Origin of the sequence: Enterococcus sp. 3G1_DIV0629, from assembly GCF_002141285.1 — a bacterium.
In the GTDB taxonomy this organism is placed as follows: domain Bacteria; phylum Bacillota; class Bacilli; order Lactobacillales; family Enterococcaceae; genus Enterococcus_B; species Enterococcus_B lactis.
In genome coordinates this window covers 918,393-975,855 of sequence record NZ_NGLI01000001.1, presented here as the reverse complement: position 1 = coordinate 975,855, position 57,463 = coordinate 918,393, and the positions used below count along the sequence as shown (strand labels likewise).

The window sequence follows — 57,463 nt, the reverse complement described above, 5'->3', positions numbered from 1 at the left end:
TTGCCATTTAAGCCCGTTGATCGTCAACACTTCATTTGGATCGATAGTGCCATTGTCGAGACCGATTGCTGCTGTGATCATTTTAAACGTAGATCCAGGAGCATAACCTGTCGCAAATCGGCTGATGAATGGTTGTTCAGGATTTTCTTCATAAGCTTTGTAGTCTTCTTGTGAGATCCCGTTTGTCATTTTGTTTGGATCATAGCTTGGAGAGCTAGCAAGCGCAAGAAGATCACCGGTTTTTGGCGTTGTCGCAACAGTCGATCCAGCTTTTCCTCCTAGACTGTCGAAAGCTGTTTTTTGTGCCTTCGCATCGATTGTCAATTTGATATCTTTGCCGTTTTGGACTTCATGCTCGATCAGGACCTTTTTCTCGACACCGTCTGCATCCGTGATGCTTAATTTTCCACCTGTAGTCCCACGAAGATCCTTATCAAAAGCCATTTCCAAACCAGATCGTCCGATTTTTCCATTACTGCTTAATTCTGGATTTTTATCAATATCTTCTGCTGTGATATCTCCCACGTAACCAATCAGTTGAGCAGCTGCTTCACCCAAAGGATAATATCTGCCGTCTACTTCTTGGATGGTAGCTCCAGCTGGTAGTTCTGGCGTTGCTCCATCAATGATTTTCAATGGGACAAAGTAATCGGGTTGTACCCAGCTTTGTGAAATAGCCTGATTGATAGCATCTTCTGTTAAGTCGAATGCGGAAGCAATGGCTTTGATATTGGCCGTTTTTTCATCCCCATCTCCAAGTTTGCTTGGAACGACTCCTAATTGTTTTAGTTTGCCGGTTGTTGCTAATGGTTCCCCATTTCGATCTAAAATGTTCCCTCTTGCTGCTTCTTGTGTGGTCAGGCTTACTTTGTCATTTCCTTCCATTTCTGGAAAAACCAAGTTGGGCTGCCAGTTGATCGTGGTTTGACCATCAGTTCTGTCTAATGTTCCTTTATAAGAAAGATCTTTCAATTCACCTAATGAGGTATTCATCTTTGCTTTATAAGAAAAATTGTAAGTAGACTCATCTTTTTTATCTACTTTTAGATTTGATATCTCAAGTCCTTTGACATCGGCAGCACCGTATATATTTTGGTATTTCTCTAATATCTCTTTTTCAGATAATGCACTCTTATTTGCTGCCTTTTTCGATGCCATTCCTGCAGCTTTGTTATAATCTCCTTTGTTCAAAGCTTGGACAAATTGCTCAACCGTCTTTTCTCCAGCTTCTACTGCTTGGGTTTCTTGATAGTGCCGGTAGTAAAAATAACCGCCACCTGCAGCTGCTATTAAGATCACTGCGCCGGCAATATAAGCGCCTGTTCGATTTTTGCCGTGCTTGTCACTTCTTTTCATTTTTTCCTCCTTCTCTTGCTTGTCATTCCTTTATTTTCACTATTTATACCTGTTTATTCTAACATAATAAAAGAAGTCAGAACATAACATAGATTGTTATTTCTAACTTCTTTTATTTTATTTTCTTTACTTAATTATTCAGAAATTTTTTGATCGCTTCTTGGTTTTTGGTCAAATCTAATTCCAGAACACTTCCGGAAGGCGTATTGTCGTTGAAGTCCCAACTGCCGTCTACTGGTACGGATAATGTATTGATCTTTTTATTATCGTCCTTGAGGAAATCCATACCGCAATCCAGTAGCACACTCTCAGGAAGGTTCGTTTGGATACTGCCAAGTAGTTTTCCCACTGCTTTCGGTAATTTAAATATCGAAGTGACGTCTTTCAGCTGCTGAGAGATCGCTTTAATCACTTGTTGCTGTCTTCTAATCCTCCCAAAGTCCCCTTCTTCGTCTTCACGGAATCGAGCATACTGCAGTAACGTATTGCCATCCATTACTTGCTTCCCTTTTTTTATATATACGCCATCTAAATCTAAAGATTTTTCTGCATCAATCTCTACTCCGTCTGGAAACAGTTCATTGACGCAATCGATAAAATCTTGAAATGTGATACTTGCATAATACGGGGCTTCAAATTTGAAATTTTCCTTTAATGTTTGGTTTAATAAATCAACTCCTCCGTAAGAGTACGCTGCATTGATTTTATCCATTCCGTAACCTGGTATATCGACATATGAGTCTCTCATGATAGAGATTAGTTTTGCTTGTTGTGTTTTCTGGTCGTATTGTGCAACCATAAGTGAATCTGAGCGACCATTTTCGTCTTTCGAACGGGCATCCGAACCAATCAAAGCCACGTTTAGTTTGGTAGGGACACTTTTCGGCTCTACCTTTTTCACAGTTGAGGTCTGTTTTGCAGACGAAAATCCATGGACAAATTCAATCGAAAAAAAGCCGACTACTAGTGTAAGCAGTAACAAAACAGATAATATGATTTTTTGAAATACTTTCATTGCGAATTCCTCTTTCTAAAAAGAATCTCTCGCTTGAAAAATAAAAGATAGTCCTTTATGATAATTCAAACTGAGAGATTCTCAGTTTCTCTTTATTGTTTTTCAGGTCGATAGAGCGGCAACTCTTCGGCCTGTATCTTCGAAGAAATATTCAACGTGATTCCGATTCCTAAAGAAAGGATCAGATAACTTGTTCCTCCATAACTAACAAATGGTAATGGCACGCCAGTCATTGGCATAAGCCCTGCGATACTTCCCACATTCATTATCGTTTGAACGAATAGCAAAGTTCCGAATCCTAAAAGAAACAATCCAGCTTGTTGATTTTTACAACGACTGCTTAAACAAAAGATTCTCATGCATAATGAGAATAATAAGAAAAGTACACACAATGCACCAATTAGCCCAAGCTCTTCTGTAATGATCGAAAAAATAAAATCTGTTTCTGTCTCTGGAAGATATCCCTTTTTTGTGATACTGTTTCCTAATCCTCTCCCCCATATGCCACCATTGTATAGTGCATAAAACGAATGAGTCATTTGATAGCCCGCACCATGACTATCTATGAAAGGATCTCTTAAAGTCGCAATTCTTTCATAAGCATGATTGAACATCTGGGGAAGCCAGCCTTTGTTTCCTAAATATAATACTCCGCCGGCTGCTCCAATCAATAAGGCAGAAAAAGTAACAATCAGATAGATTCCTTTTTTAAATGGAACTGCTGCTGCCCAAAAAATGACCCAAGCAATCGAAAGAATCATCAATGCTCCAGCAATCTTTGGCTGGAATAAAATCAGCAAAGTTATGCCTACTGTAATCAGGAAAGGTTTTTTTAGATTTTTTGGCGGATTATTTCCGTCACGAAAAAACCAGCTTAGATAAAAAATCAGAAAAAGATTTGCTAATTCTGAAGGCTGGAATTGAATGCCAAACAGAGAAATCCAACGTTGTGCGCCATTGACAGTGACACCGAATATTCCTACTCGTACTAAGATTAAAAAGAAAATCGATAAAGCTAAACCATATCCTGCTATTTTAGGGTGAAGTAAATAGTGCAGTTTGATTGAACGAGCTAAGAAGATTACGCCCCAACTCAAAAATATGAAAATCAGTTGGCGCAATAATAGACTTTTTGTATTTTCATCTGCTTGCAATAAGCGATAAGAACTAGCACTGTATACTTCTAAAAGACCGATCATGGACAAAGTCAAATAAGGACCCAAAATCCACCAATCGATCTTTTTTCTTTTTTTCACCGCATCTCCTCCTCACACAGTAATCCACTTGTCAGGTGAGGAGCGAGTTTGTCTCATCAAATAAGTCAGTCTTGAAAATATAAAGAAAAGGTCAGAAACCTTTTCGAACAAGAATTCTGACCTAGCATCATCTCATCGTCCGAGTTTTAGCACTATACAACGTAAAGAAAACATTCTTAGCTATTGGAAAAAGCCTTAATCCGACAGTTTCTGTTTTACCCATTGGCGACTTTCGACGTTTCTGGGCAATAGCCTATGTTTGTATAGGAGCCTCACCTAACAAGGTTATTACTATATTCTATTTACGAGTCCATGATAGACTTTTCCTAATGAATAGGCAATGGAATTTGAAATGAAATAGTGAAATTTAACAATCTTTAATATTTTTTAGGAAAAAATAACAAATAACGAAAAAGAATCCTAACGCAGTTTCTTTCAATTGTGCCAGGATTCCTTGATAATTTTTTTATTTTTGGTGTTTTTTTATATGATTTTCACTTTTCGGAATAAATATTTATTTGTTGAAGTAATTGAATAGCCCACTAATCGTGTGGTCTGCTACTCCTATTTCTTTGTCATTTAAAGTAACTTTTGTGACGACAAAATGATCTTGCAATGGCGGAACTTCTAAATACTGCCCTTGCAGAAAATCATTCACTGTTTCGTATTCTTTTTCCATTTCTTTTGAATCTGCTGATGGTTTATAACTTATTTTTAACATACCTATTACTCCTTCCTATTGGGGACGTGCGATCGTGAAAATTTCTCCTATTGCTGCATAATCATTTCCTGCCAAACGGCTTATAGCATTCAATTCTCTTGGGTCGATTCTTCCCGTCTTTTCATCATAGACTGTTTCATTCAAATGATATTTCTGTACTTCTAACAAAAATAAATCAGCTGTTACTTTATTTTTATTCCGTATCTCGACATGTTCATATAAGGTGGTCTCAAAACGAACTTTTGCTTCTGTCAATGCTGGAACTGAAACGATTGCTGAATCTGTTAAAGTCAATTCAGTCAAGTGTAGTTCGCTTTCCTCATTAGGCAGATTAGCTGCTGTTTTATTTGCTTCTTCTACGTTGTCCTCATCAAGGATATGGATGACCGCTTCTCTTGTCTCAAGAATGTTTTTTGCTGTGTCTTTTACTGTATCTTGTTTTCTCTGGATCGCCAAGGATAAGATAGGTGGATTCGAACTGACGATATTGAAGTAACTGAAGGGTGCGATATTCACTATATCATTTACGGATTTAGTCGTTACTACCGCAACTGGCCTAGGGATAACTGAACCAATCAGCAACTTGTAATTTTCACGTTCTGTCAATTCTGAAGGACTTCGTTCAAACATGGTCTCGCCTTCTTTCTGTAAAATTCGCTAAAAAGCAGATCTGCGAAGACAAAAGGAAAAGCAACGCTTTCCTCTTCTTCTTAGAATCTGCTTTAAACTATCTATTAATTTTTCTTTTTTGTCAAGAATCTGTGCCGTACGTGTTTTTTAGTTCTTTGCTTTATTCGCGGCTTCGACATATCTTTTAGTGATGAATTGTGGACGGGTGATGATGGATCCAATGACGACTGAAAAAGCACCTAATTCATAGGCTTTCTCTACTTGTTCTGGAGAGTCAGTATGTCCTTCCATGACTACTGGTATATTGACTTGTTCTATGATCTGATTCAACAAATCAAAATCAGGCGTCTGTGTCTTTCGAGAATATTCTGTATATCCTGCTAATGTCGTAGACAAGAGATCGAAACCATCTTCTTGTGCTTGAAGCGCTTCCTCAAAAGTCGAAATATCTGCCATGGCTAATCGACCGTGATCGTGGATTATTTGGACAAGCTCAGCTGTTGCTTTTTCTGTCGGACGTTTACGAGAAGTTGCATCGAGTGCAATGATCTCAGCTTGCGTCTCCAAAAGTTCTTTCACTTCTTTTTCTGTCGCAGTAATAAATACTTCTGATCCATCGTAATCTCTTTTAATGATCCCTATGACTGGCAAATCAACGATTCGCTTGATTTCATTGATATCTTCTGTTGTATTTGCGCGAATACCAACTGCTCCGCCTTCTTTTGCAGCCAAAGCCATTCTCCCCATGATAAAAGAACTGTGTAATGGCTCATTTTCCAAAGCTTGACAAGAAACGACAATCCCACCTTTTATTTTTTCCAGTACATCCACACTATCTCCTCCAATGACGTTCTCTAGAAATACATCTTCTTATAAAAATGTAACCCTTTTCTATCTAGGAGTCAATAAAGGAGCTATCTTTTTTCTTTTAGCAAGCCTTTCTTGCTAAAAGAAAATTACTTCAAACTCTTCATATACGATCAGCTTCTCTTCTGTAAATGCCATGTTCAGTGCTTCTTTGTAGACATGCTTGAAAAAGTCAGTATGGACTTTCCGCCAATAAGCTAACGTTCGATCTCCTTCTCCTTCTTTCCAAGCATGTTCTTCCGTGATTTCACTAAAAGACAAGATAGTCACATTTATATTTTTGATGATACAAACTGGTTCATTTTTTCCATTCAGAACCACATCTAACTGACCCGCTTTCGGTAAAGGTTCCTTCTCTTTTTTGTATAGATCGTATCCACTTGATGTACCGGTTTTTATTTTTTTTACAACTAATTCACTCAATTCATCTGCCATTTCTTCTGTATTCCCAAATGAAAAAAAGCTTAGTTTTTCTGATTGATACCTAGGATATTCTTCTTGAAACTTTTTGAAATATTCTTCTACTTTTTGATACATAAGAGCATCTACTCCTTTGTTTCGTATAATAAAAAACCATCCAGATACTAGTATAAACGATTATCTGGATGGAAAATACGATGTATTATTGAATATTTAAGACACGTAGACTATCCTCAACGATTTGGCTTGGTGTCAAATGATAACGTTCATAAAGTTTAACTGTTGGAACACTATCTGTGAATTCTTTCTTTGCACCGAAATTCAGCACATGCATTGAAGAATCACCATAATAACGACTGATTTTTTCGCCAAATCCGCCTGATAAACTACCATCTTCTAATGTGATGACTAATTCATGGGCTTCTTTTAATTTATCTAATGTTTCTACATCATTTTCTGTAATTGTTCCTGGATTTATCAATGTTGCTTCGATTCCTTTTTCTCTAAAAGCTTCCATTGTTTCTTTTCCTAGTCCAAGAAAACCACCTAAAGCTAAAATTGCCACTTTTTCGCCTTTATTTACTGTCTGATAGGCTGGAATACTGTAATCATTTGCGATGGCTTTACCATGTTCTACACCGTGAGTAGGGATTCGAATTGCCACAGGCTGTGCTGTTTGCTCAAAAGCCCAATCTAGCATAGAGATCATATCTTCTTTTGTCGCTGGAGCAAGATATTTGATATTCGGGATGCTTGATAAATAAGGAATGTCAAATGTTCCTTGGTGTGTTCGATCACTAGCAGAGATCGTTCCGCCACCAACTAAAAGGATGACTGGATTCTCGTTGATCGCTAAATCATGTGATAATTGATCATATGCCCGTTGCAGGAAAGTACTTGATTGGAAGACGACTGGACGTACTCCCTGAGAAGCCAAAGCAGAAGCAAAGGTGATGGAATGCTGCTCGGCGATCCCCACATCAAAATAATGATCTGGATGTTTTTCTTGGAATGTTTTCAGTCCAAAGGCACCTGGTATTGCTGCATTGACTGCGGCAATAGGTACTGTACTTGTTTGCATTTTTTTATCCAGATAATCCATGATGATCGTATTGAATGTTTCTCCAGAAGCTGCCTGTTTTGCTTCTCCTGTAGACAGATCAAATGGGACGTGCCAATGATATTTCATTTTATTATCGATTGCTGGCTGATAACCGCGGCCTTTTTCCGTATGTACGTGAAGTACGATGGGATGATCAATATCTTTTACTTCTTCAAATAAACGGATCACCGTCTCTAGGTCGTTTCCATTATCCACATAGCGATAATCAAATCCCATAGCTTTAAATAGGTTATTACTGCTTTCACCGTGAGTTTGACGAAGCTCTGCTAAGTTCTGGTATAAGCTACCGTGGTTCTCATCAATAGACATCTCATTATCGTTTACTAATACGATTAGATTGGTCTGTAAAGCGCCGCCGTTGTTTAGCCCTTCAAAAGCTAAGCCGCCACTTAGTGAGCCATCTCCAATAAATGCTACCACATTCCCTGATTCTTTCTTCAGATCTCTGGCTTTAGCCAACCCAGTAGCTAAACTGATAGATGTAGATGTGTGACCCACTGTAAAATAATCATGTTCACTTTCGTGTTGATTGGAATACCCGCTTACTTCATGGTAATGTCCTTTTTCAAAGCCATTTTTCCGACCAGTTAGCAGCTTATGACCATAAGATTGATGGGAAACATCCCATACGATTTTATCCTTAGGTGAATCAAATACATAATGAAAAGCAATCGTTAATTCGACTACACCTAGATTCGGACCAACGTGCCCACCTACATCGCTGTCCTTTTGCAAGATTTTTTGGCGCATTTCTTCTGCCAACTGTTTCATTTCCTCCACAGATAATTTTTTGACATCTGCTGGACTGTTGATTGTATCCAATACATGTAATGCTGTACTCATCATACATTCTCTCCTCCGTACTATCTTCTTTTTAGTTGAAAATAGATTTGTAACACTTTATCTATTCTACTCCTTAGAGTTGACTCTAAGTCAATAGTATTTTAAAAAATTTTCAGAGAAAGTTTGTTATATAAGTAGTTCTTCGCACAAATCAGATCACAAATAAAAAAACTTCTACAGTCTTTTAAAAAGCGCTGTAGAAAGTTGATTTTTGTCTTGCTTTAAGATCTCCTCAAGAAATATGTTTTTTTAATAAATGAAGCTCTTGAGCAATACGATACAAAAGGATGTTTGCGCCTTTTAACGAGATAGGATAGACCTTTGTTTTTTCAGTTTCTAAACCAGTTTGATAGCTAGTAGCATCGCATAAAACCACTCGTTTTTTTGAACACAAACATTCATCAGGTAATTCTTCTAAAGAACGAAATAAAATGGGATTTATTTCAGCCATGTCTTCTTCAGCATACAAATGAAATTGGGTTCGATAAAAAAATTGTTTGACTGAACTTTCAGAAACAACAAATATTTCTATTTCTTGTTGTATCATCTGATCTCTGGTAATCAAAGAAAGACTCTTAACAAATTTTCGGATGAAATTATCATTCCATCTTAGATGAATTTGGTTTTTCTTTTTCCAATCGTCTAGCACTTCTACTATTTTTCTGTATAGAAGTTGTTCTTTTTCTGACAGTAGATAGATTCGTTCCGGTAAAAATACTTGACCGTCTGCCCACAACGTGCGGACGAATTGTAAAAAGGATTGCTTAAAAATAAAATTGTCTGCATCGTCGATTTCAGCGACTGGGAGAATCTGTAAAATCAATTCATTGAGTGACAGGTCATTGAGAACAAAATTTTTATACACAACTTCGAAATCTTTTCTTAACAGCTCCATGTTCTCATTGGTATAATTTCTGCTATTGAACAAAGAAAAAATATAATAGACATCTTCTTCCTGTAAGTCTAACATTCCTTTTTGCTCTTCCAATCCTTGACAGACTAATTGAAATAACGGCTTCGTCTCCGCACTTTTCTTATCTTCTTCTTTCAGTTCAAGGGGAAACGCCTTTCTTCCAATTGCCATCTCTATTCCCCGTATGATAAAAAATTTTTCGTCTTCCGAATATCTTCTTTTAAAAAAATGAGTCTCTACATAATCGATCAGCTCGTTACAAGCTTCTTCTACATGCGGATTTTTACTCTCATATCCTTCCCAATTGATATAACGTACTAAAGCTAGCAGAATATTCCGCGAATCAAATTCTGGAATAATGATTTCTTTATTTTTCAAATAATCATTTTCTTTGAAAAAATCCAAGACGCTCTTTTTGATCGTATATACTTTGCTCAAAGAAATAAATTCAAGATCAGCCAGTTCTGTACTCGTGAATATGCCCTTGAAATAATAACTTAAAAACTTTAAAAAATAAGATTGACCATACAAAAATTGCGTAAGCTCAGAAAGAGCAATCCCTCGTTTAAATATAAGTTTGTACTTATGCTTCTCTCTTATTTGTTCTTTTATGCAATATTCCAGACACTCGGCTAGACTTTCTAGATCATGAAGGATCGTCGGTGTGGTCACCCCTAGTGAAATAGCTGTTTGTTCGATATCTATTTCTTGGAATTCAAATAATTGTTCGCATAGATACACTTTTCTAAATATATTTCGCTCGATGTATTTTTCCAGCATTCCTGATACACGCCTCCAGTTTTTCTTATAGTTTTATTTAAACATATCCACGAATCGCTTTTTTATTTACTTTTTGTTTAGAAAACCCCTTTCAAAAACCAATAAAAAAAGAAGCCGGAACAAAAGTCGATCAAGCTTACAATTCCAGCTATCGTTTCGATAACTTGGCGTCGCTTGGACCTTTACCCCAGCCACTTTCAAGAAAGGTTATTCGAAGATATCAGCATCTAGTTCTTTGACTACGTCCTTCAGTAATTGAATGCCAGCTGCACTGTTACCGAATGGATCTAGTGCTGGACTGAAGACGCCTATGCCGTAACGATTGGGCACAGCTGCCATCAAGCCGCCACCTACACCGCTTTTTGCAGGTACACCAACATGGACGGAAAACTCACCTGATTCATCATACAAACCGGCAGTTGTCATAATTGATTTGACGATCGTTGCACTTTCTTCAGTAATGAGCCGTTTGCCATTCCAAGGAGCGATCCCTTTATTTGCCAATACAGCGGCTAATTTTGCTATACCTGTAGCGGTGACATTGACAGAACATTGTCTGAAATAGGCATCGAGTATCTCTGGAACGTCTCCTTCGATCATTTGATTGCCTTTCATGTAATAAGCAAGAGAGCGATTGATATCACCTGTTCTTGATTCAGAATGATAGATTTCTTCATTCAATGTGATATCAGGATCATCACAGATTTCTTTCATAAATGACACGATCCGTTCAAATTTTTCATCTGCATCTTTTCCGGCAATCAAAGAGGTTGTTGCAATCGCTCCTGCATTAACAAAAGGGTTCATCGGATGTTTGCGATGATTGATCTCCATATTCATGATAGAATTGAAAGCAAATCCGGTTGGCTCTGTGTTGATTGTTTGAAAGACTTTTTCAATTCCGTTATCTTTGATTGCTAATAACAATACGGGAACTTTTGACATGCTTTCGATGGCAAAACGTACATCGGCATCTCCTCCCTTGATCAGTTGTTTTGTATCCAGATCATAAATCGCCATACCTAATTGTTTTGGATCCACTTCAGCTAACGCTGGAATGTAGTCTGCTACTTGTCCTGTTTGATAATAGTGGAAATTTTTTCCAATCAATTGTTCTAATTCTTTTCCTTCCATTTGAATAACCAGCTTTCATTTTTTATTTTTCTGCATGCTGGAATTTATGACGGCATGCGTAGATCGTAAATGGAATCACTAATACGATAAGATAAGAAACAATCAGAATCGTTTCATAAATCCCGTGCTGTCCAGCGGCGATACTTGCAGGTGGAACAAATGAGATACAAAAAGCAAAAAGTGAAGTCAAAAGACCTAAACAAGCAACGATTACTTTTACAACTTTTCCTCCTGGAACCTGATAGGCTCTTTCAAGACTTTCATCTTTAAACACTAACTTCAAATAGCCAGCGAAAAACATAAAGTACAACATTAGGTAGATCACAACAGTCAATGACATCGCTGCAAGAAATGAAAGATTATTCCCCCCGCCACTTAATGTAAAGACGGCTGCCCAGATTGTCGCAACAATCCCATTTGCGATCATCAAATGCGCAGGAACACCATGTGCATTTTCTTTCGCAAAATATTCAGGAAGTAATCCTTCTTCTGCCGCTACGTGAAGTGCTTTTGAAGGAGAAGTTACCCAAGAAGCTATTTCTCCGATGACACCTAAACAAACAAGGATTGCAAGGATTTTCGCAACCCATGCAAGACTTGGATCAATGTGTCTTAATAGGAATTCTAACGATTGGATCACTCCTGTATTAAGAGACAAACCCTGTTGAGGTACTGTAGTAGCCACAGTCAATCCGCCAAAAGTGTCTAAAATGATTGCTAGAATAACCAATACAAACATTGCTAATGGATAATCCTTTTTAGGGTTTTCCATTTCATTTGCATGACTAGCAGATGTTTCTACTCCCATATACGCTAAAATAAAGGAAACAAAAACAACCAGCGTAGGTAATTTTGAAAAATCAGGAATCAATGTTTTCATAGACAGTGTCGTTTGTAGTGGAGCACCTGAAGCGACATAGTGGATCCCTAAGCCAAACAAGACTAATGCAGGCAATAAGATCCCAGCTACAAAACCGATTCGAGCAATTAAAGAAGTGTATTTGGTTCCTTTTAGCTGAGAGAGCAAAATAGCCCAGAAAATAATCAATAAGATAGCCAATTTTAGAAATTTATTGTTTTGTATAGCATCGATCCCTGTTGCGTAGGATAATGCACCAGTCAAGAAATACAGCATAGTCAAGTAGCCAACAGTTATCTCAAACCATTGGAAAAAGATAGCAGCAAAACCAAATCGTTTTCCCAATGTCCGACTGACCCAAGTATAGACACCGCCTTTTTCCCAGCCTTTCACTGTTGCCATCTCTGCTGCACACAATGCTACAGGGATAAACCATAGCAAACCGCCTAATAACAAGAAAAATACTAAACTGAAGCCAGAGGTCGCAAATGTGGGATATTCATATAATGAAACGACCATTGAGATCGTCATGGCTAAAAAGCCGAAGAACGTTAATTTTTTTGCAGGAATTTTCGTTTTGCTTTGTTGCATGAATCTTCCTCTTTTCTATTTGATTTTGTTTCAATTGCGTTTGTTACCGAAGAAGAAAAAGTCTAATCCTTCTTCCTGCTCTTCTTTTGTAGTAGTGATCGTTGTGAAATGCATGGCTGATTTTAGAATCGCTGTTGTCAGCACATAGGCATACACGGCAGTAATGATGACACCAATCACTTGGATTCCTAAGAAGTACCAGCTGCTTGGATTTGTTAATAAATGGCTGTTAGTTGCAAAAATTCCGATCAGGATCGTCCCTGTGAATCCGCCCATTCCATGGACGCCCCACACATCAAGTGCATCGTCCCATTGTTTCTTTTTACGAAAATCAACAGCAGCATGACAGACGATTCCAGCAATGATTCCAATCAACATGGCACTTTTTGCTTCTACATAACCAGCACAAGGCGTAATGGCTGCCAATCCAGCAACGGATCCTGTTAGTACGTCGACAAAATCAAAGCCATTTCCTTTTACTTTTGCAATAATCAACCAAGTAACCATCGCAAATGCAAGAGCGATGAATGTTGAACCAAATGCATTGACTGCTTGATCATCTGCTCGAAGTGCACCACCGGAGTTAAAACCGAACCAGCCAAACCAAAGTAGACCTGTACCGATAGCTGCTGCCATAAGACTGCTATGCTGATTTCTTTCGCCCATAGGAATCTTTCTTTGTCCAAGTGTGAGGATGCATGCCAATGAACCGAATCCAGCTGTCGTGTGGATGACTGCTCCGCCAGCGAAATCTCTAAATCCCATCTGATCCAAAAATCCGCCGCCCCATATCCAATGGCAAACAGGGAAGTAAATCAGCAGGTTCCAACAAACAACAAGGATAATATAGCCTTTTAAATTCAGTCTCCCTGCAAAAGCTCCTGTCATCAAAGGAACAGTAATCACGATAAACATCAGTTGATAAAGAAAGAACATCAAAAATGGAATCGTCGCTCCATGGAACATGTTGGGGAAGCTTGTGACATGTCTCATCAAAAAGAAATCTGCTGGGTTTCCAATCATACCGCCGATATCCCGTCCAAATGCCAATCCGAATCCACCGAATACCCACATGATCGTTGTTATCCCAACTGAGAGAAAAGATTGAGTCATGATCGTCAGTATGTTATTCTTCCGTGCCAGTCCGCCGTAAAAAAATGCTAAACCAGGAGTCATCAAGCAAACCATTGCTGTACATAAAATCATGAATGCTGTATCTCCTGTATTGATAGGTAATGTATTCATTTTTTCGCCTCCTTTCTACGTTTATGAGTATAAAAGAAAATCTACTTGTATTTTTCTTCTGTTTTTTTGAATACATTCTTGTATTTATAAAAGACAGACAATCAATAAAAGCTTGGTGTGCTGTGTTTTCTTATCGTTTTGACCAAATAAAGACAAAAAAATAAACGATCTTCTTTTATAGAAAACCGTTTATTTTCGCCTTTATTTATTTTTCAAGCTATTTTTTTATAAAGAATAAAGAATACTGCATATAAAAATATATAAAAAAAGAACCGCAGCAAGTTTCGCTGCGGTTCTCAAATTTGTTCTTCATTTCAACATAAGTTTTTCTTCAATTTGCTTATAATTTACGTGCAAAGAATGAAACGACTAATACTAAAATGATTGCACCGATTAATGATGGAATGATAGCCATTCCTGCAATTGTTGGTCCCCAAGTTCCTAATAAAGCTTGTCCAATGGCTGAACCTACTAAACCAGCAATGATGTTCGCGATGATTCCCATTGATGATCCTTTATTCGTGATTGCTCCTGCAATTGCTCCGATGATACCTCCGACGATTAATGCCCAAATAAATCCCATTTTAAATTCCTCCTAACTGACTTTTTACTTCTTATTGTACACGTGGTTCGTTATTTTCTTTGACTTTTTGTGCACCTTTGCCTACAGCAGATTTTGCTTTATCTGTTTGGCGTGAAGCAAATTGTCCTGTTGATTTTGCTGCTTCTGTTACTTTGTCTTGTACTGTTTCTTGATCTTTTTGGTATTCTTCTTGTGTTTTGATGTCTGCAACATTCACATTCACTTCGATAACATCTAAATGTGTCATATTGTTGACTTCAGTACTGATCAATTCTTTGATTTGGTTGTAGATGTCTTCAATGTCTTTACCGTATTCTACAATCACATCTAAGTCCACAGCTACTTGTTTCTTCCCTACTTCTGTATTGATACCTGCTGTTACATTATCTGTGTTGACTAATTTTTCAGCCATATTTGAGAAGAATCCGCCATCTAATGTCAATAGACCGTCTACATCTTTCAATGCATAGCCGATGATTTTTTGGATAACTTTGTCTTCATAAGTCAATTCACCATTCATCATGCGGTTTTCTCCTTTTTCATTTGCCAAAACTGATCCATTTGTTGTGTTCATGTTTTTGTTTTCCATCTTTGTTTCCTCCTATGATTTAAAAAATTGATCCACTATTCCTGTCTGTTTCAAATAAAATCCGATTCCTGCGCCAATTGCTGTCATGATGATGATCAACAATGTTTTGAAAAATCCAATCGTTAACCATAAAACAGCTAGCAGTAGTCCAAGACCCCCAAAGATAATAGGGAGCTTGTATGCTGAAAATAGTTCTTTCATTATTTGGCCCTCCTATTCCACTCGAGAGTGCTTGTAGTCTCTTGTATCTTCTTGTTCTTCATAACCGCTGTATGTGACTGCTACTCTGACTGTTTCTTTTGTTCCAAGTACTCTAGTCACTTCTTCTTCGATGTCTTGCATCAGTACACCTGTTTTCCCCACTAATGAAGAAGTTCGCTTCAAGTCTCCGTTAACATGGATATGGATTCGATTTTTCGTTGAACGTATCCGTACTTTAGGTGAATGAATGAACTCTTCTTCGTGTAAATGGGAACGTACCAGCCCTTCAATCGCTTTTTTGTCGATCGTCAATTTGCCATCTTCCCGTTTCATAACGAAAGTTCCTCTTGATTTTGGATAGAAAAGAACGACTAGCAAGATGATAATAGCAAGAACGGCAAATACTACAGCTGCCCAGAAAATATATTGTTGCATGTAGTAATTCGTTAAGGTAAAGAAGCGAAATCGTTCCAATTGTTCAGGCATAATATACGGCGCATTGATTAACGCAATCGCTAGAAATACTGAAAGTAGCAGCAAACTCATGATAACACCGATTATTTTTAACCCCTTATTCATTTTCCACCTCCTATAAACTTATTTTTACCCTGTAAATAACTCTACCGACAATCACAGTATAAAGAGCAAATGGTTAGCTTAGCACCAGTAAATAAAGCGCTACCAAACGTTGTTGGATCATAACGGCGTTTTATCGTCTGTCGGATACTGAAATAACAACTGATCACTTATTCTCTATTTCTTTTTGATTGCTGGCTATACTTAAAGGATATTATTCAAGATTAAAAATTGCAAAGATTATGCTCAGTTATTATTACAAAATTCTATTTATTTATTAAAATTTTTCAGTGAAGAAAAAAACGCAATAAAATAACTTAAGTTACTTTATTGCGTTTTTACTTTATTTTCTATTATCATTTTTCTTATTTTCTTCTTTGGTTTATACTATTCTTATAAATAAAAACGAGGTATGTCCTATGATGAAAAGATTGTATTATTCATTGATCATAACGATTGGCTATTTGATTGTATCAAATCTTGGAAATATGGTATTTGGTATCAGTAAAGAATTCAGCTGGACTACTACACTATGGGAATCTTTATTCTTTTTCATCTTTGTATTTTTGTTACAAAACTATCGAAAAAAATAAAACTGTGCCAACGATCTGTTGGCACAGTTTTTAGGACTTACGGTACTTTTTATTCGGCAATCCATTTTATTTTTACTTATTTTTCTACTTCTTTTTTCAATGCCTCTGGTACTTTTGGTTCATAAACTAAACCAATACAGGTACTTCCGCTTATTACAGCCTTTTCGGCAACGCTGATAGCAATTGTTGTGATTGCATGTGAGAGACTAAATTTAGTTTGTGTGTGTTTCATTTGATGATCTTCCTTTCTTTTTTTGGAATGAATACAAGTAAGATTGCGGTCAACATACCCAGTAATATCATGACTCTTGAATCATTTGCTGGAATCACTGAACCGATCAGCGTGAGGCTTATTCCTGTTATCACTAGTTTGTTTCTTACGCTTCTTCTTTTTTGTTGGTCTTGTGCGATAAAGGAACCAATAATTCCTAAAACCATACTAAGAATAGCTGCTCCGATGAAATATTCGTAGCGTGTAAGTTCCAAATTGTAATGATTAGCCAAAACAGGCAGCGCCACCAATAATCCCATACTATAGAGCGTGCAGGCCATGCTTCGGCTTGCATGATATCCTTTTGCATATCTTCGTACAGCAATAAAAGACAAATGAGTGGTGATCACAGCAAAAATGCTATGTAAGAAAAACGCTGATACGTAAATAAGCATGAACTTGAAAAGATTAATGAACAGGATCGCTAATCCATAGTTGACTTTTGCTTCATCCAGTTCTGTTAACCCATATTTCTCCCCGAGTTTTCTGCTCATCTTGCTTGACAGCTTCTCTTCAAGAGACAGATATTCATTTGGCATATCGTTTACCCCTTTCTCACTTTTGATTATACTAAAAATAAGGATGCATATATTAAAAAGTAAAAAGTGCGCGTTTTTTTTACATAACTGCAGTGTTATCTTTCTTAATAACCCCCTTATATTCTTTAGATCTAAAATATTCTATAAAAAAAGAACGTGACATTCGTCACGCTCCTTTGCTAAATGCAATCAATAATTTTTTTAAACTTCGGGTGGAAACAAGACACTTTTCTCCGTTAGACATAAGGATCGTTCTTTCCTTCTTGTTGATGGAACAAATATTATCCACATTTACAACAAACGATTGATGGCAACGGTAAAAGCTCGGGCTAAACGATTCGATCTCTTTGATTTTTCCATTATATTCTAGCATTCGATTTTCAAGATGAACGATCACTTTGTGAGGAACAGGACTGGATTCAAAAAATAAGATTTCGTCTACGAACAATTTTGTATTGATTGGTCCACTCTTAATACGAATCTGTTCTCTTGTAGGTAAAATTGTATCAAGATATCTTTGGTTAGCCACATCGATACATTTTGTCACGCTTTCTTGCAGCAGTGTATCGTTCCCCTTCACAATATAATCCATTGCTTCTACTTTATATAAAAAAGTGAGATAAGCTAAATCTGTGTAACTGGTCACAAAAATAATTTTTGCTAGTGGATCGTATTCTCTAATCGTAGCGGCTAGATTGATTCCATTCATATTGGCACTTAAGTCAATATCTAAAAAATAGATGCCTTCTGTTTTATTTGAACGTATATATGAAAGCAGCACTTCCGGGTCCGAGGTATCCATTTGAAATTTGATGTCATAATCTTGCATCATTAAATAATTTTGGATCATCTTTGCTAATTTCAATCTAAATGCTCCGTCATCTTCGCAAACAAAAATTTTCAACATAAAGATTTTACCCCTCCCAAATTGTCAGTATTTGAATAAACTGCCCTTCTTCGATTTTAGTATCTAAGTACACATTTTTATTCAACTGAACTAATTCATCAAGATTGCTTAGACCAATCCCACGTTCTTTCCCTTTTGATGAATAAGATTTTTTCTTTAATACATGTAAATCAGGTATATCAGAACGACATTTATTGGCAATAATAAAGGTTATCGCTTCTTCTTGTCTCAATCCGGCAAACAAGATTTTCGGCTTATCTATAATAGAAGATTCTTCAACTGCATTATCTAGTATGATCCCCAGCATCCGAACTAGCATGACAGAAGGAACGGGGAAAGAATCCAATTTTTGTGGCACATTTACGTCTATTTCTATTCCTTTTTCATGAGCTAGATACAACTTGCTCAAAACGATACTTTTTATTTCCTTGACTTCAAGATTTCTTATCGGTGACATTTCTAATAATTCCTGATCAAAAAGAGTTCCAGTTTCCTTGATATGGGAGTAAAAAAAATGTTTCATCCCATCTATATCATTACTTTGGATATAATTTTCCATAGAAACCAGTATGTTTTTGTAGTCGTGCTTGAACTTACGTATTTCCATATAACTTTTTTCGATTTGCTCACTGTATTCGATAAGATATTCCATTCGGTTCTTTTCTTCTTTACTTTTATACTCTGCCTTTTTTATATAAACAGCTAAAAAGCTGATAAGAACAGCAAAAAGGCTATATGCCAGCATAAAAATTCCATGAGCACCCTTCATAAAACAGTCTACATCTGAAAAGCGTTCAATCATAAGAAAAATGAAATAAATCAAAAACGTAGCAATAACAGTATACTTACTAATATCATATATCATCGATTCAAGGGGTGCTTTTTTCAATATATAATTCCTTAAATAAAATGCTAAACATAAATATAAAATAATTGATAAAAAACACATACCCAAATCATTCATCATTATAGATAATGATTTTAAGATAACGTAAATCAGATAATTAGAAAAAATAAGCAGGATAATAGATAACGAAGCATAGAATAAAGCTGATTGAAGCATCTCTTCATGATAAATCACGAGAGTACACATGACTAGCCATACCAAACCAGTGGCAATTACATTTATCCATTGATAAAGTACCGATATCAATAGGATAACCAAGATTGATAATAAAGCATACTTTTTATTTCTTAGTTTCTTGTTCAAATAGCCCAATCCAACAAACATCGTCATCAGCTGCCCTGATATGAGTAGAGAATAACTTAACTGTAAAATATTCAATTTTAGAACCTCACTTTATGCATGTTTTACATAACAAAATAAACAGCAATTATGAATAAAAAAATTTATTTTTTAAGTTTTTCCCCATAAAAATTGTAACATAGTTTACTAACTATTTGTAAATAACATATTTAAAAGTTTCCTTATAAATTAAAAAGAAGCAAATGCTAACTTCAATTAAAACTCTCAAATACTATAAAATCATATTTACTAAAAACGACAAAAATTTATTGTTTTTCGATAAAAAGTAATTGCTTTTCAATAATTATTCTGCTATATTTTAGCTATCAAAGATAAAAGAGGGATAAAAATGAAATTAAAAACATTATTATTAAAGTTTGTTGTTTTAGGTATAAGTGCCGTATTTATTTTATTCGGTATACTTTTTTATACTCAGATTGCTACAAGCGAAAAAGGATTCACTTTTGATTGGCAGACGACTTTATTCGTTTCTGTCATCTACTTCGCCCTTCTCTTAGGGATTATTATTGCTTATTTCTTATTGAGGCTGTTGAAACAAATCGAAGAAAACCAGGCCTTTTCTAATCAAAGCTTAGACATTCTAAAAAAAATCGAACGAACGATTCTGATTATTGGTTTTGCCTTTTTCGGCTTGCTTCCTAAATTTTTGAAAGTGGCAGATTTAGATGATGCTCCTGGTTTGATGTTGGTGGGAATTGCTGTCGTATTCATTCCTTTTGCCGTATATACTTTGACAAGCGTGTTGGAAAATCTGCTCGAACATGCGATTTTACTTAAGACAGATCATGACTTGACAGTGTGAGGTGCGACATGGCTATTATCGTTAATCTAGATGTAGTATTGGCTCAAAAAAAGATGAGTGTAACAGAATTGAGTGAAAAAGTGGGTATTACGATGGCAAATATCTCTATTCTAAAAACCGGAAAAGCAAAAGCTATCCGTTTTTCTACCCTCGAAAAAATCTGTGAAGTATTAGAGTGTCAACCAGGAGATTTGTTAAGTTATCAAAAAGACCTCGATCCTATACCAAAAAAATGAATATAAAACATAACAATCAGTAAAAAAATAATCTGAATAATAGATGTATGAGACTTTTAGCGGTCATTACATCTATTACTCAGATTTTTTATTTTGATGGAATATCTTGATGTCTATAGATATGTATTTACACGTAGAGAGACTTTTCTTCTACTACTTGGTACTTCTCCTGATAAAATTGAAGAAGATTTTGGATCTCACGTTGATTTGGAAATAGAGAAATACCGAAGATCGGAATGTTTGTCTCCTCCTCCATCATCGCATTCGTAAGGATACAATCGATATCCGGATAGTATAAATTCGTTTCTTTCTGATAAAAGTTTGGAAGAACACCAAATTGATAATAATCTCCCAATTTTTCTTGCAATCTTTTTGCTATGTCATTCGCTTGTTGTTTTCTTGTATTTGTGACTATCACTGCTTTTAATTTATTTTCTTTCCCTTCAATGTATGATAGCAATAATGGCCAGTCGAAAAGAATTTCTAAGATAGCATGGCGAACAAATGAATCAAGTTCAGGAATGACGTATCCTTTTTCTCTGCAGTCATCTACCATCCTTCCCTTTAATTCTTCATATAAACAGGCTAAAATCGGCGGATCGACTATCGTTGTCTGGCTTGGATCATTTAGGATATATTCTGGAAATCGTGGTTGTGTCAGTATCTCTTTACATCGTTGAACGATCAGATCTTTGTTCTCACATTCCAACTGATATTTTTTTCCCAAGCAATCTATCCATGTCATTAAACAATGACTGATACAAAAATGATACTCTCTTTGCTCGCTTGCATTTCTTATTTTCAAAGCAGTATGAATGACTTCTGTATCAAATATCCACTGCCAGACTTTTTCTTCCCGTGGCAAAGAAAAATGGTTCAAGTGATTTTTTTCCAAGAATGAAAAGGTGAAACAGCTGATTTTTTTTTGCTCCAATCCCCTTTTATTTTTGTTGAATCGTTGTATACGACAAGCAATAAAAAAATGTAAAAAACATAAGGTTTTCGGATCATTTTTTGCTACCTCATATAGCTGGTTTTCTTTTAAAAATAGGATGACTACATCATAAGTTGCCTCGCTAAAAGAACGATTAAAAATACTAGCAGGAGAAGGATATTTTTCCATCAACAAACGAGCTGTAAGACCGTCGATCACCTGACCCTCTCCGACAATCCGAGTCAACCCTTTGATCCTCAAATCGTATTTTTTTAATTTTGATTGGATTTTCTTTACGATTCTTCGCAATGTACTTTCTGAAATAAACAGATACTCTGCTAATTCTAAATAATTCTCTTTTGGATGTAGCAGTATGGTTTCTAAATATTTATATTCAGTAGATTGGGAGATCACGATTTGATAAATATGATCTTTTGTGAAGGCAGGTGAAAACATAGCTGTCACACCAGCATCCCGATCAGTGACGATTTGGATATCGGAAGAATATGTATTGATTTCCATAAAATCGTTCCGCAATGTTTTTCCAGAACTTGCCAATCTTTTTTCCAATTGACTAAGGCGGCAACGTTCCCCCTCGAATAGTATTTCTAACAGATTCAACTGACGTTGTAATTTTTTTGAGAGAAGATTCAACATGTTTCCACCCCTTTCTAACAAAATTCTTTTGATACATCCTGATAGATAAATGTAAAAGCACTCAATGTCGGTTTCCCTTATTGAGTGCTTGTGATTATATTATATCGTGTATCTGCTTTAGAAATTGGAGCTTTGAGAACTATTTTTTCTTACTTAAGCAAAAAACGGTTATTGATTTTCAGCTTTCTCTTTTGCTTTTCTTCTCATAACAATCGCCCCTATGCCTGCTACTAACGCGATACCAATCAATGTCCATGCAGTATTCCTAATTGCATTGGTTTGTGGCATATTCAGTGAAGATTCATTATCTGCACTTGTTGTTGGATCATCTTGGATACTTGGTGTCGTCCCTTCATTTCGTTCCGTACTGCCGCTTGTACCTTCATTATTTGTATGATTATTTTGCGATTCATTCGTACTGGAATTCGTCGTGTGATCACGTACTTCATACGGCATATTCAATTCTGTTGAAAAACCGCCATAAGAACTGTCTGTCGTCACATTGACTGAGACATTGTTCCGACCAGGAGTTGATGTGTCGATTTCAGAATTTAAAGAGACTGTATAAAGATTTTCTGGAATGACCTTGTCATTTACTTTTACATTTTTGATAAATGATTTAAGATCTAGTTCCGTGGCACCTCGTGGAATTTCTACTTTATTAGCTTCTACATCAATTTTCCCGCTTGGTTCGAACCCATATTCTGTGACTTCATAATAAGCATATTGAGAACCATAAGTGAAGTTCTTCTCCTGCTCATCTTCCATCAGCATATTTCGTCTAAACTCTTTTGTATGATAGATTCTGATAATATCACCCACATTGACATTCAATGGCTGCCCACTGTTGAATCGAGACAATGCTTGTTCGATCGTCCGATTTCCTGTTACGTCATAAGTGAACCTGCTAGTGGTATTATCTTTGTTCATCACATCGAATTGATAATAGATCGAGCGGTCGGAGTAATCATGCACTACTTTGGACAACTCTGTATTCGCCACGCCTTGTGATGCTCGGATCATCAGCTGATTGTTCTGATTGTTTGGGTTTTTCTGATTGATCAAGCTGAATGCGCCAATCGTTGCGCCGTCATTGTTTTTGACTCGGATCGTGCTTCCCCATTTCACTACATATGGTATCTTCACTTCTGTGAATCCAGTACCATCAGTCGTGCTTACTCTCACACGAACCCCTTTTTCTCCCACAGTTGTTGTATCAAAGTTAGACAATTGTTCCACCGTATAAAGATCACTCGTTAGCGGACGTCCGTTGAAAGTCACATTTTGGATCAATTCTGCCGGGTTCACTGTATTCGTCTCATGCCCTAACAGCAGTTCTTGTGAAATCGGATCTGCCTTGATATCCGTAAACGGCTCAAACCCTTCTTCTGTTACTTTATAATAGGCATAATTAGAACCACCAGTGTAATCTCTGACCATTTCATCCATCATCAGAAGATTTCTTCCTTGTGTCTCCGCATGATAGACTTTGATGGTATCTCCTACATTGACTGCTAACGGCTGCCCACTATTGAATCCATTCACTGCTTGACGGATCAAGGTATTCCCTGTCACTTCATAATTGTATTTTCGCGTGTCGTTTTCCAGTACTTCGATGGCATAATAGATTCCTCTGCCGAACGGATTGTTCACTGGACGATTCAAGTCCGTGTTGCTTGAACCAGGAGAAGCATGGATTGCGAACTGATCGCCTTCTTTTAATAAACTAAACGCGCCGACGGTCATTTCTTCCAGTCCTCGAAGAACGAATGTACTTCCCCACTGTACTTCATAAGGGACTTCGATTTCGGTTTCAGCTAACCCATCATTCATCGTAATCTTTACTTTTGTCGTTCGTTTTCCAGTTGTACTTGTGTCAATCTCTGACACTTGTTCGATCGTGTAACGATCCTCTGAGATACTTTGATGATTGATCGTGACATCTTTGACTAGTTCTTTGACATCTAACGTGCTGACGTCATCCCTCAAAGAGAACATTTGCGAAGTCCCTTCTGCTTCCATCACTGGAATCGGTTCTAGTCCGAATGCAGTCACTCTGTAATAAGCATATTCGGAATCATAAGTGAAATCCCGTTCTTCTTCATCAATCATGACAATTGAACTGTTTGGCGATTTCTGCGGATGATAGATCTTGATCACATCATCCAATCGTACATCATAGTAACCATTCCCGTTCCCAAAGTTATCGATCACTTGTCTTAAGGTACCCCTACCAAGCACTTCATAATTGTAAACCGACTGATTGTTTCTCAGGACTTCCAAAGTGTAATACAAGGCGTGCATCGATTCTTCCGTACTGACCCGTTCATCTAATGCTGAAGGCAAACCACTGGTAACGGTTAATCTAGCTGCATTCCCACTTCTCAGATGCAAGGAATAAGCTCCTGCTGAACCACCTTCGCTTGACTTGATCATGAACGTATCTCCCCAAAGATAATTGACCGATGTTTCGGCTGTTCCTTTGATCGTCTCCCCTGAAATCGGGTGTTTCGCTTGTACGGTGATCCGAATATCTTGTTTGCCAGCGATCGTATTCGTCGGCTCTGTCGATTCTGCTGCTACGAATTCTAGATCATCGACCGCAACTGATTCCCCTTCAAAAGTGGCTTCTTCGATATAATTTTTAAACGTACTTGCAAGTGACGCAGAAGTTTCTCCTAATGTACGGTCTTCCATTGGCTTCAATTTCAGCTGGATTGCCGGATCAGGAAGTACAGGAAGTGGTTCAAATCCGAAAGCCGTGACACGATAATAGGCATTATCTGTTCCGTAAGTGAAATCTTGCTCTTTTTCTTCTACCATCAAGACTGAGCTTCCTGCACTCTTTTGTGGATGGTGAATATTGATGATATCTCCCAACTGTACATCAAGGTATCCATTTCCATTTCCGAATGTCGTGATCACTTGCTGTAGAGTAGCTCTCCCCGGCACTTCATGGTAATAAGCTTGTCGATCATTTCGTAGCACCTCAATAGAGTAATACAACGAATCTTCCAGACCAATCCGTTCATCAAGAGGAGAATCTAATCCTCGAGTTGCCACGATTCGAGCATTATTCCCATTTCTCAACTGGAAGGCGTATGCGCCGGCTGATTGTCCATTATGGGCTTTCAGTAAGAACGTGTCCCCCCAACGGACATTGACCTTCGTTTCAGCTGTTCCTTTGATTATCTGATTCGTAACGGGATGCCTCGTTTGAACAGTCAGTTTGAGCGGTTGTTCTCCTACGATAGAAGAATCTGGCTCTGTTGATTCAGCGGCGACAAACTCTAAATCAGCTATATTAAGCCTCTGCCCTTCCATCGTCGCTTCTTGGATATATTCACGGAATGAAGAGGAAAGTGTAGGATAATTTCCACCTAGATGTCGATCTTCCACATCCTGCAATTTTAGTTCTACCTCTGGTTGAGGAAGGACATCCATCGTGATGGAACCAGTGGCTTCACGTCCATCAGTAGCCGTTACTTTTGCCTGCCACGTTTTCGTACCAGCTGAACTCGTATCAGCATTGAGCCACTCTAACTGATGTGTCTGTTCAAGAGGATCTCTCACGACAAAATAGTCAGCAGGATCAGGGATTGCTTCGTTCACGTAAATGGAATGCGGACCAGTCTTCCCAAATACTTGTAAATCTCTTGATTGGACAGTTATTGGAACATTTACTGTAGCCGTTCTGCCCGATCTATCTTCTGTTACCTTGATTCTAGTATTTTGAGCACCTATTATATTCATTCTTGGTGGAGTTTCCCATTCTGTTTTCAGATCCCATTTGACATTACTCGTATCTATCGTCACATAATCAGCAGGATCTGGTACCGCATCACCTTGCCATAAGTTATGTGTGCCAGCTTTGGCTTCGACTTTGATGTCTCCCATGGCTTGTGCTGCAGAAAGAAAGTTTATTGTTTTTCTAGAAACTGCGCTGTCTCCGCCGGAGCTACTAAAATTTAGCCAAACGACTATCGATAGTTCCATAGTTTCTGTGCCTAAATTTTGTTGATTTCCTATTCTAGTTAGAACCATTGATTGAGTTTCCGAAACGCCACCACGGCTTGAAAAGTTATATCTCCAATTCCCACTTTCTGTATAAGAACTACTCTCACTACTCACACCATGGGGCACCATATACGCATTATTACCATAAAGTGCATTAGTAGGAAAATTAGGACGAATACCTTCTGGCATATTAAATATGTCTTCCATACTTGGTACAAAACGAATTTCTATCATTTCCCCATTTATAAAAGAATGATTATGTTTTTTCATTGCCTCATTCAACCTATATTCGGTCAAACGTGCAGCAAAATTAAATGCTTCTTCTTGTATTTCTTCACGTGACCATCTAGCTAGTCGTGACTCCTGAAGGACATTCTCCATTCGTAACTCTTCTTTTTCTTGTGTTTCTATGGGTAATCGTGGCAAGGTAGATGCTCGTGGTTTATTTTCCTCTTCATTCGTTTCTTCTTGTTCTTTCTCTTCTTGAGGGCGCAATTGCCTTAATGCGGGTAATTCGATCGAATGTAAGGCAGAGGCGGCTTCTACTACGGTACCGCCCATATTCCCTAGAACCAGTCCCAAAGATAGTGTACTAGTTAATAGCTTTTTTACTTTTTTCAATGAACGTTTTACCTCCTTTATTTTTCCTATACAGATCAAAAGCGGTCTGTTTTAAACCGTCAGCAAAGAAGGTATGCTATTTTCTTGTCTTAAACATAAATAAATCGTGTAAAAATAGTTTTACTTGTTTCTAACCTCCGTAGCTTTTGCTCAATTGACACAAGTCTGATCGATCAAATAGTATTGATTTTGCTAAACACCTAACGATCATTTGTTGTGACAAACTTGACGGTCAGCATTGTACGTGAATTGCTCCTGTTCCCCTTCTTACGATCTTTGAATATGTAGTTCTCTCCCCAATAATCGTAACTGGGTGTCTCCCACTCCTTTCTTTTTGTTTTTATGCGGGAGCAAACTCCCACATTTATACTGTAAAGGGGTTCTTTCTATTATGTAATGCCACTTTTTCCCATTTAATATGGAGTTTTTGACAGAATGTTTCGAATAACAACGATCCACTACTCTTTTTTCTTTTTAACGTTAATTTGATAATAATGATTATTTATTTAAAAATACATTAGATAACCTTTGTTACGACACGAAAAAGCTTCACAAACAAATATCGTTATTTTAAAATGAGGGCGAACTCACACAATTAGGAGGAATAGTATGCCATTCATTGTTTACTTTTTTCTTTCATTACTCGTGATCTATATTCCATTACCAACATTCTTTCTGCTCGTCAATCGTCTAGCTGAGCAACATGATACGATTACTGCTCTTACGAAACTTTGTTTACTTCTATTTGTTTGCCTAGATTACTTTACGAGCTATTATTGGCTAAAACAGACAAGAGTAAAAAAGAGATATTATTTCTTCCTTCTCTTTTTCAATCTCTTTGAGTTTCTGATCCATTGCTTTTTACTTCATCAGTATCATACGATCCATCTGTGGATCATCTGGGTCTTTCAAGCGGTCGTACTATTTTGTATGTTCACCTTCCCTCTCTCAAGAAAATTTAGGGAAACATTGTTTTATTAAAGAAGCTTCTCTGTACCAATAAAGACACATTTAAGGAAAAACTGGTCAATATATTGGTTTCCCCTTAAAAAACTTTTAAAAATCTAATTGGGAATTTACCCACACAAATAAAGGGCTGTGACAAAAATCTTGTCACAGCCCTTATTCCGAATAAACGGTGTTCTCCTACCATCTCCTTGGTCACAAGTCACAATATTCATCAGACATGAGAAGCTGTTTTTTGAAATTGTTCTTTGTGACTCGTAGCTGAACGTCAGGATCACGACCTCTTTTTCTTAAACGGTGTTCAAAAGCTTGCATCTGCGGTAATAAGTCCAACCAAACGAAAAATATGAGAAGCTATTTTTGTTTGACTGTTCTTATTACTTGATGCAGAACAGCTTTTTCACGACCTCTTTATTAAAAGTCTTTTTACAGTTTTCTAGCAAAGAATGAGACAATCAGTACTAAAATGATGGCACCAATCAATGATGGTACGATGGCCATTCCTGCAATACTTGGTCCCCAAGAACCTAATAATGCTTGACCAAGTGCTGATCCAACTAAACCTGCTACGACATTTGCAATAATCCCCATCGAAGAACCTTTATTCGTGATTGCTCCTGCAATTGCTCCGATAATTCCTCCGACGATAAGTGACCAAATAAATCCCATGTTTCGTTCCTCCTAATGTTTTGCTTCCTTATTACTGAACGCGTGGTTCTGTATTTTCTTTTACTTTTTCAACGCCGCTTCCAGCTGCCGATTTTACTTTATCTGTTTGATTAGAAGCAAATTCACCGGTTTTTTTCGCTACGTCAGTTACTTTGTCTTGCACCGTTTCTTGATCTTTTTCAAATTCTTCTTTTGTTTTGATGTCCACTACGTTAGCGTTAACTTCGATCACGTCTAAGTGTGTCATATTTTTTACTTCTTTGCCGATTACTTCTTGCATTTCTTCAAAGATTTTTTCGATATCTTTGCCATATTCCACAATGATATCCATGTCAACTGCTACTTGTTTTTTACCGACTTCTGTTTCGATCCCAGCCGTTACATTATCTGTATTCACAAGTTTTCCTGCCACATTAGAGAAGAAACCACCGTTTGCAGATAATAAGCCGTCTACTTGTTCAATTGCGATTCCAATGATTTTTTGCACCACTTTATCTTCATAATTCAACTCACCGCGCATCGAATCTTCTTGCTCAGAGCCATGGTTTTCTTGGTCGTTTGTATGTTGTGAACCAAATTTTCCTTGTCCGTTTGAGTGTTCAGAACCAAGTTTTTCTTGTGCTTTCGCATGATCAGAAGGATGCTTTTGTTCCTCTAATGGTTTAGAAGGATCGATTGCATCATGTTGTTCTGGAACTTTCGATTCTGGAGAGCCGGGATGATGAGGCGCATGTTTTTCTGCGTCATGTTTCTTTTCTTCTACACCTTGTTGAACATTTGGCACGACTGGATCTGGATGTGCAGATACTGGTGCTGTTTTGTTCTTTTCATCGTTCACACCATTTGATTGGTTTGGTGTCGTTGGGTCTGGATGTGCAGACACTGGTTTTTGGTTGTTCATTTTATTGTTGTTATTATTTTTGTTATTGTTATTCATGGATGTTTCCTCCTAAGATTTAAAATAGTGATCTAAAATTTTCGTTTGTTTCAAATAAAAACCGATAGCGACACCGATAGCTGCCATGATCAAGATCAATAAAGTCTTGAAAAAGCCGACGGTAATCCATAAAACGGCTAATATCAACCCAAGTACCCCAAAGATGATAGGGAGCTTGTATGTCGAAAATAGTTCTTTCATTTTTGGTTCCCCCCTATTCTACTCGTTTGCGGTCATTGCTTCGTTTAGCTGGTTCTTCAAAGCCTGTGTATTTCACCGATACTTTCACTGACTCTTTTGTGCCTAATATGTGTTGCACTTCGTTTTCGATTTCTTTCATCAATGTTCCAGTTTTACCAATGAGTGCTGAAGTTCGTTTCAACTCCCCTTTTACATTGACGGCGATCTTGTTTTTCGTTGCTTTGACATTTACTTTTGGTGAATGGATAAATTCATCTTCATGCAAGTGAGAACGAACCATCCCTTCGATTGCTTTTTTATCCAACGTCAACTCCCCATCACCATGTTTCAGTAAAAAGGTTCCGATCGTTTTTGGATAAAACAAGAAAACAAGCAATGTGATAATCGTCAAAATAGCAAATGCAACAGCAAGCCAGAATACATATTGTTGCACATATGAATTAGTGATGGAAAAGAATCGAAACTTCTCTAATTGAAAAGGCAGTGGATAAGCTGCACTTAATAGTATCGCAAACAAGAGTATAGATAGCAAAAGTAACGTTCCGATCACTCCAAGCGTTTTTACTCCTTTATTCATTTTCGCACCTCCTCATAGGGGTGAAACGATCAACTTTTTATAAGTTGATCGCTTCTCCACCAGTTACTCCGTAAATTTGAGCTGTGACATAACTTGCTTTATTTGATGCTAAGAAGACATAGACCGGTGCTAATTCTCCTGGCTGACCTGCACGTTCTAGTAAACTTTGCTGACCAAATTCAGGAATCGAATCAGAAGGCTGACCTTCGTCTAGTTGTAGCGGTGTCCAGATTGGACCAGGTGCTACACCATTTACACGGATTCCCTTAGGAGCAAGTTGTTTTGCTAAGCCGATCGTAAAGTTAGCGATTGAAGCTTTTGTTGCTGCATAATCCAACAAATGTTCACTTGGATTGAAGGCTTGGACAGAAGTTGTTGTAACAATTGCTCCTCCTGCTGGGATATGCGGAACAGCTTCTTTCACTAAAGCAAACATAGCGATGATGTTGACCATGAATGTGTCTTTGATTTGTTCAAGTGGCAGTTCAGTAATGGATTGGCAAGAAATTTGCTGCCCTGCATTCAATACCATCGTATCTAGCCCGCCAAGCTCACTTACAGCCTTTTCAATGATTTCTTTAGGCGCTTGTTCATCACGAAGATCAAATGGGAGTAAGACGATCTTACGTCCTGCATCTTTGACGTATTTGGCTACTTCTTCTGCATCTTTTTCTTCTCCTGGGAAGAATTGAAGAGCGATGTCTGCACCTTCTCTAGCAAATGCAATCGCTGCTGCTCGACCGATCCCTGAATCGCCACCAGTGATTAGTACACGGCGATTTTCCAGCTGATTATTGCCCTCATAGGATTCTTCACCACAATCAGGAACAGGAATCATGTTCTGTTGTAAAGCTGGCGTATCCTGATCTTGCTTAGGAAATTTCTCCGTATGGTACAGATTTCGTGGGTCGATTAATTTTGGTTCTGTCATTGCTGTATTCCTCCAATTTTTTCTAAATTGTATTGCCAAAACAAATTTCTTTGTTTGATACCTGTTTTAAATAGTTTGTTTAATTCGTATAATCTTTTCGGTATAGATGGTAGCCTAAAACCACCGCTGCTATCAAAGAGCCGAATACTACGAGGATAAATCCTAAAGCAGAGCTTTTACCCGGTAATCCTCCTGTATTCATTCCCCAAAGCCCTGCAAACAACGCCGGAACGGAGATGATCAGTGCAGCTGAATCTAGATATTTCATGATATGGTTTAGATTATTGTCCATCATCCCATTGAATAAATCTCCAATACTCTCCAATAAGTCTCGATAGATTTCAATCATTTTTTCTGTTTGACGCTGTCTCAAATGAACATCATAAAGTAACTGTTCATCATCTAAACGTTTGATAAACGTTTCAGAATTCCATAATTGATCCATTGTTTCCCGCTGATCTCTTAAGGTATGATCGATATACACAATGTCTCTTTCCAGATCTGCCTGTTTATACAGTTCCTCATTCTCCGTCGTTTTACGGGCTGCTTTATCCAAAGCGTCAATTCGCTTCTTCATTTCTCTTAGTTCTTTCACGTAATGGGTATAAATATCCAGTAATGTATACGTGATGATCTTTTCAAACGAGTTTAAATGATCTCCATGCTTTGTCAGCAAGCGATCCACGAACTCGGTCTTTCTATCGATACAAGTAATCAAGAGATTATCGGAAAGTACAAAAGATATTGGTGTCAATTTTTTTTCGATACGGTTATCTGACTGATCCAGATTGATTACAACCAAAGAAAATGGATGCGCTAATTTGGTCTCATAAAGGCGTTCCATCCGAGAAACTTCTTCCGGATATTCCGTGCCTACGAAAATGTCATCTGGAAGCTCGAATTCTTTGATTGCCTGCTGGATCTCTTCGGGCTTTGCACTATCAAGTACAAGCCAGTTGTATTTTTTTTCATCTGTTTCTGTTACTTTCTTTTCATCATCCACAAAGTAGTATCTCAATGTATACCTCCTTTCTGGACTTTTCAAAAACGATTAGCTGAAGAAGCAGTTTTTTAATTTAATATTATAATCGAGTACTGCATTTTCATTTTCTAATGAGAAGCTGTCAAGCTGTTTGTTAAAGTCCATGTTCAATCGTTTGCCGAAATAACTTTGTTCTACTTTAGATGTATAGATTTCCAATAAAGGATGCTCGATTTTTGTTGCATACTCTCCAAATTCCGAAACAAAAGGAATGATTTGGAAAAAGCTGCCTTTTGCAAAAGCACCTTTGTCCCTTAAAAATGGATCGGAATCATTGATGAGAGCGAGTGCGATTTTTGTATTTTCCCCCACTTTTTCGATTAACGTCTCTACTGCATTTTTAGACATTGTAATTTCCATTCCTACTCCCCCTGTTCAGTTGTAGTCTTCTATTATTTAACAACTACGTCTGTTTTTTGTTGAACTTTTGCATATTTTGGATATTTAGGGAATTTAGCCACACAACGGAACGCCGTCATCCCTGCATATTTTTCGTAATATTTCTTCGTTGGTCCTTCAAAATCCTTGCTCCATGGTTTCACATGTCCTGAGAAATGGATAATGTAAGGATTGTTGCGCGTTTCTTCGTATTCACGTTCACCTGCTGCTGTTGGATGTTTCTTTGCTTTAGCCATGATATAGCCTTGTGCATTCCAGCGCGGATGAAGCGGAAGCCAACGATCATGCAAGATTGCATTTAATGCATCTTGGTCATGGAATCTTAATTTTTCTGGATTATGTTCGATGAATTCTAATACTTTTTGCGTAATATTTTCATCTAACCATTTTTTCACATTGATTAGCATCAATCCTGAGTTGAAGTAACGCATTGATTTAGCTGGAATCTCCATTTTTTCTAATCGTTGATGGAATCCAGCATCTTCAACAGCTGCTACGATTGAATCACCGAAGTCAAGACGCCATAATTTAGAGATGTTTTGTAAAGCGATCATGTCGCAATCCATATATAAGATACGTTCGACTTCCGTGCCGCGGAACAATTCTGGAATCGCTATGCGGTAATAAGCTGTTTCTGGAATACGATCGCTGATTACTACATTTGTAAAGAATTCTTTATTGATTTTCAAAAATTCTACATCCGAATTCATTCGTGCATTTTTCACTGAGAAGCGTAAAAGCTGTTTGCTTTCAAAATCGATATCGTCGTCAATCACATAGAACCGAACAAATTTAGACGGGTTGCAATTATCTAATACTGAGACAAATAATGCAGCTAAATGCGGTACGAATTTTGTGTTACAACTTGCGACTACTGCTATTTCTTTTTTATTCATTGATCTCGCCTACTTTCGTTAGAGTACTGTGTGCTAATTTTTTTAAGTATAAATTGGTATACGGATGATCTTTCAACGTATTCCAAGGTTTATCATGTCCTGTAAAATGAACGATCGAAGGTTTTTCATTTCCTTCTTTATACAGACGTTCATATTTTTCATTTGGTGCTGGGTGTCGTTCAAAAATCAAAGAAGTCTGCATGTTCCATTTTGGATGAAGTTGTTCCCAGTCTTCATAAAGGACAGCATTCAAAGCATCTTGATCGTGATAAATGATTCGATCACCATTTTCACTTAAATAATGGATAGTTTTTTCTGTAATTTCTTTTTTATTCCATTGATCGATGTCAATCACCATCACCCCTGAATTGAAGTACAAGTCATTGGAATCTATTCCTAATCTTTCCAATGCTTTCACTTGTCCTGGATCGATAATGGCGCCGATCGTTTTTCCATTTAATGGTTCATCATATAGTTTTACGATATCGTCTAGCACTAACACATCTGAATCTAAGTAAAGGACTTTCTTATAATCCTCTTTAGCTAATAAGTTGGGTAAAGAAATTCTTAAGTAAGCGGTAGTTGTGATATGGTCGCTGACTAGGAAGTCTTCGTAGATATCTTTTTCCACTGTCAGGAATTGGATACTTGCATTACTTGAATATTTATTTACCGTTTCTTCCAATCCTTGTTTACTATATTCTGATAGACCATCGTCAATCACATAAAATTTTATGCGTCTTGTTTTATTGCAATTTTCTAATGCAGTTGCGATCATCACGCTCAAGTAAGGAGCATAATTTTCGTCTGAAGCAGTCACCACAGGAACTACGCCGTATCTCTTCTCCATCAAAATCACTCCTTTTTCTAATCTTTTTCTAACCTGTTCTACATCTAGAATATTCCTCATTTGGTTTTAAAGCAAAATATATGCTTTGTTTTCATTGAATATTTTAAAATTTTTTTATTACAAAACGCATTGGTAAGCGCTAACTATTCGTTTTTCATGGCTTTTTATTCAAAGGTATTGACCAAAAACTACTATATATAGCCACCTTTTTCTTAAGAATGTTTTTTGAAAAAATTCATAACGGCAAAGCAAGTTAGTTTCATTTTTTTAATTTCTCATTTAATCTTAAGGTAACAGGAAAATAGATATGTAAAAAGAAAGTAGGAAGATAAAATGAAACTAGCAGCGATTGATTTAGACGGTACTTTGCTTGATCAAAATGGAAAGATACCAGAAGAAAATATCCAAGCACTTCGGAAATTTGATGAAAATGGCGGAATCGTAACAGTAGCTACAGGAAGGAACAGCATTTCTGCTAAAGATATTTTTTCCGAATTAGGAATCGGCGGCTATTTGATTTCTTCCAATGGTTCGCTGATTGCTGAAATGAAGGATGGAAAGATGGCAAAGGTTCTCAGACGTTCGAAAATAGATATCGATACTCTGAAAAGAGCCTTCTTCTATGCTCAAGAAGCAAAAATCTCAATTATTGCCAGCCGAGAAACCCAAGATGATCAGCTGACATTCGATGAATCAAATCTTGTCAAAGACGACCCCTATTATGAACATTTCAATCTGCAGAATCATTCTTTTGATCAAATTTTAAGTATGTTAGAAGATCCTTCTCTTAGCTATCTTAAATTAGCGTTAACAGATAAGAGTGAAGAAAAACTACAGAAGCTACAAAGAGATCTGCAAGCAGACGGCATCAATTCAGTATTCTCTGATCCACATTTCTTAGAAATCACGCCTACAGGTATCACTAAAGCTCATTCACTTGTTTTTCTGGCGGATTACCTTGGAATCGAGTCGAGTGACATCATGGCTTTTGGCGATCAAGAAAACGACATTGCTATGTTGAATTATAGTGGGTTGAGTATTGCGATGGGGAATGCACAGCGGCAAGTAAAAGAAATTGCAAACCAAGTAACGCTGACAAATGAGGAAGCTGGGGTTGCTTATATTTTAAAAAACTTCTATTGAAAATAAAAAAATGACGTCATGAACGTAGGAGGAAAGAAAATGTTAGTTATTATCGATATGCAAAATCATATTCTTGATCCAAACAGCGAATTTTATATTCCAGAATCAGGCCAATTGGCGGAACGCATTGCTAAACGATTAGCTAAAGCACGTAAAAACAAGGAATATATTCTATTCACACGGGATATTCCAGTCGAACTGAAGGACAAAGAAGAAGAACGGGAAGATTTGCAATTGATCCCTCTTCTTTCTCCCCAAGAAAATGAACGAGTGATCAAAAAGTATTACTTTACGATCCCCCCTGAAACTTTAGCTGAAATCAAGGAGACTTTGTTTGAAAGCAAAGAAGAACAAAAAGAGATCGAAGTGGTTGGGATCGAAACAAACTTATGTGTGCTCTCTAATCTGATAGGCTTGCAGAGTGCGTTCCCTGAAGCTGACTTTTTTGTTGATCCAACGTTAGTTTCTAGTAGAAAACATGGAGAAGCTGCTTTGGAACTTCTGAAAGATTTCAATGTTTCAATCATCGAACCTAAAAAATAGACAGTCACACGTATGCTACAGTCTATTCTTTATATAAGTTCTATTATCATTTAACAAGCAAACTAAAAAAGAAAAAGCACGAAGAACTGTTTTCAGTCTTACGTGCTTTTTCTACAAAAGTAGATCGGCTTTTTCATGCCACCTTGGAAAACGGTGTTCTCCTACCAACTCCTCGGCCACAAGTCACAATATTCAACAAACATGAGAAGCTGTTTATTGAAATTGTTCCTTGTGACTCAGAGTTAAACGGGAGGCTCACGACCTCTTTCTTAAACGGTGTTCAATCAGCTGACCTTCGGTATTAGCTTAACAAACGGCAAAATATGAGGAACTATTTTTCCGTTTGTTTCTCTAATACTCAGGTCAAAACGCTGGTTTCACAACCTCTTCCTTAAACGGTGTTCAAAAGCTTGCATCTGCGGTAATAAGTCCAACCAAGTAAAAAACATAAGAAGCTGTTTTTACTTGGCTGTTCTTATTACTTGATGCAGGGCAGCTTTTTCACAACCTCTTATGTACCTTGTAGGACTCGAACCTACGACCGGACGGTTATGAGCCGTCTGCTCTAACCAACTGAGCTAAAGGTACATCATCATGAGATATATTTTAGTTACTTTTTAACTATAGCACGAATTATAGACGCTCACAAGCTTCAAAATATAAATAATATGATATATTTATTCTTATTTACTTGACTTGAAACTTGACTGTTTTTTACTTGCTTATTTTAGAAGAAATGTTATTCTTTTAAGTATTCTTAATGCTAGGAGTGATTATTTTGCCATTTATTGCGATTTTATTCGATTTGGTTGCGGCAGCAGCTTACTTTCTCCAATACAATCATCAAAGTTCAGAAGTCCTGTTTGTTGGAATGATTTTCCAAGGTGTGATCACCCTTCTGCTTCTCATCATGATGATCAGCTACAAAGGAAAAAAATATGCACGTGTCCAGACAGAAATATTTGTTAAATATGTTTCTATTCGTTATGGGATCATCATTCTTTCCTTTTTAGTGAATGCGATCGTCCTCTTTTTATATGTATTGAATTACTTAAATATCAATCCATTGATTTTTTCTAGATAGATAACTTGTATTTAGCGGAACAGTTCTCGCGTATTAGCAGAGAGCTGTTCCGCTTTTTCACCGGTCTCTTCTTCTTTAGTTTTCCTAGCATTTCATTTGTGATGTATGCAATAACATGTTATCTTTTATTATATGAATCGTTGAGGAGTCCGTTACATGATTACGTTGGTTAGAGTTTTGTTTTGGTTGCCTTCGGTCGTTCTGATTGCAATTATTTTTTATCTTATGCATTGGAATAAAGAACGGTTTTATTTGGCTGTTTTGACTCTTCCGGTTATTTATTTTATGTGGAAGGTTTTTAATTACAACTACTTTGAACCTGATAGTGTTTTTGTAGAAGAATTATCAGGGTTGGTTTTGTCTCTAATGATCGTCATTCTTTATTTGATACGTTTAAATAAAAAACATTGAGTGTTATTGATTGCTTGTGTAGCTTTCTATGGTCATTACAAAACTATTCTATTATGATGAAAGGTGATTAAATGAGTATCGAAGAAGCTATTTTACTGGATACTTTACGTTGTCGTCTGAATTTTTTAAGAACTGGCCGATCTTTATCCCAAGTAGCTGTTTCTAACGCGTTAAGTATCCCTTTATTCAAATATCGCAAATACGAACAAGGGGATGAAATTCCAAGTATCATTGAATTAATCTATATCGCCGACTTTTACGATATTTCCGTTGACTACCTGATTGGTCGCTCAGAAACAGCAAGCAAACTTAAATGATTTTTTCCAGCCATTGTGCTGGTTTTTTCATTTAATGTTTACAGTGAACAAACTATGTACAAAAAGGAGATGTATCTATGCGTTTATGGCATGAAAAATTGATTTCAAAGCTTCCTCGTCAGCAGCTTTTAGGACAACACCGGGAATGCTGTGCGTTGAGAGGAAATGGTTGGGGAAAAAAACACGCCACTGTAGATTATGTCTTCCGCTATTCTCCTTATAAATTATTTCAGTATCATCAACTTGTCATGGACGAAATGGAAAAACGTGGCTACAGCCCAGCACCAGAATGGACAGATCCTATGTACCGTGGCAAATCATGCGAAGCATTTTTTGATTTACCTGCTGTAGAACGTAGCGTGCCGATTTATCCGGAACATGATGAAGTGTATCTAGCAGAGTGTTTAGCAAATTTGGAGCAAAAAGGAATTTATCTTACCTAAAAAAAAGAGGCTGGGACAGAAGCGTTTAACTCCAAGAAATAAGAGGGAATTCACGAAAATTGCTATTCAAATTTTTGTGAATTTCAGCTTATTTCCGAAGGAGTTGCTTCTGCTTCCGCCGTTTACACATGTTTAGAGCGTGAGACAAAAGTTTTTCTTTACTTTTGTCCCACGCTCTGATATAACATGAAAAACTCTTCTACTCTTCTCTCATCGAAAAAGTCTTAACCAACGTAGGGTAAGCTCGAATGGTGCAAGTTGATTCTCAGGTTACCTTCGTCATCACGTATAAATCCGAAAGTATATTCTACTTTTGTTTCATCACCCGTTTCCCCAGAAGTAAAGTAATATTCTCCTGAAGCGATTGCTGAATCCGTATCAATGATCGTTTCATGATTGTCGAAGCGGATGTCTGTCCAAGGCTCTAACGCAAAACCAGAATCTTCGCTGATATCACCGCCAACGAAATAAGAAAGTGCTTCTTCTTTTGTTGCCCTGAATGGTAACTCTGCAGCTTTAGTTGGTTTAAAAAGCACAGCACCTTCGTCGTATGCATACAATGTCTCGATGACTTCTTCTGCTTTTTCTGTTGCTTCCTCCATACCTTCTTCGCTTGCCGCACCGATACTTATGATTGCTTCTGCCCAGCGTTCCCGTGCTTCGTCTACTTCTGCTTCTGTGATCGTCTCAACTTTTACCTCTTCTGTCGTGTCTTCAGTTGTTTCTGTTGTTGATTCAGTTGCCGAATCGGTTGTAGAACAACCTGCCATTGCCAGTGTTAATGTTGATAGTAAAAATAGTTTTTTTATCATAAGATTATCCCCCCTGAAAACAGACTAAAATAATAACATTTCGTTTTTTTATTTTCAGATAAAGCTTAATAATTTCTAAATGTTCTTAAATTTTATTTAAAAACTCTTATAACTTTCATAATACATAACATAGTTATTTTTAAACAAAAAAATAAGTTAAACACACTTAAAATAAAAGACATAATTAAAATAAATCAAATAAATTACGTTATCTAAAAAACAAAAAAATCCTTTTAAAGTCTTACTACCATTAGGCTTTTTCGTTTTAATTCTCTTTAAATAATTATGCAAAAATAATAGTTGATCTGTTTTTTTATTTTTTTAATGATTAATACACAACTTTGTGTAAAATACTTCTCCAAAATACCTATTGACAAACAAACATAGCTATGAAATGAAAAAATCAAAGGACGAAACAAAAAAGCACCAAGAAAAACATCCTTCCGCCTATTCAACGATCGATGAATTTCTTCGTACAAAAAAACCGTCTTTTCGAAAGAAAAGACGGTTAAAAGTCAATTTTTATTAAGCTTTAACAATGTTTGTTGCTTGAGGGCCACGTTGACCATCTTCAACATCGTAAGATACTGCTTGGCCTTCTTCTAAAGTTTTGAAGCCGTCGCCTTGGATAGCTGAGAAATGTGCAAATACATCATTTCCATCTTCACCAGTGATGAAGCCAAAACCTTTGTCTGCGTTGAACCATTTTACTGTACCGTTATTCATAAATAAATTCCTCCTGATACGTATCAATGTACGTTTTTTCGTTGCAATAAATATTTGATAGGCAAAAGGAGTTTTATCTATGTAGATATATCGCTCAAATTACGTTTCAAAATAGATTACTTGTTTAATATATCATGCTTTTTCTAATAACACAAGAATAATGCAATGAAATATAAAATTTATTGTCTTCGAATCGATAAAAATGTTGGATAACCGCGTTTGATTCTCTTTTTGTTTTCTTGTTTATATGTTTTTATCGGCAACTATTTGACTTTAAAATTTCTTAACTATGAAAACCTTTCAATTGGTGGTATACTTATAAATGGAATTTCGTTATCAACGCGTTCGTTGCCTTTCAGCAAGTATTTAAAGAAAGGAGAATGACTATGACATTCTATAACAAAGATATACAATATCGAGTAACCTTGGATACAGATTTGAATCTCTTTGTCGTTTTTGACAAAGAAAATACCAATCATGTAGCAACAGGTGTTACGATCGAACAAGCAGTGCAAGAATTAAAAAAATCTGCATAAGGAGTGGAAACCCTCATATGGACGATTCTCGTTCTTCTCTTTAAACGCATCTACTGGATGATAACAGTGGGTGCGTTTTGTGTTTGCTCCAAATTTTTCAATACAAATCAAATAGATGCTACAAATTAAAAATTGCTTCTTTTTCATCACTCATCTAGGACCATAAATAAAGAGAACTAGAAACTAGTCCTCTTTATTAGAGATATAACCCTTTACTTTCTAAAAATCGTTTTGCTTGATGCAGGTCATAAAATTCATAGTCTGCTTTATCGTGCTCATATAAACTTACATCTACTTTCAACTTATGCTTCCCATTATGATCGGGCAACCCTATCAAATGATCTTTGATGAGAAAAGACAAAATACCCGCTCGTCTTGCTGCTTCGATCCCTGCAATCGAGTCTTCAAATACAAGTGCTTCACTTGGAGGAATATTCATTTTTGAACAAGCTTTCAAAAAGATCTCTGGTTCCGGCTTCCCTTTTTTTACATCATCCCCTGAAATGATTTGATCAAACAAGGCATATAGATTTTCCATTTTTAAATACATTTCTACTTTTACCCGTGTATTAGACGAAGCCACGATTGTATGGATTCCTCTTTCTTTTGCAAAAGCTAAAATTTCTTCTGCTCCTTTTTTCGTATATACTCTCTTATCTTCTTTCACGATTTTTTCTTTATATTGATTGATCGCTTCTCGCCATTTGATATATGGAACATCTTCTCCGTACAAATTGCCCATTTGTTCTCTTATAGCCGCTTCTGTCTGGCCAGTCAGTAAATAATAGACTTCCTTACGCATTTCATAATCATACTTTTGTGCTGATTTTACATAAGCACGATAAGCTAAACGTCCAGTTTCTAATAAAAGGCCATCCATATCAAAGATGAAGAGCTTGATTTTATTCATAATGCTCTCCCAGTGGTTTTTCCTTACTTATCGCCTCATATAGACCTTGCATGTAAGTGAGTCCCATTGCACGATCATACAGGCCATACCCAGGCATAGCCACTTCACCCCACACGGTTCTACCATGATCAGGGCGTATAGGACCGTCGAACCCCTCTTGCACCAACGCTTTCATAATATGATGCATATCAAGGGAGCCTTCTGTAGAAGGATGTGCCGTTTCTTTGAACTTTCTTTCTCCTAAAAACTCCACGTTTCTAAAGTGGACAAAGTGGATGCGAGAACCTACCTCATGAATGATTTCAACTAAATCGTTTTCAGGATTTGCTCCTAAAGATCCTGTGCACAGCGTTAGTCCATTATATGGAGAATCTACTGCATTTAGAATTTTCTTCAAGTCGCCAAGATTTTTCGTCACTCTAGGAAAACCAAAAAGTTCCCATGGTGGATCATCTGGATGGATAGCCATTTTTACATCTGCTTTTTCGCATACAGGAATCACTTTTTCTAAAAAATAAGTCAGATTTTCAAATAATTCTTCTTCGGTCATTCCTTCATACAGTTTTTCCAGCTGAGCGAATTTTTTCAACCGTTCTTCTTCCCAACCTGGCAATTTGAATCCCTTTGACTGACTGTGTATCAATTGATACATCTCTCCTGGCTCCATCTGATCGACGATTTTCTGATCGTATAAAAGAGAATAGCTTCCATCGTTGTTTTCATTAAACAAATCAGTTTTCGCCCATCCAAAAATTGGTTTGAAGCTATAGCAAATCAATCGAACCCCACATCGAGACAAATTTTTGATTGTTTGTATATAGTTATCAATATAGTAATCTCGTTCATCTGTTCCTGCCTTGATTGCATCATGGACTGCGACACTTTCAATTCCAAGCAGTTCCAGTCCTTGGCTCTCAACAGATGCTTTCAACTCCTCAATTTCTGAAATCTCCCAAACATCTCCAGGCATTTTAGTCAGCAAAGTTCCAATTATCCCATTTATTCCCGGTATTTGGCGAACATATTTTAATGGGATCGAATCCCCTTTTTCACCATACCATCTAAATCCCCACTTCATCTTTTCAGCCTTCCTTCTAAAAATCGTCCTCATCTAAATTTTTTTCTTCCGCTGAAGCATGCCAAACAGTTAAATTATCTTTTCCTTGTTTGACAATTTGTTCCACCGCTTCTTCTATCGGTGTGTGAAGCATCTGATGATTGATTGCTTCTAACAACATTGGCAGATTCACGCCCCCTATGACATAAGTGGCTGCTTTCTTTTCTTCAGTCAGTTCATTGACTGCCAAGAGCGCTTGATTGTACGGACTTGCGCTAATTAGATCAACAAATACTAGCACGGGTTCTGCTGTGTTGATCATAGTTAATTTTTCTTTGACCTTCTCTCCGAATGTTTGGATGTCTTCCCCAGACTCTAAGCACACTGTTTCAATATGGCTTGATGTCCCGACAATTACTTCTGCCGCATCTTTCAGTCCTTCGCTCAACTTACCATGTGTAACGATCATGATTTCCAACATGAGTCTTCTCACTCCTTGTTTTGCACTTTTCAATTATCGAAAAAGAGCAATAATCTGGTTGGCATTTTGCCAATTAAATGTTTTCCCTCGTAAATCTGTTTTGGTCAAATAGAAAAACTGCGCTTGCTTTTTTCTTGCACTAAAAATATAATTGATATTTTTTTCTTTCAACTTATCCACTTGTTTTAGCCACTGTTCTTCATTTGAAAAATAATTTCCCGAAAACTGTAACGGTGTATCTGCCCCAACAGAGTCTAGATAAAAAAGAATGCCCTCTTTTTTCATACTCAATCTCACACTGTCCAAACCCTTTTTTCCATAACAGCCTTCATCAACAAACGCATACGCTACATTCGGATCATCGATCGTACGGATCATTTCCAGCATCGTTAATATGGATGAAGTATTTCGAATAAACGTTTGTCTGCTAGACCATCCGCGCGCTGCTTTTCCCAATAAGAAAAAGTAGCTCCCAAATGCTAGTACAGTGATACTTGTTTGTACGGATAGCAGATCGAATACGTGATGAGGATTTCCGTTATATATCATCATTCCCCACCAACCTAAACTGAACAACAAAATGAAGGACAATAATATAGAATAGATTGTTTTTTTCCGTTGGTCTTTCCAATCAAACATGAAATAACTTCCTAATGTATGAACGGGTGTATCGTAATAAGTACAGATAACTTTCTCTGCTTTTTCGATATCTCCAACATAAATATTTTTTGATCGGTAGGCTGGCGTATCGTAAGCAATGACTGTCACATCTGTTCTCATACTGTAAATATCTGATACCAACGCTGAAAGAAAACGCTGTTTACTCTTTTTTGTACGTCGCTTACGGTAAACATAGCGATAACGGAATTCCCAATCACGAAACAGCTCGTTCTTCTTCATTTTTCCGCCCTCTTTATCTTTTTTCTAAGCATTTGTTCATGACAAATCAAACTTGTTCAATACATCTTTTAATCCTGTTTTAGGTGCAGATGGAGTGGCTTGAAAATAAATATTCTTTACGCCATATTGTTCATTCATTTCTTTCAATTTTTCAGCATCTGATTTATTTAAATAAACAGATTTCGTCACTAAAAGATCTGTATCAGGATTTTTTTGAGCAATCCCTCCGATATTCAATTCTTCCATGGGGATTCCGTGTTTTACTAAGTCGTAAATCGTTTGGACTGTTTTTGCGATCAAAATACAATTGTACTCTTTAAATTGATATTCATCCCAATAGAATTTAGCTTTCTCTGGTGTAATGACAATTGTTTTTTGTCCTGTACGGCTTCCTGCATTTTTGTAAAGATCTCTCATAAATTTATCTTTTGCTACAACTTCGTCTACAACAAAAATGGAATTCACTCCACTTTTTTGAGATAACGTTACCATTACTTGTCCATGGATCAAACGCTCATCCACACGCGCTAAATTGACTACACCCATCTTATTCACATTCCCTTCTTTTTATAAAATACCGATTCCTGCTAGCACAATTAATATTCCTGTCAGCCATAATAATGCTTGTGTGACTTTCAAACCTTTTTTCGTATAGAACAAGTACACACCCATTACGACAGCTAAAGGTAATATTCCTGGCACGATTTGATCAAGAATTTCCTGGATAACAAACTCACGTCCGGAAATTGCAAATTTCAATGAAGATTCTACTTTTACATAGTTTCCCGCAAGCACCCCCATCATAAATAATCCTAAAACTGATAGCATTTCAATCGCTGTCTGAACACCAGTGTTTTGCATCAGGCCTGTAGCATTACGGCCCATAGTGAAAGCTTGTCTTGCAAAAAATACCCCTAGTAAAACCTGATACAACCCAAAGCAGATAAAAGGAAAAAGTGCGCCTAAAGGACTTCCCTGTTGTGCCCAAGGTACCGCGATCGCAATAAAAATATATTGGACGGTTCCTGAATCGATTGCATCTCCGATTCCTGCTAGTGCCCCCATCAATCCCGCTTTCGTGTTATACATCAAGTCATCTTGCATCAGAATCTCTTTCTCTTCATACTCTTCTTCTGCTCTTTGCTGTTCCATAGAAGACATTAGGCCAGTGATCACACCGCCGCCCCAGCTTAATTGAGTGTTGAAGAACAGTAACTGGCGTTTATACGCTGCTTTTAAAGCGTCTTCATCTTTATAAAGTTTTTTCAAGATTGGCATCATTCCGTATAGTAGTGATGGCGCCAAGTAACGTTCAAAAGAGTGAGGAATTTCGTTTGCAAAATGCCATCTCAGATATGCTTTTGTTACATCTTTTTTCGTGATTTCTTCAGGAGCACCTGTTTGATTATCCATTATTTCAGCCATTTCCCATTCCTCCTAAATTAAAATCCGTCATCATAATCATCTTCGTCATCAAAAGATGCTGAATTGTTATTGCTTGTAGCAGGCTGTACTTGTTTCCCTTTTTGCGACTGGACAAAGATCAAAGCGATAATAATCCCAAAAATGGCATAAGTAACCATCGTAATATCTAAAGATTTCAAAACAACACTCATAAAATAAGCAAGGAAGAAAAAGACCAGATAATCTTTTCGACCGATAACGTATACAGTTGTCGCGATACCGATTGCCGCTAACCCTCCACCTACTACTTCAAGAATGTGGATAACAACTGTTCCCTCTAAAGCTTTGATTACATCAGCAATCAATGGTGCCCCTAAATATAAAGCAACGAAAACAAGCGGAACGAATAATAAAAATGAGGCAACTGTTGGATAAAGAATAATTGATCGGGCCATAGCTTTTGTATTCAAATCTTCTACAGCTTTATCTGTATATTTACCTAAAAAAGTATTGATGAAAAAACGAAACTGATACAAGTAACTTCCGAGCAATCCGACTGGCACTGCAACAGCAATCGCTGCTTCTGGCGACAGATCCCCTAATAATGCGACTGGTACTGCGATAGCTGCTGCAATGGAAGGTTCAGCTGGCATCGATCCTCCTGGAGAAAAAACCCCCATATAAATCATTTGCAGAGCAGCTGTAACGATCATTGCTTGTGCAACTTCCCCCATGATCAACCCGACGACTAATCCAGTCATCAAAGGAGAAAAACGTAAGGTCAACGTGGCTCCTCCACCTAACCAGCGGGACATGACCGCGGCTACCCATAAAGCAATCAACAAACTTTGTACTACACTTAATGTTTCCATGTGTCCTCCTCCTTCAGATTTTTCTGATATAACCTTCCAGTTCCATCATTGACTGTATCAATGATTTCTTTGTCACCTCTATAGGAATCAAATGCACTTTCTCTTTCGAATCAATAAATTCAGCCATTTTATCTATTATTTGTTTATCTTTCGGAAATAATCCCATTTGTTCTAGAGAAACCGGCAGTTCTAATTCCTGATACAAAGGATATAACTCGTCTATTTTTTCCCAACGACCTTCTAGTGCCAATTGGTAGAAAATTCCATACGCCACTTTTTCTCCATGTAGAAAACGATGGCTTTCCGGAATATATTTACTGATAGCGTCATGCATAGCATGTGCTGCCGCATTTCTTGCGTATTTATCTCCTAATCCTCCAACTAAACCAGCAACAGCAAAGATAATCTCTGAAAGCTGTTTGAACTCCGATGTCAGTTTTCTTTGTGCCATATCTTGGATTGCTTTAGCAGAATGATTCAAAATCTCTTCTTTGCAGATCTTCGCAGTATCTTGTGCTAGCTTCAAAAATGATTCATCTTGCAAAAAATCTTGTTCTAAGATGAGCTCAGATTCATACCATTTGGCAAGTGTATCTGCTAACCCGGCAATGAAATATGGAACAGGGGAATCAATCACTAATTGGGGATCTGTTATAAAAAAAGCAGCTTGTCTGTAAAAGTGTTCTGTTTTCCCTTCTGCTTGTCCATTCTCCTTATACATGACAGCAAGAGGTGTCCAAGGAGCGCAATTACTAGCTAAAGTAGGTATGACGCCAAAATTGATTTTTGCAAGGTTTGCGCTATACCCCACTAGATCGGTCAGTTTTCCTCCGCCAACGCCAACCAAGAAATCGATTTCATTTTCTTTGATGATTGTAGCTATTCGTCTGGCTTCAGCGTAACTACATTCTCCAGAATAACGATGATAAAAAAATTGAATCGTTTCGTCATTCAAAAATACTAATTTAGGTAGCGCCTTTTCCCATGATACCGTTCCATGGGTAATCAATACTCTTTTTGCACCGTATGATTCTAAGAGATCAGAAACTTTTGAAATGCCACCTTCTTCATATAAATAAAATTGAGGACCCGTTTTCACTTTTAACCCGTTCACCATTTTCTTCATCATCCTTTTATATAATCACTCTCTGTCTGGACAGAACGTTCAGGAAGAAGATGCTGACTGATCTGTTCTACATCTCTGACACATTTTTCACCCATTGCTTCTAAACATTCCCTTGTGTAGGCCGATATATGTGGCGTAATCACTACTTGTTCAAACGCTAAATACGGATGATCTTGACGTCCCGGTTCTTCTTCTAAAACATCTGTGGCATATCCTGCGATCTTTCCGCTTTTCAGACCATTAATCATCGCTTCTTCATCAACTAGAGCGCCTCTTGCACTATTAGATAGATAAACATTTTCTTTCATCTGATCGACTTCTTTAGCAGAAATCATGTGATAGTTCTCTTCTGTCAAATTCGCACATAAACAAATGATATCTGAATGTTCCAGTAATTCTTGAAGTTCTACTTTTTTTGCACCAAAGCTTTCGATGTATAAATCTGATTTGTAAGGATCATAAGCTAGAACATCACAGCGAAAACCGTTACGCAAAATTTCGATTACTCCGCTGCCGGTATTTCCTGCACCAATCACACCAACTGTTTTGTTAAACAGCGTCCTACCGACGAACTCCGCCCGATCTTCCCATCGATCGTCCTTGACTCTTGCTTGTGCTTGTGTCGTGCGTCGAAGCATGGACAACAAATTAGTTATATTATTTTCTGCTACAGCATTTCGTTCAACTAAAGCAGGTATGATAGATACGATTGTCTGGTGTTCTTTTGCTGCTTTTAAATCAATATTGTTGTAACCAATACCATGTCGGGAAATCAATAGCAATTCATCTTTGTTTTCGAAAAAATCTCGTCGAAAAAATGGCGTAACACTTGCAATAATGATATTGAATCCTTTAAGTAACTCCGCTAATTCTTTTCCTGGAATCTCTTGATCAACAGTAAAGAAATGAACGTCTCCAACTGACTTTAATCTTTCCAAGTGGTGTGGAAAAACTTTCCCGAAACTGCTGGAATTAACGATTGCTATATGATAATCTGGCATTTTACTCACCCTTTTCAACTATTTCATGTCCGCCAAACCCATTTCTTAGTGCTGAAACTACTTTTGCTGAAAAACTATCTTCTTCCTGTGAAAGATTCCTCATGAACAAACTAGTTGCAATTACTGGAACTGGAACAGCCATTTCTAGCGCTGTTTCAACCGTCCATTTTGCTTCACCTGATGCAGAAACGATTCCCCGATAATTACTTAAATTGGGATGTTCTTTTAACTGATCTTCCATGATTTCCATCAGCCAGCCGCGAATCACCGAACCATGATTCCAAACACGTGCGACTTGTTCCAAGTCAAAAGCATACTCACTTTTTTGTACAAGTTGGAATCCTTCACCGATTGCTTGCATCATTCCATATTCGATTCCATTATGGATCATTTTCAAGAAGTGTCCGCTTCCGGATGCACCAGCATACAGATACCCTCTTTCAATTGCTACATCTTTGAATAATTGTTCCACGGATAGAAAAGTTTCTTTATCTCCTCCAATCATTAAGCAGGCTTGATGTCGTGCTCCTTCGATTCCCCCAGAAGTCCCGCAATCCAAGTAACCGATTTCATTTTTCTGAAACTCTTCTGCTCGACGGATTGAATCTTTATAATAAGAGTTTCCGCCTTCAATAACAATGTCTCCTGGTCCGAGTTTTGGAAAAAGTTTTCTTAACATGTTTTCGGTTATCTCTCCAGCAGGAAGCATTAACCAGATGATTTTTTTCTGCTCAAAAGTAGCTAGAAATTCAGAGATCTCTTGATAAGCAGGAACGCCACTTTCTCTTGCCTGACTAACAGCTGTACTTGAAATGTCGAGTCCTTGTACTTTGTGATGGTGCTCTTTTAAGTTTAAAGCTAAATTCAATCCCATTTTTCCCAAACCAATTACACCAATTTCCATGATAGCGCCTCCATTTCTTATACCCTCATTATACAAAAAAATATTTTTTTGTAAATAGATTTCACAAAAAAATTATTTTGTTTGATTTTTTCCTCCTCTCCTTGTATCTTTAACATTAATGAGAACGGAAAAAATGATAATCTTATTATGAAAAGGAGGAATTCTCATGAGCGTCTCCATAAGACTACAAATCAAAACAATGTACAACGACTTCAGCCCAAAAGAACAGGCTATCGCCGATTATATTTTAGAAAATCCTAGCAAAGTAAGTCATAGTCCGATCAGCAATTTAGCAAGTGAACTGGGCATTGCTGACTCTACTTTTTTTCAATTTACAAAAAAACTTGGTTATAATGGATTTAAAGATTTTAAAATGGCCATGTTAATCCAAGAAAATGATCTATCTGCTATTTCAATCCACGAAAATATTCAGAAAACGGATACTGAGCTCACTATGGCGCAAAAAGTGTTCGAGTCTAGTATTTCCACTTTAAATGACACAAAAAGGTTATTACAACAAAAAGATCTAAAAAAAGCAGCTACTATTATCAATGAATCTAAACGTGTCTATTTTTTCGGTGTTGGTGGTTCAGAGATTGTAGCAACTGACGCCTACCATAAATTTTTGCGTTCCCCTATCGCGACTTCTCACAGTACGGATTACCATATTCAGTTGATGGAAGCTTCTTTATTGACGGAAAAAGACTGTGCTGTTTTGATTTCTCACACAGGGCAATCAAAAGAAACAATCCATATTGCTGAAACCGTCAGAAAAACCGGAGCAAAAACAATTGTTATTACTAGCCAAGCTAATTCTTCCCTTGCTAAACTTGGCGATGTCGTTTTTATTTCGATTTCTGAAGAAACAGAATTCCGATCTGAAGCATTAGCTTCCCGTATTTCGCAACTAAGTATTTTAGACTCTCTATATGTAATCTTGATGTTTTATAATGAAAAAGAATCACGTCGTTCTATCGCTAAAGTTCGTCATACGATTTCTGAAATCAAGAAATAGCACCATAACAGAAAAAGTAAAAAATCCATTAAAACCTAAAAAGCCATTACCAAATATTTGGTAGTGGCTTTTCGGGTTCTGTAAGGGTGGTACAGAACATCAATAGTCGGTGGGTTAGAACATATGTTATCACATCTTTGGAGAAGGTTGTATTGGTATTATTCGAGTGACTTATTAGATGCGATAACAAGGATAGTATACAGCAGCGAAAAATTTATTTTTTCTTTTTTTTATTAGTTTTGTTTCTTATTTTCTAAAAAATAAAAATAAATCTTTGATGAATCAAGCATTCTCTTGACAAAACTGGCTTTCGAATACATATTAGGTTATCGTTTGTAATTTTATTTCACAGTTGTTATGATTGTTATGTAAAATAAAAAAGTTTAGGATACATCGAATTTTTGGGGAAATTCTTTTGGGGGTATCCTAAACCTTTTCTATTAGTTTCTCATATTTTTCATTATTGGTCTAGACATATACTAATGAACTTTCTATCTATATGATGGATGAATCCTCTTTGACTTATCGTGAGATATCTTTGTTTCAAGCTTACTCATGATTGATAGATGGTAGTTTTTGTTCACATTCTAACAAACTTGTCACATTTATGGATTCTTAATCTATCTATCCTATAATTATAAAAAAGGAGGTGCTGCGTATGAAAGCTATTCATATTTCTTTGCTTTTTTTCGCTAGTGCATTGATTTTATTTGCTATTCATCTTTGTTCCCAGCCTTATATCAATAACAACGGAATATTAGTAGAACCAGCATTCTTTTGCTTACCACTCGGTTTTTTGTCCCTTCTTGCCTCCGCTGGATTCGGATTTGTTGCCTTTTTTAAACGATCGAAACAACAAATCTGACTTATAAAATTTACGTAAAAGAGACCGTGGAAAAAATCGTATCACCTTCCCTTATTCCGAATAAATTTTTTCCATAGACAACCTTTTGACAATAGGCTGAACATCTTTTTCGCGAGAGCTGATATACGGTACCTACAAACTCCTCGGTCACAAGTCCCACTATTCATCAAACATGAGAAGCTGCTTAGTTCCTTCTGACTCGGAACTAAGCAGCTTCTTCACATCCTTTTTTACATCATTAGCGTTTATTCCTTGAAAAATGCTACTAATTTTTGGTATGTTTCTTGCGCTTGTTTATTACTAAAATCAAACTGATATTCATGGTTCAAGACAACATTTTTCTCCGTATAGTCTACTTTTGTGACTTCCACTCCTGCTTTTTCAAATATAGAAGCTGTTTGTTCCATTTGTTTCGTAAACGTATTTGTGTTTCCGTCCGTCAAGAATATTTTTTGCGTCCAATGGTCTGTATGTCTAGCTAAAGCTAAATGTTTGACCTCTTCTAAACGATCAAAGTTCTTATTATCAAAATAAGCCCATCCACATTTTGCATAAAGAAAGCTAGAAATCTTATCACTTACTTGGGTAAATGCAGAAGGGTCTAGTAGTCCAGACAAAGAAACAAATTTTGTGATCTGCTTGTTCTCCAAAGTTGGATCAAGTTGATCGGCTTTTTTGATTTCTTCGTTTTGCAGTGCTAACAAATACTCTCCGCTAATTTGTGCGCCTGCTGAATCGCCACCAATCGAAATATTCGACCAATCCGCTTGCTCTTTTATCTCTTTTTTGGCTGCTTGAATGGCTTCATTCAATTGAATAACTGGTGTAGGATGCTTTGCTTCAGGCGATCGTTCATAATCAATATTTACGACGATCTGCTGCGTGTCTGAACATAGATATTCCAAATAATCACGACAATCGTTTTTATCCCCTCCTACATATGCGCCTCCATGCATCCAGAAAAGGATTGGCAACTTTTTCTTCTCCGTTTTCGGTGTGTAGATATCCATATGATTGTTTTTGTACTTTGAAGGATAAGATATTTCTTTATTTCTATCGATTTGTTTGATTTTTTGCTGGAAATCGTCTGGTCTGGCATATACTTGTTCTTTTTCACTTGTGTCAAATTGTTTTCTAACAAGCAAACTAATCGGCTTTGGTGTGATTTGATTAATCAAAAATACAGTGACTAAAATAACTACGATGATAACTGGCACTGCAATCACTATTCGCTTGAACCACTTCATTCATTTACCCTCTCTTTCTTCGCCAAATCCATGTGATGATCGTGCTAGCAGACAAAAATCCACCTGAATAAATGAGAAGCGAATGTTTCTTTTCTCCAGTTTTCGGCAACATTCTTTTTTTTGTATCTGTCTTTTTTTGTACTTTCACTGTCATCTGAATCGGTTGCGTATCATCACTTGATTGATCATCTCGAGGTTCATTCTTTCCCTTATTGTCTGCATTCTCTGTCGGATCTTGTTTTTTTGGTGGAGCTACTGGGATTTTTTTGTAATGGTAAATAATAGTTGGTATCGTTTCGTTAAAAACCCCTTCAGTCGGTCCTTCAACATTTGCTAATTCGTATCCTTCGAATGTCTTTTGCTCTGTCGCATAATTCTCTCCATAAGCTCCGTAAAGCTGGATTTCGTCCTGGTCTTTGAGTAGACTTTTATTGTTTTCATCCACATACTTTACGTTTATCTGATCATGGAACACTACTTTCAAAAAGTCCGTTACATGTTTTGTGTAGGCAGCATGGTCAACTTCCTGTGCCTTTCCATGCCCTGCTCCTTCTACCAGTAAAAGGTCTTTATATCCTCCTGCTAACTCATATAATTTTTGCGCGTTAGATACAGGTACTACATCATCTGCCGTTCCATGGATGATCAATTTAGGCAATGAACCAGACATCCCAATCGTAGGTAGAGCGGCTGTTGGATCCAAATGCATCTCCTGATCAAAATAATATTGTTTCAAAAGCCCCATAAACAAATCTTCATGCTCTTGATCCCCAATGATGTCTAACTGATTTTTTATGGCATCCGGTAATGCGGGAACTACTGTCTGGCTATACGTAAAACGTAGTTGTTCATCGATTGATGCAAATCCGCAATTTTCAATAATTCCTTTGACATTGACTGGGATATCTTTTGCTAATACAGACATCATCGTAGCTGCTCCCATGGAACCACCATACAGCAGGATCTTTTGAGATGGACGTTCTCGAACTTCTTGATTGATCCAGTAAAGGACATCATCTGATTCATATTGTCCATAGGTTACATAATCGCCTCCACTGTTACCAGTCGCTCTGGAATCAACAAATAATAAATTATACCCTGCCTTATAAAAATCATTGTATTCTTCTGTAACGATTCCATTATTCCAATTCCCACGAAATCCGCCATGGATCATGACTGTTTTATCTGAACCCTGGTCGACATAGTAAGCATACACATCCATCATTTTGCCGTCTTGTTTGTTTAGTACAGTTTGATGAAGTTGTTTTGTATTTGGATAGAAGCCTGTGTTTTCTGCAGGCGTCGTACCATCATCTGTACCTCCAAGCATCGACATCAACACACTATTTTTAGAAAAAGCGATATCATACAATAGATAAGTAGCAATCAGATGTTTGATAATCTCTTTATCTACACCATAATCATTAACAGCAAGCTCAGTGACTAATAACTTTATTAATTTTGACTTGATGTCTTCTGCTGGTCCATTAAGTATTTCTGTCATCTGTTTACCGAAGTAATTCAAATATTTTTTACCATTGAAATTTTCGCCTTTACCGATATCCTCATTTTCTGTCCCATTCTCTTTGTCACTTACTTTAGCAGAAGAGGATTCGTCGTTTGGCGTTTTTGTAGCTGTTGCTTCTTCTGTTTGTTGGTTATCTGTGGTAGCGGTCGTTTCTTGATCTGTGCTAGTAACAGATGTCTCAGCCGTTGTTTCAGTACTTGTTTCTGTTTGTGAAGTACTCGATTTCGTTTCGTTTCTAGCATCAGTTGTTTCCGTGGTTTCGACCTCCCTAGATCCCGATTCGGAAAAGATACTCTCTCCATATACTGACCATTGCGGGACGTTTGTACTTACAGCAAATAAGACGACCAACGCTCCCTTTAACACTTGTTTTGTTCTCAATCGATTCACTCCTTTTTATGATTCTAGGAGAATTATATGTAAACGCAAACATTTTTTATACAAAAAATAAACGGTTTATCCCATAAAAATAGAACAGGATCATTTTCTCAATTTCCGTAACAAAACAGAATGGATAAACCAGTATCCATTCTGCTTTTCTTTAAACGATGAAATAACTTATTGCTCCAAAAATGTCAGAAATCGTTTATCCCAAATCTTTTCGTAAAAAGCGATTGTTTCCTTCGCTTTCATAAAAGGATGATCATAAGTCGTCGCTGCTCCTCTGCACATCATAAGCTGGTATCCTAATCCATGAGCAAACTTCACAGTCGTATCTATACAATACTCTGTTTGTGCCCCACATAATTCGATCGAATGACAGTCCAATTCAGTTAATAACATACTCAGATTCGTCTTATAAAATGAATTCGCATGGGTTTTTCTCACAAAATAACTGTGTTCAGGAATAGATAATTCCGACAATAGCTCCCATGGTTTTGTTCCTGGTACTAATTGATCATCTTCGTGTTGAACGAAAATAACTGGCTTTCCAATCGTTTCGTATGTTTTGATTCTTTTATTCACTAATGCTGTCACTGTTTCTAATTCGTGTATCGGCGAAGAATCAAAACATACCCCTTTTTGTAAATCGATCACTACTAATGCGTCGGCTGTGTTTGACATACGTATGCCTTCTTTCTTTTTTCTAGTTCTTTCTTCTAATGATGTTTCGTTTACTATTTTCCATTTTATGGTTAGAAATCAAAAAAATATATTCCATTTTCTGATTTTTTTATTGGGGTTCCTTTGATAGCATTTCTTATCTCGTTCGTTCCTTTATACGTGACAACATTTTCTTATTTTACACCTCTAAATGGCACTTTTCGACTATTTCTTCATGTTATTATTTCATAAATATTTAGCTATGGAGGAATGTATCATGATTAAATTATATACAGGTTCTGGTTGCTCGTCTTCTAGACGTGCAAAACGTTGGCTTATCGCACATGGTATACCGTTTATCGAACAGAACTTAATTCGTCAACCACTAACCAAAAATGAATTTATCCACTTACTAAAATTGACAAACAACGGCGTGACCGAAATGCTCTCTACTCATTCTATTAGTTATAAAAATCTTGTTCACAGAATAGATGAGCTCAGTTTGAGTGAACTATATATTGAGATTCGTACATCCCCTTCTTTATTGAAAAAACCGATTATCTACGACCAACCTGCAAAACTTTTGACTGGATTTAGCGAAGATAAAATCAGGATGTTCCTTCCTAAAACTAAAAGAAAGCAAGAGCTCAACGAACTCTTGCTTTCTGGTCATCTTGTTGATTTTAAAGAAAACAATCTTTTGGCGATGTCTTAATCTTGGCATAAAAAATCTGCTGTTCTTAATTAACGAAATCCAATTTTTCCAATATGGATCTATTTTTCTCATTCCTGATTTTTATGATCTCAGCTTTCAGACGCGCCCAATCATTTTTTGTAGGTTGTCCATTCCAGTAAAATATCTGTGTATTCGTTTGATCATATGCCGTTTGATCGATAGGATAATCGCTAATGACAATATCAGGTAACTGATCAGCGGATGCACTATATTTTATTGGGCGTTCAGTCATAGATAATATCCTTTTCTTTGCCCATAATTCCTGTGTTTTACCATACTTTGATTGAATATAGAATATGACAGGTTGTTCGTGCTTTATAAAAATATCCCTGACTAACATACAGTATTGAAAAATCAACCGTCTGTTCTTTTCATAATAAGTATTAAGCTCTGGAATTCTGCGAGCTACCCCACTAAAAAACTGTTGCATGATTGGATACATCACTGGAAATGTATGCTGAAAATCTCTGTCTTCTGCTGATTTTCCAAAAGCATCCATCTTCTTTTTTGTCCCAAAAACCCTTGAATACAAATGGATCATTGCCAAATTGACATATAGATAATTTTTTTCTGAAGTTGTAAAAGAAATCTTGAATTTTTTTTCAAAATTATCTACAATAGACGATTCAATCCAACCCCAACTTTCTTGTACTTTATCTGGAGCATCCAACAAATCTTCTTCCAAATAGGTATTCATTACACCAAACATAAAATAAAGGTAAGCTTGCTCTGTTGGAGTGATGTGATTCATCGACCAGAAGTTTGCTTCAAAAAAAGGCTCTAGTATGTAATGCGTAAACTCTTCTTTTGTTATCAATGGATGCACAAATTTATTCATCTCTTCTGGGACATACGTAATCGGGTGGCCTTGTTTCATTCGTTGCAACGAAATTCTTAGGAGGCTGATCCATTTCTTTCTATCTATACTACGCGTATATGGCGCATGTTTCGCAAATTTTTCTAATAGTTGCCGTTTATTTTTTATACTTGATAATATGTCAGAATGATTTTCGTCGAATGACTGCCAATACATCAAGTGAAAAAAGTATCGGATACGGTATTCTTCTCCTTCTATCGGATTACCTTTTTTCAAGCTGCAAGATAAATGATAGTTTTTCAAAATAGTATTAAGTTCTCTTAATTTTCTTTGAATCGTACGCAAACTTATATAATTTTTTTGACTAAGATTTTCTAAGGATTGATAAGTACCTTTGTAAAGTGAATCCAGTAAAATATAACCAATCGTTCCCTCTAACAATATAGAATAAACTTTACTCAGTAAAAACTGAGAAGAAAACTCGACTTTTATCATCTTGTTTTCTGAAAGAAAAGATAATTTATATTCTGGATACCTTTCGCAAAATGACTCTGCTTGTTGAATCACCGAATTCATCTTAGTCAGGGTGTAGTTTAGATCTAAAGCGATATCCTTCACTACATATAATTTCTCGTCTCTTTCATAACAATAGTTCAAAAATTGATATACTTGCCTTTCATTGATATCAATAAATTCTTCAAACAAAGTACATACTCCTTTTTATCTATTATTTAGACTTATTCCGACAGCTACATGAATGACGTACAAATAGATTCGTTACTGATTTTTCAGAGATACTACCATGCGCAGTGTGCATTGTCAATTATTCTTGCTCTTATTTTCCATTTGTGTTCCTGTTATTTCCTGTTTCTCAAATAGGTTAGTAAACAAAAATAAACCTGGCAAAGCTACAACTTCGCCAGGCAACACAGCACTCTCGAATGAAATATTCACTCAAAAACCTATCGTTTTATTCAATTTTAGATTTGTTGCTTTTATTCTTTATTTCACTCGATGGAAGAGAGAACGAAAATAGCTTGCTCCTACAATCAAAATGAGTAACACACCCATCCATGTAATTAGCTTGTTTAAGGTTCTACTACCAGTTTCTGGTAAATCACTTTTTCTCTTATCTGTTTCTTTCGCTTTTTCTTGATGATCAATTCCACGAGAAACAAAATCAGACTGTTTTAGCACACTTTTTAGGTTGCTCCCTGCATTTCTCTTTTGTTCCTTAGTTGGTATGATAGGTACCAAATCAAGTTCATTATTTACTTTTCCTGTGCTGCTTTCACTACTCGTGTTTTCTGTGCTACTTTCGTTGCTCGTGCTATCCGTACTGCTTTCACTGCTCATGTTCTCTGTACTGCTTTCATTACTCGTGTTTTCTGTGCTACTTTCGTTGCTCGTACTCTCCGTACTGCTTTCACTGCTCGTACTCTCTGTGCTGCTTTCACTGCTCGTACTCTCTGTACTGCTTTCACTGCTCGTGTTTTCTGTGCTGCTTTCACTGCTCGTGTTTTCTGT

Annotated in this window: 61 protein-coding genes, 1 tRNA gene, 2 pseudogenes and 1 riboswitch (1 of these 65 running past the window's edge); of the genes and pseudogenes, 14 read left to right on the top strand and 50 right to left on the bottom strand. The window is 36.9% G+C overall.

The genetic code is table 11. The annotated features are described in order from the left end of the window. The 16 genes from A5816_RS05025 to amaP (A5816_RS04945) form a co-directional block, all read right to left on the bottom strand. Positions 1–1,356, bottom strand: the 5' portion of a protein-coding gene (locus A5816_RS05025) for a penicillin-binding transpeptidase domain-containing protein (protein ID WP_086310871.1). The gene continues 681 nt to the left of window position 1, outside the view; the window shows 1,356 of its 2,037 coding nt (coding positions 1–1,356); its start codon is at positions 1,354–1,356; the stop codon falls past the left edge of the window. 130 nt (positions 1,357–1,486) lie between these two features. Continuing rightward, positions 1,487–2,371: an LCP family protein gene (locus tag A5816_RS05020; RefSeq protein ID WP_086310870.1), complete on the bottom strand. Its 885-nt coding sequence runs from the start codon at positions 2,369–2,371 to the stop codon at positions 1,487–1,489. A 92-nt stretch (positions 2,372–2,463) separates the two neighbouring features. After that, entirely contained in the window at positions 2,464–3,627 is a 1,164-nt protein-coding gene (locus tag A5816_RS05015) for an FtsW/RodA/SpoVE family cell cycle protein (RefSeq protein ID WP_086310869.1), read from the bottom strand. A gap of 124 nt (positions 3,628–3,751) precedes the next feature. Further along, positions 3,752–3,918: riboswitch (M-box (ykoK) riboswitch) on the bottom strand. Positions 3,919–4,141: 223 nt separating this feature from the next. After that, positions 4,142–4,348, bottom strand: a complete 207-nt coding sequence (locus A5816_RS05010; RefSeq protein ID WP_086310868.1) for a hypothetical protein — start codon at positions 4,346–4,348, stop codon at positions 4,142–4,144. Positions 4,349–4,363: 15 nt separating this feature from the next. Then, positions 4,364–4,978 carry a flavin reductase family protein gene (locus tag A5816_RS05005; protein ID WP_002374706.1) on the bottom strand — a complete coding sequence of 205 codons (615 nt, stop codon included), beginning with the start codon at positions 4,976–4,978 and terminating at the stop codon, positions 4,364–4,366. 147 nt (positions 4,979–5,125) lie between these two features. Further along, positions 5,126–5,809, bottom strand: a complete 684-nt coding sequence (locus A5816_RS05000) for an N-acetylmannosamine-6-phosphate 2-epimerase (protein ID WP_086310867.1) — start codon at positions 5,807–5,809, stop codon at positions 5,126–5,128. A 114-nt stretch (positions 5,810–5,923) separates the two neighbouring features. Beyond that, positions 5,924–6,382, bottom strand: coding sequence for an ASCH domain-containing protein (locus A5816_RS04995; RefSeq protein WP_086310866.1), 459 nt, complete (start codon positions 6,380–6,382; stop codon positions 5,924–5,926). A gap of 85 nt (positions 6,383–6,467) precedes the next feature. Further along, a complete protein-coding gene (locus tag A5816_RS04990) occupies positions 6,468–8,231 on the bottom strand; it encodes a 1-deoxy-D-xylulose-5-phosphate synthase (protein ID WP_086311171.1) in 1,764 nt (587 codons plus the stop codon). Between the two features lie 232 nt (positions 8,232–8,463). Further along, positions 8,464–9,924: a hypothetical protein gene (locus A5816_RS04985; protein ID WP_002374697.1), complete on the bottom strand. Its 1,461-nt coding sequence runs from the start codon at positions 9,922–9,924 to the stop codon at positions 8,464–8,466. 207 nt (positions 9,925–10,131) lie between these two features. Then, entirely contained in the window at positions 10,132–11,058 is a 927-nt protein-coding gene (gene glsA, locus A5816_RS04980; RefSeq protein ID WP_086310865.1) for a glutaminase A, read from the bottom strand. A gap of 22 nt (positions 11,059–11,080) precedes the next feature. After that, positions 11,081–12,508, bottom strand: a complete 1,428-nt coding sequence (locus A5816_RS04975) for an amino acid permease (protein WP_002340660.1) — start codon at positions 12,506–12,508, stop codon at positions 11,081–11,083. A gap of 30 nt (positions 12,509–12,538) precedes the next feature. Then, on the bottom strand, positions 12,539–13,753 hold the full coding sequence (locus A5816_RS04970; RefSeq protein WP_070769936.1) for an ammonium transporter: 1,215 nt from the start codon (positions 13,751–13,753) through the stop codon (positions 12,539–12,541). A 340-nt stretch (positions 13,754–14,093) separates the two neighbouring features. Continuing rightward, positions 14,094–14,336, bottom strand: coding sequence for a GlsB/YeaQ/YmgE family stress response membrane protein (locus A5816_RS04960; protein WP_002290686.1), 243 nt, complete (start codon positions 14,334–14,336; stop codon positions 14,094–14,096). Between the two features lie 31 nt (positions 14,337–14,367). Continuing rightward, a complete protein-coding gene (locus A5816_RS04955; protein ID WP_002295944.1) occupies positions 14,368–14,925 on the bottom strand; it encodes an Asp23/Gls24 family envelope stress response protein in 558 nt (185 codons plus the stop codon). Positions 14,926–14,937: 12 nt separating this feature from the next. Next, positions 14,938–15,126, bottom strand: a complete 189-nt coding sequence (locus A5816_RS04950) for a DUF2273 domain-containing protein (protein WP_002290682.1) — start codon at positions 15,124–15,126, stop codon at positions 14,938–14,940. Between the two features lie 12 nt (positions 15,127–15,138). Next, positions 15,139–15,705, bottom strand: a complete 567-nt coding sequence (amaP, locus tag A5816_RS04945; RefSeq protein WP_086310864.1) for an alkaline shock response membrane anchor protein AmaP — start codon at positions 15,703–15,705, stop codon at positions 15,139–15,141. Between the two features lie 416 nt (positions 15,706–16,121). On the opposite strand from amaP (A5816_RS04945), the gene A5816_RS16230 reads away from it, so the two are divergent. Continuing rightward, on the top strand, positions 16,122–16,295 hold the full coding sequence (locus A5816_RS16230; protein ID WP_002291299.1) for a hypothetical protein: 174 nt from the start codon (positions 16,122–16,124) through the stop codon (positions 16,293–16,295). 76 nt (positions 16,296–16,371) lie between these two features. On the opposite strand, the gene A5816_RS04935 is transcribed toward A5816_RS16230, so the two are convergent. The 4 genes from A5816_RS04935 to A5816_RS04920 form a co-directional block, all read right to left on the bottom strand. Beyond that, positions 16,372–16,527: a cyclic lactone autoinducer peptide gene (locus tag A5816_RS04935; RefSeq protein ID WP_002291297.1), complete on the bottom strand. Its 156-nt coding sequence runs from the start codon at positions 16,525–16,527 to the stop codon at positions 16,372–16,374. Further along, positions 16,524–17,105: an accessory gene regulator B family protein gene (locus A5816_RS04930; RefSeq protein ID WP_086310863.1), complete on the bottom strand. Its 582-nt coding sequence runs from the start codon at positions 17,103–17,105 to the stop codon at positions 16,524–16,526. Before A5816_RS04930 ends, A5816_RS04935 begins: the two co-directional genes overlap by 4 nt. A 166-nt stretch (positions 17,106–17,271) precedes the next feature. Further along, complete coding sequence (locus tag A5816_RS04925) at positions 17,272–18,012, bottom strand: LytTR family DNA-binding domain-containing protein (RefSeq protein WP_002374684.1); 741 nt, start codon at positions 18,010–18,012, stop codon at positions 17,272–17,274. A gap of 7 nt (positions 18,013–18,019) precedes the next feature. After that, the gene (locus A5816_RS04920) at positions 18,020–19,297 is read right to left on the bottom strand and encodes a GHKL domain-containing protein (RefSeq protein WP_086310862.1); all 1,278 of its coding nucleotides are present in this window, start codon (positions 19,295–19,297) and stop codon (positions 18,020–18,022) included. A gap of 310 nt (positions 19,298–19,607) precedes the next feature. On the opposite strand from A5816_RS04920, the gene A5816_RS04915 reads away from it, so the two are divergent. Together A5816_RS04915 and A5816_RS04910 are read left to right on the top strand one after the other, a co-directional pair. After that, positions 19,608–20,081, top strand: coding sequence for a DUF2975 domain-containing protein (locus A5816_RS04915; RefSeq protein WP_002306633.1), 474 nt, complete (start codon positions 19,608–19,610; stop codon positions 20,079–20,081). Positions 20,082–20,089: 8 nt separating this feature from the next. Continuing rightward, positions 20,090–20,317 (top strand): helix-turn-helix transcriptional regulator, encoded by a 228-nt coding sequence (locus A5816_RS04910; protein ID WP_086310861.1) that lies wholly within the window; start codon positions 20,090–20,092, stop codon positions 20,315–20,317. Positions 20,318–20,444: 127 nt separating this feature from the next. Here the strand turns inward: A5816_RS04910 and A5816_RS04905 are convergent, their stop codons facing one another. Together A5816_RS04905 and A5816_RS04900 are read right to left on the bottom strand one after the other, a co-directional pair. Next, positions 20,445–21,908, bottom strand: a complete 1,464-nt coding sequence (locus A5816_RS04905) for a helix-turn-helix domain-containing protein (RefSeq protein ID WP_086310860.1) — start codon at positions 21,906–21,908, stop codon at positions 20,445–20,447. 168 nt (positions 21,909–22,076) lie between these two features. Then, positions 22,077–26,546, bottom strand: a complete 4,470-nt coding sequence (locus A5816_RS04900) for an LPXTG cell wall anchor domain-containing protein (RefSeq protein WP_086310859.1) — start codon at positions 26,544–26,546, stop codon at positions 22,077–22,079. 609 nt (positions 26,547–27,155) lie between these two features. Here A5816_RS04900 and A5816_RS04895 point away from each other — a divergent pair. Next, entirely contained in the window at positions 27,156–27,527 is a 372-nt protein-coding gene (locus A5816_RS04895) for a hypothetical protein (RefSeq protein WP_086310858.1), read from the top strand. A gap of 411 nt (positions 27,528–27,938) precedes the next feature. On the opposite strand, the gene A5816_RS04885 is transcribed toward A5816_RS04895, so the two are convergent. The 9 genes from A5816_RS04885 to A5816_RS04845 form a co-directional block, all read right to left on the bottom strand. Continuing rightward, positions 27,939–28,181 (bottom strand): GlsB/YeaQ/YmgE family stress response membrane protein, encoded by a 243-nt coding sequence (locus A5816_RS04885; protein WP_002291278.1) that lies wholly within the window; start codon positions 28,179–28,181, stop codon positions 27,939–27,941. Positions 28,182–28,212: 31 nt separating this feature from the next. Next, entirely contained in the window at positions 28,213–29,118 is a 906-nt protein-coding gene (locus A5816_RS04880; RefSeq protein ID WP_086310857.1) for an Asp23/Gls24 family envelope stress response protein, read from the bottom strand. 12 nt (positions 29,119–29,130) lie between these two features. Then, on the bottom strand, positions 29,131–29,319 hold the full coding sequence (locus A5816_RS04875; RefSeq protein WP_002291274.1) for a DUF2273 domain-containing protein: 189 nt from the start codon (positions 29,317–29,319) through the stop codon (positions 29,131–29,133). 13 nt (positions 29,320–29,332) lie between these two features. Further along, positions 29,333–29,896 carry an alkaline shock response membrane anchor protein AmaP gene (amaP, locus tag A5816_RS04870; RefSeq protein WP_002291268.1) on the bottom strand — a complete coding sequence of 188 codons (564 nt, stop codon included), beginning with the start codon at positions 29,894–29,896 and terminating at the stop codon, positions 29,333–29,335. Positions 29,897–29,933: 37 nt separating this feature from the next. Further along, positions 29,934–30,827, bottom strand: coding sequence for an SDR family oxidoreductase (locus A5816_RS04865; protein ID WP_002291266.1), 894 nt, complete (start codon positions 30,825–30,827; stop codon positions 29,934–29,936). Positions 30,828–30,906: 79 nt separating this feature from the next. Beyond that, a complete protein-coding gene (locus tag A5816_RS04860) occupies positions 30,907–31,830 on the bottom strand; it encodes a magnesium transporter CorA family protein (protein WP_002374669.1) in 924 nt (307 codons plus the stop codon). 48 nt (positions 31,831–31,878) lie between these two features. After that, positions 31,879–32,229 (bottom strand): iron-sulfur cluster biosynthesis family protein, encoded by a 351-nt coding sequence (locus A5816_RS04855; protein ID WP_002374667.1) that lies wholly within the window; start codon positions 32,227–32,229, stop codon positions 31,879–31,881. Positions 32,230–32,261: 32 nt separating this feature from the next. After that, positions 32,262–33,164, bottom strand: a complete 903-nt coding sequence (locus A5816_RS04850) for a glycosyltransferase family 8 protein (RefSeq protein WP_086310856.1) — start codon at positions 33,162–33,164, stop codon at positions 32,262–32,264. After that, the gene (locus A5816_RS04845; protein WP_010732559.1) at positions 33,157–34,014 is read right to left on the bottom strand and encodes a glycosyltransferase family 8 protein; all 858 of its coding nucleotides are present in this window, start codon (positions 34,012–34,014) and stop codon (positions 33,157–33,159) included. Before A5816_RS04845 ends, A5816_RS04850 begins: the two co-directional genes overlap by 8 nt. Before the next feature lie 333 nt (positions 34,015–34,347). On the opposite strand from A5816_RS04845, the gene A5816_RS04840 reads away from it, so the two are divergent. Both A5816_RS04840 and A5816_RS04835 read left to right on the top strand, forming a co-directional pair. Then, positions 34,348–35,157, top strand: a complete 810-nt coding sequence (locus A5816_RS04840) for a Cof-type HAD-IIB family hydrolase (RefSeq protein WP_086310855.1) — start codon at positions 34,348–34,350, stop codon at positions 35,155–35,157. Between the two features lie 39 nt (positions 35,158–35,196). Beyond that, on the top strand, positions 35,197–35,700 hold the full coding sequence (locus tag A5816_RS04835; protein WP_086310854.1) for an isochorismatase family cysteine hydrolase: 504 nt from the start codon (positions 35,197–35,199) through the stop codon (positions 35,698–35,700). Between the two features lie 514 nt (positions 35,701–36,214). Here A5816_RS04835 and A5816_RS04830 read toward each other — a convergent pair. Beyond that, positions 36,215–36,288: transfer RNA gene (locus A5816_RS04830), tRNA-Ile, on the bottom strand. 172 nt (positions 36,289–36,460) lie between these two features. Here A5816_RS04830 and A5816_RS04825 point away from each other — a divergent pair. From A5816_RS04825 to A5816_RS04810, 4 genes are all read left to right on the top strand, one after another. Further along, entirely contained in the window at positions 36,461–36,784 is a 324-nt protein-coding gene (locus tag A5816_RS04825; protein WP_002374663.1) for a hypothetical protein, read from the top strand. Positions 36,785–36,940: 156 nt separating this feature from the next. Beyond that, on the top strand, positions 36,941–37,195 hold the full coding sequence (locus tag A5816_RS04820; protein WP_002374661.1) for a hypothetical protein: 255 nt from the start codon (positions 36,941–36,943) through the stop codon (positions 37,193–37,195). Between the two features lie 71 nt (positions 37,196–37,266). Next, the gene (locus tag A5816_RS04815; protein WP_002374660.1) at positions 37,267–37,512 is read left to right on the top strand and encodes a helix-turn-helix domain-containing protein; all 246 of its coding nucleotides are present in this window, start codon (positions 37,267–37,269) and stop codon (positions 37,510–37,512) included. A gap of 77 nt (positions 37,513–37,589) precedes the next feature. Then, positions 37,590–37,955 (top strand): TIGR02328 family protein, encoded by a 366-nt coding sequence (locus A5816_RS04810; RefSeq protein WP_002374659.1) that lies wholly within the window; start codon positions 37,590–37,592, stop codon positions 37,953–37,955. A 224-nt stretch (positions 37,956–38,179) separates the two neighbouring features. Here A5816_RS04810 and A5816_RS04805 read toward each other — a convergent pair whose 3' ends face one another. Then, on the bottom strand, positions 38,180–38,767 hold the full coding sequence (locus A5816_RS04805; protein WP_086310853.1) for a hypothetical protein: 588 nt from the start codon (positions 38,765–38,767) through the stop codon (positions 38,180–38,182). A gap of 525 nt (positions 38,768–39,292) precedes the next feature. Further along, positions 39,293–39,493, bottom strand: coding sequence for a cold-shock protein (locus A5816_RS04800; protein ID WP_002293303.1), 201 nt, complete (start codon positions 39,491–39,493; stop codon positions 39,293–39,295). Between the two features lie 386 nt (positions 39,494–39,879). Here A5816_RS04800 and A5816_RS16225 point away from each other — a divergent pair, with 386 nt between their 5' ends. Beyond that, entirely contained in the window at positions 39,880–40,029 is a 150-nt protein-coding gene (locus A5816_RS16225) for a hypothetical protein (protein WP_002296658.1), read from the top strand. 196 nt (positions 40,030–40,225) lie between these two features. On the opposite strand, the gene A5816_RS04795 is transcribed toward A5816_RS16225, so the two are convergent. The 10 genes from A5816_RS04795 to gnd form a co-directional block, all read right to left on the bottom strand. Continuing rightward, a complete protein-coding gene (locus A5816_RS04795) occupies positions 40,226–40,939 on the bottom strand; it encodes an HAD family phosphatase (RefSeq protein WP_086310852.1) in 714 nt (237 codons plus the stop codon). Beyond that, a complete protein-coding gene (uxuA, locus tag A5816_RS04790) occupies positions 40,932–42,017 on the bottom strand; it encodes a mannonate dehydratase (protein ID WP_025478512.1) in 1,086 nt (361 codons plus the stop codon). Before uxuA ends, A5816_RS04795 begins: the two co-directional genes overlap by 8 nt. Before the next feature lie 16 nt (positions 42,018–42,033). Further along, positions 42,034–42,477, bottom strand: coding sequence for a PTS sugar transporter subunit IIA (locus tag A5816_RS04785; protein ID WP_025478511.1), 444 nt, complete (start codon positions 42,475–42,477; stop codon positions 42,034–42,036). 33 nt (positions 42,478–42,510) lie between these two features. Beyond that, complete coding sequence (locus A5816_RS16525) at positions 42,511–42,864, bottom strand: hypothetical protein (protein ID WP_024635287.1); 354 nt, start codon at positions 42,862–42,864, stop codon at positions 42,511–42,513. A 549-nt stretch (positions 42,865–43,413) separates the two neighbouring features. Further along, a complete protein-coding gene (locus A5816_RS04775) occupies positions 43,414–43,923 on the bottom strand; it encodes a PTS sugar transporter subunit IIB (protein ID WP_002296648.1) in 510 nt (169 codons plus the stop codon). A 21-nt stretch (positions 43,924–43,944) separates the two neighbouring features. Continuing rightward, positions 43,945–44,802, bottom strand: a complete 858-nt coding sequence (locus A5816_RS04770; RefSeq protein ID WP_002374645.1) for a PTS system mannose/fructose/sorbose family transporter subunit IID — start codon at positions 44,800–44,802, stop codon at positions 43,945–43,947. Between the two features lie 17 nt (positions 44,803–44,819). Next, entirely contained in the window at positions 44,820–45,653 is an 834-nt protein-coding gene (locus A5816_RS04765; RefSeq protein ID WP_002335079.1) for a PTS sugar transporter subunit IIC, read from the bottom strand. Positions 45,654–45,666: 13 nt separating this feature from the next. Continuing rightward, positions 45,667–46,770: an iron-containing alcohol dehydrogenase family protein gene (locus tag A5816_RS04760; RefSeq protein ID WP_086300064.1), complete on the bottom strand. Its 1,104-nt coding sequence runs from the start codon at positions 46,768–46,770 to the stop codon at positions 45,667–45,669. A gap of 8 nt (positions 46,771–46,778) precedes the next feature. Then, on the bottom strand, positions 46,779–47,780 hold the full coding sequence (locus tag A5816_RS04755) for a D-isomer specific 2-hydroxyacid dehydrogenase family protein (protein ID WP_025478509.1): 1,002 nt from the start codon (positions 47,778–47,780) through the stop codon (positions 46,779–46,781). A 1-nt stretch (position 47,781) separates the two neighbouring features. Beyond that, a complete protein-coding gene (gene gnd, locus A5816_RS04750) occupies positions 47,782–48,684 on the bottom strand; it encodes a phosphogluconate dehydrogenase (NAD(+)-dependent, decarboxylating) (protein WP_086310850.1) in 903 nt (300 codons plus the stop codon). Between the two features lie 166 nt (positions 48,685–48,850). Here gnd and A5816_RS04740 point away from each other — a divergent pair, with 166 nt between their 5' ends. Both A5816_RS04740 and A5816_RS04735 read left to right on the top strand, forming a co-directional pair. Continuing rightward, positions 48,851–49,699, top strand: a complete 849-nt coding sequence (locus A5816_RS04740; protein WP_002335083.1) for a MurR/RpiR family transcriptional regulator — start codon at positions 48,851–48,853, stop codon at positions 49,697–49,699. A gap of 658 nt (positions 49,700–50,357) precedes the next feature. Continuing rightward, entirely contained in the window at positions 50,358–50,564 is a 207-nt protein-coding gene (locus A5816_RS04735) for a DUF3955 domain-containing protein (protein WP_002296638.1), read from the top strand. A gap of 245 nt (positions 50,565–50,809) precedes the next feature. Here A5816_RS04735 and A5816_RS04730 read toward each other — a convergent pair whose 3' ends face one another. The 3 genes from A5816_RS04730 to A5816_RS04720 form a co-directional block, all read right to left on the bottom strand. Beyond that, positions 50,810–51,811 (bottom strand): alpha/beta hydrolase, encoded by a 1,002-nt coding sequence (locus A5816_RS04730; RefSeq protein ID WP_086310849.1) that lies wholly within the window; start codon positions 51,809–51,811, stop codon positions 50,810–50,812. A gap of 4 nt (positions 51,812–51,815) precedes the next feature. Then, complete coding sequence (locus A5816_RS04725; RefSeq protein WP_086310848.1) at positions 51,816–53,729, bottom strand: alpha/beta fold hydrolase; 1,914 nt, start codon at positions 53,727–53,729, stop codon at positions 51,816–51,818. A gap of 168 nt (positions 53,730–53,897) precedes the next feature. Further along, a complete protein-coding gene (locus A5816_RS04720; RefSeq protein WP_002374631.1) occupies positions 53,898–54,404 on the bottom strand; it encodes a cysteine hydrolase family protein in 507 nt (168 codons plus the stop codon). A gap of 253 nt (positions 54,405–54,657) precedes the next feature. Between A5816_RS04720 and A5816_RS04715 the strand changes: the two genes are divergently transcribed. Continuing rightward, positions 54,658–55,098 (top strand): Spx/MgsR family RNA polymerase-binding regulatory protein, encoded by a 441-nt coding sequence (locus A5816_RS04715; RefSeq protein ID WP_086311170.1) that lies wholly within the window; start codon positions 54,658–54,660, stop codon positions 55,096–55,098. A gap of 25 nt (positions 55,099–55,123) precedes the next feature. Here A5816_RS04715 and A5816_RS04710 read toward each other — a convergent pair whose 3' ends face one another. The 3 genes and pseudogenes from A5816_RS04710 to sgrA form a co-directional block, all read right to left on the bottom strand. After that, on the bottom strand, positions 55,124–56,152 hold the full coding sequence (locus tag A5816_RS04710; protein WP_306297588.1) for a hypothetical protein: 1,029 nt from the start codon (positions 56,150–56,152) through the stop codon (positions 55,124–55,126). A gap of 54 nt (positions 56,153–56,206) precedes the next feature. Then, positions 56,207–56,431, bottom strand: a pseudogene (locus A5816_RS16645) (helix-turn-helix domain-containing protein); the annotation flags it as partial. A gap of 507 nt (positions 56,432–56,938) precedes the next feature. Beyond that, a pseudogene (gene sgrA / locus A5816_RS16520) lies at positions 56,939–57,463 on the bottom strand (LPXTG-anchored fibrinogen/nidogen-binding adhesin SgrA); the annotation flags it as partial.

Coding starts and splice junctions, on each gene's coding strand:
- A5816_RS05020 (WP_086310870.1), bottom strand. CDS start 2,371: ATGAAAGTATTTCAAAAAATCATATTATCTGTTTTGTTACTGCTTACA.
- A5816_RS05010 (WP_086310868.1), bottom strand. CDS start 4,348: ATGTTAAAAATAAGTTATAAACCATCAGCAGATTCAAAAGAAATGGAA.
- A5816_RS05005 (WP_002374706.1), bottom strand. CDS start 4,978: ATGTTTGAACGAAGTCCTTCAGAATTGACAGAACGTGAAAATTACAAG.
- A5816_RS04995 (WP_086310866.1), bottom strand. CDS start 6,382: ATGTATCAAAAAGTAGAAGAATATTTCAAAAAGTTTCAAGAAGAATAT.
- A5816_RS04990 (WP_086311171.1), bottom strand. CDS start 8,231: ATGAGTACAGCATTACATGTATTGGATACAATCAACAGTCCAGCAGAT.
- A5816_RS04985 (WP_002374697.1), bottom strand. CDS start 9,924: ATGCTGGAAAAATACATCGAGCGAAATATATTTAGAAAAGTGTATCTA.
- glsA (WP_086310865.1), bottom strand. CDS start 11,058: ATGGAAGGAAAAGAATTAGAACAATTGATTGGAAAAAATTTCCACTAT.
- A5816_RS04975 (WP_002340660.1), bottom strand. CDS start 12,508: ATGCAACAAAGCAAAACGAAAATTCCTGCAAAAAAATTAACGTTCTTC.
- A5816_RS04970 (WP_070769936.1), bottom strand. CDS start 13,753: ATGAATACATTACCTATCAATACAGGAGATACAGCATTCATGATTTTA.
- A5816_RS04960 (WP_002290686.1), bottom strand. CDS start 14,336: ATGGGATTTATTTGGGCATTAATCGTCGGAGGTATCATCGGAGCAATT.
- A5816_RS04955 (WP_002295944.1), bottom strand. CDS start 14,925: ATGGAAAACAAAAACATGAACACAACAAATGGATCAGTTTTGGCAAAT.
- A5816_RS04950 (WP_002290682.1), bottom strand. CDS start 15,126: ATGAAAGAACTATTTTCAGCATACAAGCTCCCTATTATCTTTGGGGGT.
- amaP (WP_086310864.1), bottom strand. CDS start 15,705: ATGAATAAGGGGTTAAAAATAATCGGTGTTATCATGAGTTTGCTGCTA.
- A5816_RS16230 (WP_002291299.1), top strand. CDS start 16,122: ATGATGAAAAGATTGTATTATTCATTGATCATAACGATTGGCTATTTG.
- A5816_RS04935 (WP_002291297.1), bottom strand. CDS start 16,527: ATGAAACACACACAAACTAAATTTAGTCTCTCACATGCAATCACAACA.
- A5816_RS04930 (WP_086310863.1), bottom strand. CDS start 17,105: ATGCCAAATGAATATCTGTCTCTTGAAGAGAAGCTGTCAAGCAAGATG.
- A5816_RS04925 (WP_002374684.1), bottom strand. CDS start 18,012: ATGTTGAAAATTTTTGTTTGCGAAGATGACGGAGCATTTAGATTGAAA.
- A5816_RS04915 (WP_002306633.1), top strand. CDS start 19,608: ATGAAATTAAAAACATTATTATTAAAGTTTGTTGTTTTAGGTATAAGT.
- A5816_RS04910 (WP_086310861.1), top strand. CDS start 20,090: ATGGCTATTATCGTTAATCTAGATGTAGTATTGGCTCAAAAAAAGATG.
- A5816_RS04905 (WP_086310860.1), bottom strand. CDS start 21,908: ATGTTGAATCTTCTCTCAAAAAAATTACAACGTCAGTTGAATCTGTTA.
- A5816_RS04895 (WP_086310858.1), top strand. CDS start 27,156: ATGCCATTCATTGTTTACTTTTTTCTTTCATTACTCGTGATCTATATT.
- A5816_RS04885 (WP_002291278.1), bottom strand. CDS start 28,181: ATGGGATTTATTTGGTCACTTATCGTCGGAGGAATTATCGGAGCAATT.
- A5816_RS04880 (WP_086310857.1), bottom strand. CDS start 29,118: ATGAATAACAATAACAAAAATAATAACAACAATAAAATGAACAACCAA.
- A5816_RS04875 (WP_002291274.1), bottom strand. CDS start 29,319: ATGAAAGAACTATTTTCGACATACAAGCTCCCTATCATCTTTGGGGTA.
- amaP (WP_002291268.1), bottom strand. CDS start 29,896: ATGAATAAAGGAGTAAAAACGCTTGGAGTGATCGGAACGTTACTTTTG.
- A5816_RS04865 (WP_002291266.1), bottom strand. CDS start 30,827: ATGACAGAACCAAAATTAATCGACCCACGAAATCTGTACCATACGGAG.
- A5816_RS04855 (WP_002374667.1), bottom strand. CDS start 32,229: ATGGAAATTACAATGTCTAAAAATGCAGTAGAGACGTTAATCGAAAAA.
- A5816_RS04850 (WP_086310856.1), bottom strand. CDS start 33,164: ATGAATAAAAAAGAAATAGCAGTAGTCGCAAGTTGTAACACAAAATTC.
- A5816_RS04845 (WP_010732559.1), bottom strand. CDS start 34,014: ATGGAGAAGAGATACGGCGTAGTTCCTGTGGTGACTGCTTCAGACGAA.
- A5816_RS04840 (WP_086310855.1), top strand. CDS start 34,348: ATGAAACTAGCAGCGATTGATTTAGACGGTACTTTGCTTGATCAAAAT.
- A5816_RS04835 (WP_086310854.1), top strand. CDS start 35,197: ATGTTAGTTATTATCGATATGCAAAATCATATTCTTGATCCAAACAGC.
- A5816_RS04825 (WP_002374663.1), top strand. CDS start 36,461: ATGCTAGGAGTGATTATTTTGCCATTTATTGCGATTTTATTCGATTTG.
- A5816_RS04820 (WP_002374661.1), top strand. CDS start 36,941: ATGATTACGTTGGTTAGAGTTTTGTTTTGGTTGCCTTCGGTCGTTCTG.
- A5816_RS04815 (WP_002374660.1), top strand. CDS start 37,267: ATGAGTATCGAAGAAGCTATTTTACTGGATACTTTACGTTGTCGTCTG.
- A5816_RS04810 (WP_002374659.1), top strand. CDS start 37,590: ATGCGTTTATGGCATGAAAAATTGATTTCAAAGCTTCCTCGTCAGCAG.
- A5816_RS04805 (WP_086310853.1), bottom strand. CDS start 38,767: ATGATAAAAAAACTATTTTTACTATCAACATTAACACTGGCAATGGCA.
- A5816_RS04800 (WP_002293303.1), bottom strand. CDS start 39,493: ATGAATAACGGTACAGTAAAATGGTTCAACGCAGACAAAGGTTTTGGC.
- A5816_RS16225 (WP_002296658.1), top strand. CDS start 39,880: ATGACATTCTATAACAAAGATATACAATATCGAGTAACCTTGGATACA.
- A5816_RS04795 (WP_086310852.1), bottom strand. CDS start 40,939: ATGAATAAAATCAAGCTCTTCATCTTTGATATGGATGGCCTTTTATTA.
- uxuA (WP_025478512.1), bottom strand. CDS start 42,017: ATGAAGTGGGGATTTAGATGGTATGGTGAAAAAGGGGATTCGATCCCA.
- A5816_RS04785 (WP_025478511.1), bottom strand. CDS start 42,477: ATGTTGGAAATCATGATCGTTACACATGGTAAGTTGAGCGAAGGACTG.
- A5816_RS16525 (WP_024635287.1), bottom strand. CDS start 42,864: ATGCTGGAAATGATCCGTACGATCGATGATCCGAATGTAGCGTATGCG.
- A5816_RS04775 (WP_002296648.1), bottom strand. CDS start 43,923: ATGGGTGTAGTCAATTTAGCGCGTGTGGATGAGCGTTTGATCCATGGA.
- A5816_RS04770 (WP_002374645.1), bottom strand. CDS start 44,802: ATGGCTGAAATAATGGATAATCAAACAGGTGCTCCTGAAGAAATCACG.
- A5816_RS04765 (WP_002335079.1), bottom strand. CDS start 45,653: ATGGAAACATTAAGTGTAGTACAAAGTTTGTTGATTGCTTTATGGGTA.
- A5816_RS04760 (WP_086300064.1), bottom strand. CDS start 46,770: ATGGTGAACGGGTTAAAAGTGAAAACGGGTCCTCAATTTTATTTATAT.
- A5816_RS04755 (WP_025478509.1), bottom strand. CDS start 47,780: ATGCCAGATTATCATATAGCAATCGTTAATTCCAGCAGTTTCGGGAAA.
- gnd (WP_086310850.1), bottom strand. CDS start 48,684: ATGGAAATTGGTGTAATTGGTTTGGGAAAAATGGGATTGAATTTAGCT.
- A5816_RS04740 (WP_002335083.1), top strand. CDS start 48,851: ATGAGCGTCTCCATAAGACTACAAATCAAAACAATGTACAACGACTTC.
- A5816_RS04735 (WP_002296638.1), top strand. CDS start 50,358: ATGAAAGCTATTCATATTTCTTTGCTTTTTTTCGCTAGTGCATTGATT.
- A5816_RS04730 (WP_086310849.1), bottom strand. CDS start 51,811: ATGAAGTGGTTCAAGCGAATAGTGATTGCAGTGCCAGTTATCATCGTA.
- A5816_RS04720 (WP_002374631.1), bottom strand. CDS start 54,404: ATGTCAAACACAGCCGACGCATTAGTAGTGATCGATTTACAAAAAGGG.
- A5816_RS04710 (WP_306297588.1), bottom strand. CDS start 56,152: ATGTATTGGCAGTCATTCGACGAAAATCATTCTGACATATTATCAAGT.